Here is a 57,671-nt window from a genome sequence, read left to right on the forward strand (position 1 = left end):
TCAGTCGCTCGATGGACTGGTTCGACCTCGGAGAGTCCTGCCACGGCACCTGCGAGCAGGGCCTGTCCAGGTTGCGCGTGAACCGCGCGCTCGCCATCGGCGTGCACACCGACATCCTGTTCCCGATCCAGCAGCAGCAGGAAATCGCCGACGGTCTGCTCGCCGGCGGGGTCGACGCCCGTTGCCTGGCGCTGCCATCGCCGCAGGGCCACGACGCCTTTCTCGTCGATATCGCCCGCTTCGGACCTGCCGTCCGCGAATTCCTCGATTCCCTGTAAGCCCGGCTTCTGCAGGCGCAGCTCTTGCAGGAACCGCTCTTGTAGGAGCGGCTTCAGCCGCGAAGCCCACAACACGCCAGCGCTACCGCCGAGCGCAATCCGGGGACACCCCTGGATTGCGTTCAACGTCATGCCCGAAACGTCGCTGGCTTCGCGGCTGAAGCCGCTCCTACGAATGCGGCGCCCGCCGGCCCATGACCCGCCGACGCTGCTAGAATCCGACTCATAACCCGGCAGAATGCCTTTATAGGATTTCGTCATGACGATGCTCGATTTCCCCGGCCGCGCCCATCTGATCGAATCCATCGACGCCGCCGTCGCCCTTGGCGACCATGCCGCCGTGGCCCAGGCCCTGCGCGGTTCGCTGTGCCGGATGATGCGCGAGAACACCGTCGCACTACCCGCCTGCGTGCTGGACCCGGTCGAAGGCCATTACGCCCGCCGCGAACTCTACGTCAGCCCGAAGCACGGCTACGTCGTCATCGCCATGACCTGGGGGCCCGGACAGGGCACGCCGATCCACGACCATTCCGGACTGTGGTGCGTCGAAGGCGTCTGGCACGGCCAGCTCGAAATCACCCAGTACGACCTCAGCGAACAACGCGGCGACCGCTATCGGTTCACCGACGTCGGCAGCCTGATCGCCGGCACCGGCTCCGCCGGCAGCCTGATCCCGCCGCACGAGTACCACACCATCCGCAACGCCAGCGACACCGATACCGCCGTCTCGCTGCACATCTACCAGCGCACGATGACCTGCTGCGGCATCTTCGACGCCGCCGGCGACGGCTGGCATGTCTATGCCAGCAAACAGTTGCAACTGGACCACGCTGCCTGAGCCGCCGACCCGTCGCGGCCCACGGCGACCTCGGCTATACTGCCGCCCCGCGCCGAAGTGGCGGAATCGGTAGACGCAGCGGACTCAAAATCCGCCGCCCTTAAAAGCGTGAGGGTTCGAGTCCCTCCTTCGGCACCAGGCCAGAGACGCGATCTGGCAGCGACGGCTTCCAACGAGCCATCGCGAGGGGAAACCTTCGATAGAAAGTAAAAAGGCCACGCTCTCGCGTGGCCTTTTGCGTCATTGGCATCTCGATCGTGGCCCGATCATTTTTTCGGCTTTGGCTTCTTGAAAAAATAATACAAGCCGAGAACGAGCAACACGGCACCGAAGACCAACGCACCCGTCTGGCCGTTCTTGTAGGCTGCCGAATCCGCTTCCGATGCCGAGGACAGGAATCCATTGATCAAGATCAATGCCCCCCAAATCACGCCAATCGCACCGAATATTCTATTTCTCACAGGCTGCACTCCTCGATCCACACGAAAGCACTCTTTATATCGCAACACGTGCTGCATTGGGGTCGGCATCGCTGATCCGGCACCTCTCCCCGCACGACAGAAACCGAGGTCGCCTTCAGACAGACCATCGGAAAAATACTCAAGCGACAGCATGGCTTTGACAGCTCACCCCTGCTCCCGCACCACCTCCAACACCTCCGCGCCGTAACGCTCCAGCTTGGCGCCGCCGATGCCGCCGACCTGCGCGAGTTCGCCCATCGAATCGGGGCGACGTTCGGCGATATTGCGTAGCGTGCTGTCGTGGAAGATCACGTAGGCGGGGACGTTCTGTTCCTTCGCGAGTCGCGCACGCAGATCGCGCAGCGCCTGGAAGAGATGCAGATCCTGCGCTTGTACAGGCAGGCCGGTGCGCGGGCCGCTGTCGCGGTCCCGCGATTTCTTGCTGGGCAACTCCTTGCGCAGCACCACCGTCTGCCCGCCGGTCAGCACCACGCGGCTGGCGTCGGTCAGACGCAGGCCGCCGAAACCTTCGGCATCGACTTCCAGCAATCCCGCAGCGACCAGCTGACGGAACACGCCGCGCCACGTTTTGGCGTCGAGGTCGGCGCCGATACCGTAGGTGCTGAGCTTGTCGTGTCCGAACTGGCGGATGCGTTCGCCCTCGCCGCCGCGCAGCACGTCGATCAAATGCACCGCGCCGAAACGCTGGCCGGTGCGGTAAACGCAGCTCAGCGCCTTGCGCGCGGCCTGGGTCGCGTCCCAACTGTTGGCCGGCTGCAGGCAGTTGTCGCAGTAACCGCAAGGTTGCGGGTAGGTTTCGCCGAAGCCCGCCAGCAGCACCTGGCGCCGGCACTGCATCGATTCGCAGTAGCCGAGCAGTTGATCGAGCTTGCGGCGCTCCAACTGCTTGCGCTCCTCGCCGGCTTCGGACTGCTCGATCATCTGCTTGAGCAGCACCATGTCGCCAAGGCCGTAGCAGAGCCAGGCTTCGGCGGGCTCGCCGTCGCGACCGGCGCGGCCGGTTTCCTGGTAATAGCCTTCGAGCGATTTCGGCAGATCGACATGCGCGACGAAACGCACATCGGGCTTGTCGATGCCCATGCCGAACGCGATGGTCGCGACCATCACCACGCCGTCCTCGCGCAGGAATCGGCGCTGGTTCGCGGCGCGCACTTCGGCATCGAGTCCGGCGTGATACGGCAGCGCCTTGAACCCGAGGCCCGCAAGCGTTTCGGCGGTCTGATCGACCTTGCGCCGCGACAGGCAGTAGACGATGCCTGCCTCGTCGCGATGTTCGCGCAGGAAATCGAGCAGTTGGCGCTTGCCGTTCTCCTTCTGCACCACCGTGTAGCGGATGTTGGGGCGGTCGAAGGAACTGACGAACCACTGCGCGTCTTCCAACTGCAGGCGTTCGGCGATCTCGCGCTGGGTCGGCGGGTCGGCGGTCGCGGTCAACGCGATCCGCGGCACGTCGGGCCAACGCTCGTGCAGCACCGTGAGTTCGCGGTATTCGCGGCGGAAATCGTGGCCCCACTGCGACACGCAGTGCGCCTCGTCGATCGCGAACAGCGCCACTTTTGCGCGGTCCAGCAGCGACAGGAAACGTGAAGTCAGCAGCCGCTCGGGCGCGACGTACAGCAGATCGAGTTCGCCGGCCAGCATCGCGCGTTCGATCCGCGACGCCGATTCGGCGTCCAGCGTGGAGTTGAGGAACTCGGCGCGCACGCCGACCTGGCGCAGGGCTTCGACCTGATCCTGCATCAATGCGATCAGCGGCGACACCACCACGCCGACGCCGTCGCGCAGCAGCGCGGGCACCTGATAGCACAGCGACTTGCCGCCGCCGGTGGGCATGAGCACCAGCGCGTCGCCGCCGGCCGCGATGTGTTCGATGATCGCCTGCTGCGGGCCGCGGAAATCGGCATGGCCGAAGATGCGGCGCAGCAGGCTCTGGGGAGATTCCTGCATGACCGCTAGGTTATCAGGTGCCGCAAATCCGCCGCTGTCGGGAAATCCCGTATCGCGCATCGGACAAACACTCGCGCTAGTCTCCGGCTCCGCCCCTCGACGGAGACCGCCTTGTCGCGCAACCGGACCCTGCTGTTCGCCCTGAGCGGTGCGCTGGTCCTGCTGGCGTGTCTGGATTCGCCGGTATTGCTGCCCTACCCGTTGCTGGTGCTGGCGGTGCTGCGCGGCTGGCGTCTGCCGCGCATCGGCGGCGCCGGAACATCGCTGATGCTGTCGATGCTGCTCGCGAGCCTTGTGTTGGAAACCGGCGCCTGGGCACACAACTACCTGCGCGACGCTCCGGAACCCGCGCTGTTCCATCCGCAGCTCATCCCGGATCTGGTCATCGCGATCGGTGTCTACGCATCGTGGTGGCTGACGTGGTGGTGGATGCTGCGCAGGTCCGGGTTCACGACGCTGCAGGTCTTCCTCACCTCCGGTTTGTACGGGGTCCTGATCGAGCAACAGGGCAGGATCTTCATCGCCGGCCTGTCGACGATGCCGATGGGGCTGCTGTTATGGGCCTTCGTCGCACTGGCCTATGGCGCGACGATGGCGCTGGCGACCTTTCTCGTCCGCGAGCGCTTCGACGCCCAGCGCGAGATGCGGTGGAAGCTGCCGCTGACCTGGCTGCTCCTGTTCGCGATGACCTTCGCCACCAGTTTCGTCTGGGGGCTCGTGCTGCAGGCCACCGATGCGATCCCACCGAAGAAGCTGCCGATGCGCGAGCATCCGTTCTGGTGATCGACGGACGCGACTGCGACGGACTGCGATCAGCCCGCTACACTGCCCGGGTATCCAGATTCCCGGGAAGCGGGCATGAAAAGCGCAGGCATCACCGTTGTCGTCGTCGCCAGTCTCGTAGGCGGCATCCTGCTTTACGAAGCGCTGAAGCCGGAACGGATGAACGAGCCCACCGCCGCCGAGATCAAGACGCAGATGGACAAGCTGCGCACCGAAGCCGCGCAGAAGAATCCAAACCTGCCGCAGAGCGACGCGATCAAGGAAGAGGCCACCAGGCAGGCCAGCGCGATGCTGAAAGACAGCGACGGCGAAACCCGCGCGCGCACCGCCGCCGGGCTGTTCTTCGGCTCGTATTTCATGAACACCCGCGCCCGGCCCGCGTACTGCCGCCAACGCGGCGTCGATCTGACCCCGTTCGTGACCGCCTTCGACCAGACCCACCGCGCCGAGCTGACCCGCGCCCGCGAGATCCTGGCCCGCGCCGGCATCGACCCGGAATCGATGGCGCCGAAACTGCAGGCGGAATTCGTCTCGCTGGTGGAGCAGGACATGAAGGACTTCGCCACCGGCGCGCAGGTCCAGCCGGAAAGCGCCTGCGAGTTGTTCAATCAGAACTCGAAGATCATCGCCGAAGCCATCGTGCTGCCGGCCGATGTGAAGCAGGCACTGATGGCGACGTACTGACCGCATCGCGCCCGTTCGCCCGATGCTGGCAGCGCAGGGACAGCGGTGGCATCGCCCGCATTACCTGCGTCCGGCGCTTTGCTGCGATCATGGTCGGGCTTTCCTCTCCGATCATCGCCCATGACTTCCCTGCGTTGCCTGCTGCTCGCCTTCGCCCTGACCCTGATCGCCGGCTGCGGCGGTCAGGCCACGAAACCCACGCAGCCCGCCCCCGTCGTGAAACCTGCACAGCCCGCACCGCCGGTGAAGATCCGCATCGGCATCGCCCTCGGCGGCGGCGCCGCGAAAGGTTTCGCGCATATCGGCGTGATCAAGATGCTCGAAGCCAACGGCTTCAAGCCCGAAGTGGTGTCCGGCACCAGCGCCGGCAGCGTGGTCGGCGCGCTCTACGCCAGCGGCATGGATGCATTCCAGATGCAGGAGCACGCGGTCGCGCTGGACGAAGCGCGGATCCGCGACGTGACCCTGTTCAATGGCGGACTGGTCCGCGGCCAGAAGCTGCAGGATTACGTCAACGAGATGGTCGGCAACCGCGCGTTCGACAGGATGAAGAAACCGTTCGCGGTGGTCTCGACCCAGCTCGAAACCGGCGCACGCACGGTGTTCGTGCGCGGCAATGTCGGCCAGGCCGTACGCGCGTCCTGCAGCATTCCGGGCGTGTTCGAACCGGTGAAAATCGACACGTTCCATTACGTCGACGGCGGCGTGGTCAGTCCGGTGCCGGTGGACGCCGCCCGCCAACTGGGCGCCGACTTCGTGATCGCCGTGGACATTTCCACCCGCATCACCGGCAAGACCCCGGAGAACCTGCTGGGCGTGGTGAATCAATCGATCACGATCATGGGCCAGAAACTCGGCGAGCAGGAACTCTCCCGCGCCGATGTCATCATCCGGCCCAGGGTCAACGACATCGGTCCCGCCGATTTCGAACAGCGCGCCCGTGCGATCCTCGAAGGCGAGAAAGCGGCGCTGGCGGCATTGCCGCAGATCCGGCTCAAACTCGAACAGATGCGCCAGGCGCGCGCGGCGGCGCAGGCGGCGAAGCGCAATCCCGCGCCGGCGCTGCCGGAAAAATGCGAAGAGCCCGGCTTCATCGGCGGATTGCTCGGCAAGGATGCGGAGTGCGGACCGAAGGGCAAGCGCTGAAACATCGGGACATGTTCAGCACCGGAATGAAGAAGGGCCGGCAATGCCGGCCCTTCGTTTTCAAAACCGACAATCTGATTCAGTGCGCATTGTTCAACCTGCGGAACATGGCTTCCTGCAGAAGAGCGCTTGCGCTGCAGCTGTGGTTCGACATGGCTGCCAGATCGCTCTGGCGACGCAATACGTCACCGAAACTGCGTGTCGTATATGACGGTGCCGGCATGGTCGGGTCCCCCTTCGGGAAGGTCGAAGGCGCGACCAGGGTCCCAACACCGGTCAGGAACTTCGACAAATGACTCTGGACATTGATATTGCGGGGAGTGATATGCACGAAATTGGTTTCCGGCGTCGAACCTGACGGGAACGATACCGCAGGCTTGCCGTTGTAGCGGGTTTCGCCAGCATGGCATGAGTCGCACGTATTCAACGAAAACTTGTGCCTGGCTTGGGGGCTGACAACGCCAGGCGCTTTCCAGACCGCACTGTCGACGACGGCCATATTGAGCGTCGAACCGGTCAGGAATGGCTGACTTGCCCATGAATTCGGCACGATGTGCGTCCCGCTCAATATCGCCGACAAATTCGAATTGATGTAGCTGGCCAGCAAGGCCGTGTTGTTGCGCGTGTGGTGCGGCGTGTTTTTTGTAGAGACGACATGCAGCATGTTGTCGCCCTGCAAATGAAACTCCCTCAGCTCCCACGGATCTCCGCTCGGGATCGGAGCCCGACCCGACAGCGCAGAAGCACTACCGATGGGTCCGCCATATCCATTGCCCAATGCGATTTCGTTCGTGCGGATCTGTTTGATCGCACTGCCATTGGGCTTCGTGCCGCCAGCGCCCGCCAGAGTGAACTGGTCAGTGATCGCTTGCAACGCGGGATTGAACGCAGCACTTCCGAGCGTGATGTTGCCCAAGGCAAGCCACTCTTGCGCATAGCTACGGATCGCCGTGCATTGATTGATCGGAATTTCGTATTCCAGGATGATCGTAAAGTCCATCTTCGAGCATCCGCCATTATTGTTGCGGTTCACGACACCGAACACGAAACGACCCTCGCCAGCATTGACCGGGATGCCGCCAGAACCGCCGTAACTCGAAGATCCGGTCGAAGAACTGCGCAGGTCCAGGCGGTTGACGATCGCAAGCAGGCGCATCGGCGACTGGTCGAGATCAAGCCTGCCGTTGGCGTCACGCGGCCATGGGTTGAGCACCAGGTTGTTCATTTTGGTGCGCGCGGGAATCGGGAACGGCGTGCCCGTATGCGTCGTATTCCAGGTCTGCAGCCAAGCCTCGACGAAATCGGCCGGGTGCACACTGGTCGAACTTTGATTCGCCATTTCCTTCATCAACGTCTTGAAAGTCCATGCGCCATCCGGGTCGCCCACATTGCCGCAGATGTCGAATGTGCGGGTCGGATCCTGGACCACCGAAAGATCGGTGATCATCAGCGTCTTCGCAGGATTCTGCTGAAACGAAATCGGGAGCGAAATCATGCTCTGGCGGATCGCTATCGGCAGCGAGCGGTCGCGCGCCGTCCTCAAGAACTCCGGATCGATGAATTCGAATTCGCTTTCCGCCACCAGTTCGCGTCCTTCGAACACCGGGAATTTCGTGGCCTTTGCCTCCACGATTTCCTGTTTGCGATTTTCCTGCTCCACCGCGAACAGATCGAAATCGAAATCGATCAATGCGGCGAATCGTTTCGAGTCCCGTGGATCGCGCTTCAGATGGTATACGCGCTTGTCGATGACGAACTTGACCTCTTCACCGAGCATTTCCGCATTTTCGTAACGGACGGCAAGCTCGGCGTTGCCTTCGGGGTTACCCTCTTTCTCTCGCGGCGTGAGTTCGACTTCCGATGCGAGCGGCGGATTTTCGTCGACTTCAGGCGGTGCCTGCTCTTTCCCGGACGCGCTGGCGGGCGCCGCAGACTGCACGAAAGCACGTGTCGAAGCCGATGGCGAAACATCCGCTTCGGCAGAAACGGGAGACGCATCGGCCTTATGGGCAAGCTCCGCCGTCGAAGGCGGGTCGCAAGCGGACAGACCGCACGAGAGGACCAGGACGCAAAAAGCGTTCAGAGCGCTTCTTGGGCCGGCGCAGGGAAGATGATCATGGGACATGTTGATTCACTCCTTGTGAATGCGATGGTTGACGCTGGGATCCTTCCACGAAACGTTCCAGCAGCATGTCGGCATGTGTGCTTCCACACGTCCGTTGTGTGCCGAAATCCCGCAGACCCCCGGTATGGGCGCATGTCGAGCGCAACAGGCAGCATGCGCACCATGCCTACTCGCGGCACAGGCATGATTCCGGACATTGACCCTGCAAATGAAAAAGGCCGGCGATGCCGGCCTTTTTCTTGTCAATCGATCACCTCGATTCGATTGATCGAAACAATCAAGCCCGCGAATCGCGCCTCGCAGCACCGGGCTTCGCCGCTCCGCCACGATGCGGTTTCTGGCCTGCGTGCGCGTGCGCGCTGCGGTCGGCCGGTTTGCCGTGCGGGCGATGGCTCGGCTTGCGCGGCGCGCTGTTGCCGCCCGGACGCTGGTGGCCGCCCCGATTGATCGGCGGCATCGGACCATCCATGCGAAGCGGGTTCTTCGGCGAAAAGCCTTCGACCACGTCCATCACCACATCGGTCTTGAGCAGGCGCTGGATCTGACGCAGCAGACCGGCTTCTTCCGACGACACCAGCGACAGCGCTTCGCCCTGCATGCCGTTGCGGCCGGTGCGGCCGATGCGATGGATATAGTCTTCGGCGACCATCGGCAGGTCGTGGTTGATCACCAGCGGCAGATTCGGGATGTCCAGACCGCGAGCGGCGACGTCGGTGGCGACCAGAATCCGCGCCTTGCCGGATTTGAACTGGTTCAGCGCCTTCTGACGCTGCGCCTGGCTCTTGTTGCCATGGATCGCGACCGCGGGCAGACCGGCGGTTTCGAGCTGTTCGGCCAGACGGTTGCAGCCGTGCTTGGTCTTGCCGAAGATCAGGACCTGGTCGCCGTGACGCTTGGTGAGGATGTCGATCAGCAGATCGCGCTTGCGCGAACCGTCGACCGGATGCACGCGGTGGGTGATGGTCGAGGCGATCGCATTCTGCGTCGACACCTGCACCTGCTGCGGGTTGCGCATGAATTCCATGGCCAACTGCTTGATCTGCGACTCGAACGTGGCCGAGAACAGCATCGTCTGCCGCTGCGCGGGCACACGGCCGAGGATGCGCTTCATCGCCGGCAGGAAGCCCATGTCGAGCATGCGGTCGGCTTCGTCCAGGATCAGGATCTCGACCGCATCGAGCTTGGCCGAACCGCGCTCCATGTGATCGATGAGGCGGCCGGGGGTCGCGACCAGGATATCGACGCCGCGACGCAGGTTGTCGACCTGCGGGCCCATGCCGGCGCCACCGAAGATCGTGGTGACATTGAGGCGCATGTGCTTGCCGTAGCTGCGAACGCTGTCGGCGACCTGCACCGCAAGCTCACGGGTCGGCACCAGGATCAGTGCGCGCGGCTTGCGCGGGCCGGTGGCGGGTTTGTTGCCCTCGACCAGACGCTGCAGCAGCGGCAACGCGAACGCGGCGGTCTTGCCGGTTCCGGTCTGGGCGCCGCCCAGAAGATCGTGGCCGGCCAATGCCAGCGGGATCGCCTGGACCTGGATCGGCGTCGGTGTGGTGTAGTTGTTTTCCGCGAGTGCGCGCAGAAGCGCAGGCGCAAGCCCGAGCGATTCGAATGTCATGTTTGTAGCTCCAGAAGCAGATGCCGCACCGCAAACGAATGCGGAGCGTTACTCGGAGCTTTCCAAAACCGCGCTGCGAGCAAAATGAAACGACGCGCCACATGGCGGGTCGTGTTCGGCGCGACGAAAGACGTGCGGGAGAGTGCTGCGGAACCGGTCGCTGCGATCAGCGGGGTTGCAGCGGGCTGCCATAGGAAAACGGGCCAGCCGTGCGCGAAACGAGTGGAACTGTACGCGAAAAGTATTTGATAAGCCAGCAAAAATCGCCTGCACCACCCATTGCGTCATTCAGTTTGAACGCCTCAGAGTTCGATTTCCAGTCCGGGCCGCGCCAAAGTCGCGGTGATCCCGTACGCCTCGCCCAACTCACCGGCCAGCGCCTCGCGCGCCTTGTCCTCGCCGTGGACAAGCGCCAGCGGTGGTCGTCCGGCGAACTGGCCGTACCAGTCCATGAGGCCGCGCTGATCGGTATGCGCCGACAGCCCACCGACCGTGTGCCGCTGCGCGTTCACGCGCACATCGTGCCCGTGGATACGCACCCACTTGGCGCCGTCGACGATCCGTCGCCCGGTCGTGCCCTCGGCCTGATAGCCGACGAACACGACATGCGTCTGGCGACGATGCAGCCGGTGCTTGAAGTGATGCAGGATGCGCCCGGCGTTGGCCATGCCCGAGCCCGCAATCACGATCGCGCCGCGTTCGATGCGGTTGATCGCCATCGACTCGTCCACGGTCTCGGTGATGTGCAGGTTCGGCAACTTGAACGGATTCGGGCGGGCGCGCCAGACCTGTTTGGCCTCGTCGTCGAACAGTTCCTGATGCCGACCGTACACATCGACCACCTTCGAGGCCATCGGGCTGTCGAGGAAGATCTGCCAGCGCGACATCTTCCAGTCGTCCCAGTGCTTGGCGAACCAGTACAGCAGCTCCTGCGTGCGACCGACCGCGAACGCCGGAATCAGCACGCAGCCGCCGGATCGCCAGGCGTCGTCGAGGATCTCTTCGAGCTCGTGGATGGTTTCGGCGCGCTCGCGATGCAGACGGTCGCCGTAGGTCGATTCCATCAGTACGAGGTCCGCTTCAGTGATGACCGCGGGGTCGCGCAGGATCGGCGTGCCTTTCGGGCCGAGGTCGCCGGAGAATACGAGCTTCTTGCCATCGCCCCACAGCTCGACGCTGCACGATCCGAGGATGTGGCCGGCGTCGCGGAAGCACATTTCCACGCCCGGAAAGAGTTCGGTGCGGGTGTCGTAGGGGATCGCTTCGACCTGCTGCATCGCCACGCGCACATCGTCCTTGGTATACAGCGGCACGGCTTCGGGCTGGCCGCGACGACGATCGCGATTGGCGCGCATCGCCTCGCCTTCGGCGATGCCGGCGGCGTCCATCAGCATCACCGGCATCAGGTCTGCGGTCGCGGTCTGGGCGTAGATCGGGCCACGGAACCCGCGTTGCACCAGCAACGGCACCCGGCCGATATGGTCGATGTGGGCGTGGCTGAGGATCAGCGCATCGATCCGCGACGGCTCGAACGGAAATGCCTCCGCATTCCGCGCCTCGGCCTCGGGGCTGCCCTGGATCATGCCGCAGTCGATCAGCAGTTGCTTGCCGCCGGTTTCGATCTCGTGCAGGGAACCGGTGACTTCACCGGCGGCGCCGTGGAAGAGTACGCGCATTGTCTTTTCGCCTGTTCCGGTCACATCCGCCGCAACTTACCACGGGCCGCTGCTGGTCCGGGAAGACCGCAACGAACACGGCTGCAACATGACCTTCGACACCCGAACCCGACTCCGCGACGAGTTAAAGTCGGGGGTCGCCCAACAAGGCGCGCCCGCCAATCCATGCAAAGCCCTCCGGGCCGGAGATTCCGTGAACGCTCAAGCCTCCTCGATCCTCAAACCACGCGTGCTGATGCTGTCCCTCGCCATCGCCGCTTCCTTGACCGCGTGCAAAAAGGACGATGCCGCCCCTGCCACTGCGGAGCCCGCCGCGCAGGCTGCAGCCGCACTGACCCTCGACGAAAGCAAACTGCCGCCGTTCAACCAGTTCAAGCCGTCCGACCTCGACAGCGCCAAGAATGCCTGTACCGACTTTGGCGGTTACATCAACGGCAAGTGGCTGGCCGCCAATGCGATCCCGGGCGACCGCACTTCGTGGGGCGCGTTCGAAATGTTGGGCGAGCGCTCGCTCGCGGTGCAGCACCAACTGGTCGAACAGGCCGCCGCGATGAAGGACGCCAAGGGCGTCGACAAGATCGTCGGCGACTTCTGGGCGACCGGCATGGACGAGGCCAAGATCAACGCACAGGGCATCGCCCCGCTCAAGAGCCGTCTCGATGCCATCGACGCCCTGGCGGATGGCCCTGCAGTGGCCGAGTATCTGCGGCAGTCGTTCGCGAAGGGCGAAGGCAGCCTGTTCGGCTTCGGCCCGAACGCCGACTTCAACGATTCGTCGATGAACATCGCCTATGTCGCGCAGGGCGGCCTCGGCCTGCCCGACCCGGCGTACTACTTCGACAAGGACAAGCAGGACAAGCTGGCTGCGTATGAACAGCACGTCGCCAAAGTCCTGGAACTGTCCGGGACCGCCGCCGCCGACGCGGCCAAACAGGCGAAGGATGTGATCGCGTTCGAAACCCGTCTGGCCAAAGTGTCGAAGTCCAGCGAAGAGCTGTCGCGCGATGTGCAGTTGTATTACAACCCGGTCGATCTGGCCAAGGCCGACCAGCTCACCCCGAATTTCTCGTGGACGAAATTCTTCGAATCGCAGGGCGTCGCCGCACCGAAGATGTTCTCGCTGGCGATGCCGGAATTCCACGCGGAAGTCTCGAAGATGCTGGCCGATACGCCGGTCGCTGCCTGGAAGAGCTACCTGCGCTTCCAGACCGTCGACGGCGCTTCGCCGTTCCTGAGCGAAGCCTTCGTGCAGGAGAACTTCAACTTCTATCGCAAGGCATTGCGTGGACAGAAGGAGATGAAACCGCGCTGGAAGCGCGTGCTCGATACGATCGAAGGCCAGGCCGGCGAAGCGCTGGGCCAGATGTACGTGAAGGTGGCGTTCCCGGCCGAATCGAAGGCGCGGATGGATGAGCTGGTCAAGAATCTCAGCGCGTCGCTCAAGGGCAGGATCGAGGGTCTGGCGTGGATGAGCCCGGAGACCAAGAAGAAAGCGCTGGAAAAATGGTCCAGCTTCACGCCGAAGATCGGTTACCCCGACAAATGGCGCGAATGGACGGGTCTGGAAACCACGCGCAACAGCTACATCGAAAACGTGCTGGCCGCCAATGCGTTCAATTACCAGTGGAACCTGTCGAAGATCGGCAAGCCGGTGGACAAGACCGAATGGGGCATGAGCCCGCAGACGGTCAATGCCTACTACAACCCGCAGCAGAACGAGATCGTGTTCCCGGCGGCGATCCTGCAGCCGCCGTTCTTCGATGCCAAGGCCGACGACGCGCTGAACTACGGCGGCATCGGTGCGGTGATCGGCCATGAAATGATCCACGGTTACGACGATCAGGGCAGCCGTTTCGGCCCGACCGGCAACTTCGAGAACTGGTGGACGCCGGCCGACGCCACCGGCTTCTCGGCCCTGACCAAGAAGCTCGTGAGCCAATTCGACGGTTATGAAGCCGTCCCGGGCATGAAGGTCAACGGCAACCTGACCCTGGGCGAGAACATCGCGGACCTCGGCGGTCTGGCGGTGGCTTACGACGCCTTCAAGACGGCGACCGATGGCAAGCCCGACGCGAACATCGATGGCATCAACCGCGAGCAGCGGTTCTTCCTGAACTGGGGCACGGTGTGGCGCCGCAACTTCACTCCGGACGAGCTGAAAGTGCGCCTGACCACCGACCCGCACGCCCCGGCGAACTTCCGCGCCATCGGTTCGCCGTCGAACCATCCCGCGTTCGCCGCAGCGTTCTCGTGCAAGGCCGGCGATGCGATGGTCCGCGACGGTGACAAGCGGATCGTGATCTGGTGAGTCCGGGCGACGCGGCCGGGCCGTGTCGTCACAACACCGAAGGCCCGGGGAAACCCGGGCCTTCTTCGTTTTCGGCGAAGTGCTGCATCCGGCGCGCGCAACAGGCCGTATCCACTGGCATGCACATATCGCCGCCATGTTTCACCGCACAGCGCGCCCACATCGGCGGCAAGCATGGCGATCGCGCATCCATCATGCGCAAATGCACGATGGAAAACCCGCACTTGCTGTCCGCTACGTTGTCCGCGAATATCACCCGCTGTCTCTCTCCCGATGGTGCAGGATCCCGGATGCCCGATTTGCGCACCGACAACACCACCCAGGACCCGCCCGCGCTCGACGCACTGCTGATCGAAGTCGCTGGCGGAAGTCGGAATGCCTTCGAATCGCTGTATCGCGCCACTTCGTCGAAGCTGCTCGGCATCTGTGTCCGGGTGTTGTCGGATCGCACCGAGGCTGAGGATGTGTTGCAGGACGTGTTCACCACGATCTGGCACAAGGCGCACCAATTCGATGCGACGCGCGCCAGCCCGATCGCATGGTTGGCGATGATCGCCCGCAACAAAGCCATCGATCGCCTCCGCGCCCAGCCTGCGCGTGGCGTGCTTGCCCCGATCGAATTCGCGGACGATATCGCCGACAGCGGCGCCACACCGCTGCAGACCGCCGTATCCGCCGACGAGCGCGACCGCCTCGAAGCCTGCATGCGCCAGCTCGATGCGCGCCGGCAGTCGCTGATACGGGCGGCTTTTTTCGATGGCTCGACCTATGAGGAGCTGGCCCAGCGCATCGCATCGCCGCTGGGATCGGTCAAAAGCTGGATCCGCCGTGGCCTGCTGCAACTGCGCGGGTGTCTGGAGTCGTGAACGTCCGCGACTTCCACGATCAGGATTTCGACGGCCCGGAACCGCCTTCGGCCGATCTGCTGGCCGGCGAATACGTGCTGGGTGTCCTCGACGCCGAAACCCGCCGGGAAGTACACGGCCGGATCGCGCGCGACCCGGGCTTCGCGCGTCTCGTCGTCGATTGGGAACACCGGTTGGCATCGCTGATCGACAGCGGCGGCCTCGCCGATGTGCCGCCGCATCTGTGGCCACGCATCCGCAGCCGTCTTGGCTGGCCGGCAGTGGATTCGTCGAGCGCGCCGGCGCGCACGCGACTCTGGCAGAGCACCGCATTCTGGCGTGCCGCAACCGGTCTGGCGGCTGCGGCAGCGCTGGCCGCCATCGTCATCGGCCCACTGGGACTGTTCCGGGACGATGCCCTGCCGGGCCCGGGGCCCGGCCCGATCGCAATCGAACCGACACCGCCGACGCCTGCGATCGAAGATCCGTCCGCACCGAAGCCGGTCACCACCCTCGCCCACGACGACGGCAGCCCCGGTTGGCTGGCATCGGTCGACCCGGGCAAGGGCACGGTCCTGATGGTGCCAGTGCCCGCGCCTGCCGATGCCGAAGGCCGCGTGCCCGAGCTGTGGCTGATTCCGCCCGGCGGCACCGCGAAATCGCTCGGCATCGTCTCGATCGACCGTTCGCATACGGTCAAGGTGCCCGAGACGTTGCGCGATGCGCTGGCGAAGGGCGCGGTGCTCGCGATCACGCTCGAGCCGATCGGCGGCGCACCACAGGGTGTGGCGACCGGTCCGATCATCGCGAAGGGCGCGATCGTGACCTTGTAGCCATCGCGAATCATTCGCGGGGCGGCTGCATCCGCAGCAGCCGTTCTCGCGTGGAGGTGCCGACAGCGCGGGAATTGCGCATGCCGGTGCCCACGCACACTGTTTCGAATGCACCAACGGCCGCACCCTGCATATCCAGCGAATCCGACGGCATCGCACGGATCGGAATTGCAGCGGATACCGCAGCGCGGCCTGCGGAACGTGACGCAGGCGGGTTCGGGGCCCCGCGCGCCCTTGCTACACTGCGGCGCCCCCCGAAAAGGACCGCCGCCACGATGTCGACCCTGCCCGTCCTGCGCCCCGCCGCGCTTGCCCTCTGTCTCGTGATGGCGATCGCCGCGCCGAATGCGGATGCTGCCAAGAAACGCAAGCCTGCGACGCCCGCGCCGAAAGCCGCGCCGGCGGTCACCGGCTGCACCGATCTCTACACGTTCGCCAATGCGGACTGGCTTAAATCGCATCCGGTTCCGTCCGAAGGCAGCGTCAGCGCGCTCGGCGAACTTGCGGCGCGTGCGCAGCAGCAACAGCGCGATCTGCTCGAAGCCGCAGCCAAATCGCCGCAGACTCCGGTGCAGAGGCTGCTCGGCGATTTCTGGGCCAGCGGTCTGGACGAAGCCGCCGTCGATCGCGATGGCGCCGCGCCGATCGCACCGCTGCTGGCGCGGATCGGCGCGATCAAGAAGCCGCAGGACGTGGCACCGGCCATCGCGGCACTGCATCAGGTCGGGATCCCGGTGGCGTTCAACTTCACCTCGGACATCGACCTCAAGAATCTCGACACCTACTTCGGCTACTTCTCCCAGGGCGGCCTCGGCCTGCCCGACCCCACTTTCTACACCCGCACCGACGCCGATGCCCGGGCCCTGCTCGGCCGCTACAACGGCCATGTGCAGAAGATCCTCGTGCTCTCGGGCACGCCGCAATCGAAGGTCGCTGGCGAAGCGCAGCTCGTCATCGACCTCGAAACCCGGATCGCGCGTCTGTCGAAGACGCAGGCCCAGTTGCAGGGCCTGAGAGTCAACTACAATCCCGTGCCGACCAAGGACTTCGCGAAGAAGTACCGCAACCTGCAGTTGGCTGCCTTCCTCAAAGCGCAGAACGTGACTGCGGAACAGGTGTCGATGGCCGACACCGCCCTGTTCGCCCAGATCGACAAGCTCGCCGGCAGCCTCAAGCCTGCGCAGTGGCAGGCCTATCTGCGCTTCCAGGTCGGCAACACGATGGCACCGTACCTGAGCAAGCAGTGGCGCGATGCCGACCACGAATTCCGCGGCCGTCTTCTGCGCGGTGAAGACGAACCCGCGCCGCGCTGGCGCCAGGTCCTGGACGCGATCAACGCATCGGCAGGCGCGATGGTGGCGCAGGAATACGTCGCGCGCCATCTGCCCGACGCCACCCGCGAGCGCGCGGACGCGATCTCGCGCGGCGCCAGGGAATCGTTGGGCAACGCGATCGAACGCAATACCTGGATGGACGCGCAGGCCAAGATCGAAGCGCGCTCGAAGCTCGATCGCTTGAAGATCGAAATCGGCAAACCGCGCACCGATCTGGATTTCACGGTCCAACCGATGGGTCGCGGCAGTTTCGGCGGCAACATCCTGATCGCGTCGACCTGGCACCACCGCGAAGAAATGAAACGCATCGGCCGCGCCAGCGCCGATCGTCGCTGGGACGTGCTGCCGCAGTATCCCGCGCTGGGCTACGACCTCGCGCACAACCGGATCTTCATCACTGCGGCGGTGCTGCAAGCGCCGGTGCTCGACATGGGCCAGCCGCTCCCCGCGCAGTACGGCAGTTTCGGTGCGATGGTCGGCCACGAACTGAGTCGCGCGGTCGATGCCAAGGGCCGCCGGATCGATGCTGCGGAAACCCTGCGCGACTGGTGGTCGCCGGCCACCGCAGCCGCGTGGGACGCGCGGATCGCGCCGCTCGCGGGCGTCTATGGCCGCTTCGCCTATCCGGGCAACGCCGCGCTGAAAATCGACGGCGCACGCATGCGCGACGAGAGCGCGATCGATCTTTCGGGCCTTGAACTGGCCTGGGCCGCCTACGAGAAAGCCGAGCCGCAGGCCACGGCCGCGAATCAACAGCAGTTCTTCCGCGGTTGGGCGCGACTGTGGGCGCAGCAACTGTCGCAGCAGACCGCGAGCACGCACGCTGCCTTCTCGGCCTATCCGCCCGGACAATGGCGCGCGAACGTACCCGCGATGCAACTGCCGGCACTGGGCAAAGCCTTCGCCTGCAAGGCAGGCAATGCGATGCTGGTCGCAGACACCGAGCAGCTGTCGATCTGGCGCTGAGCCCCGATCCGGCACTGAACCCATCGAAACGACGGCCACCTCATGTCCAGCAATACCCTGAACGCGCTGCTCGCAGCGCTGCGCGCCACGCCCGACAACGCGCCGCTGCGCGGGCTCGTGCTCGATGCCTGCCTGGAGCAGCGGGACGCGGACGCCCTGATCGTCGCGCTCGATCTTTGTGGCGACGATCTGCTTGCCGAACAGGGCCTGCGCGAGCGCGCACTGCGTCTGCTCGCCGATGCCGGCGAACACGACCGGCTGCTGGGCCTGGCAGCGCCGGATTCCGCCGATGCCTTGATGGCGAAAGCGCGACTGTCGTTCGATGCAGGCCGGCGCAACGAAGCCCAGGAGGCCTATCTGGCCGCAATCGCGCTCAATCCGGCGATCGAGGATGCGGCGTTCGCGTCGCAGCTCAGCGGCAAGGTGGTTTCGCTGACGGAAGCGCGGCTGCGCGCGGTACCCAGCATCGCCAACGACGACACCTCCGCTTTCGATGCGGTGCGTTATCAGGAACCCGCGACGACCCGGATCCGTTTCGACGATGTCGGCGGGCTGGAAGAGGTCAAGCGCGAAATCCGGCGCCGCATCATCACCCCGTTCCTGAAGCCCTCGCTGTTCCAGCGCTTCAAGCGCCAATCCGGCGGCGGCATCCTGCTGTACGGCCCGCCGGGCTGCGGCAAGACCCTGCTCGCGCGCGCCACCGCCGGCGAATGCGGCGCGAAGTTCTACAACATCTCGATCACCGATGTGCTGGACATGTATATCGGCGAATCCGAGCGCAAGCTGCACGAAATCTTCGAGCAGGCGCGACGCACCGCGCCGTCGGTGATCTTCTTCGACGAAATCGAAGCCATCGGCGGCAAGCGCCAGCACGCGCGCGAGGCGACCTCGGCGAAAGTCGTCAGCCAGTTCCTCACCGAACTCGACGGCTTCTCGCAGAACAACCACCACGTGCTGGTGCTCGGCGCGACCAATGTGCCCTGGGCGGTGGACCCGGCGTTCCGAAGGCCCGGGCGTTTCGACCGCGTGCTGTTCGTGCCGCCGCCGGATGCCGAAGCGCGCAAGACCATCCTCGAACTGCTGCTCGCCGGCCGGCCGGTCGCGGGCAACCTCGATCTGCGCGACATCGTGCGCCGCACCTCCGGGCATTCCGGCGCTGACCTGCGCAACCTCGTCGACACTGCCGCCGATGAAGCCATCGAGGAATCGATCGCCTCCGGCAAGGAAAGCGAGATCGGCATGACCCATCTGCGTGAAGCGATGGAACAGATCCGACCGACCACGCTCGAATGGCTGACCAGCGCGCGCAACCACGCGCGCTATGCCAATCAGGGCGGGCAGTACGACGACGTACTGAAATTCCTCGAAAAGCAGGGCTGATTCTTGGCATTCGCGCGCTACCGCATCCCCGACGAACCGCGCCCGACCGGGCTGATCCGCTATGCGGTCGATCCGCTGTGGCCATTGATGGCGCTGATGTTGTCGGGCAACGGCATCGGCCTGCTCTGGTTCGCATTCAATGCCCGTGCGCTCGGCAGCCCGGCCGTGCTGCGCGAAGCGGGATACATCGTCGCGAGTCTGCTTGGCTGCGTGGTGGCCGCCCTGGCCATCGGCTGGGCCGCCGAGCATGGATACCTGCAGGGGTCGGCGGTGAAGTACGCGGCGCTGGCATTTCCCGCAGTGAAACTGTCGCTCGGCTACGCGTTGTATCTCTCGCAATCGCGCAGCGCCGAGATCGTGACCCATTACGGCGGCGTATTGCGCAACGGCGCCGTCGGCTTGCTGGTGTGCTTCCTGATCGGCCGCACGCTGTTCGCCGAAGTCGAACTGCCCGGCCTGCTGGCGATCGCATTGCGATGAACGACAGCCTCCGCATCGCCCGTCTCCTCGAACATGCCCTGCGCCTGATGCGCGGCGGACACATCGACCAGTCGATAGACGTCCTGACCCGCTTACTCGGCGAAGATCCGGACCACGGCGACGCGCACGCGATCCTCACGTTCTGCCTGGTCGCGCGCAAGCGTCTGCACGCCGCGAATCTCGAAGCTTCGCAGGCGCTCGGGCTGGACCCCGATTCCCACCTCGCGCATCTCGCGATGGCGTCGGTGCGGATCGCGCGGCGCGCATTCAAGCAGGCCGAAGCGCATATCGACGCCGCACGGGCACTGGCGCCGGAACACGCGGAAAACTACCGGCTTGCCGCAAGCCTGTACCAGGTATGGGGGCAACCCGAACGCGCCCTGGCGGAAATCGTCCGCGCCAGCGAATACGCGCCCGACGATGCCAGTGTCTGGGCCCAGTACGGCGGGATCGAATATGCCGGCGGCAGGCGCGAAGCGGCACGTACGCATGCGGAGCGCGCGCTGGAAATCGATCCCGAACACGTCGATGCGCTCACCCTGCTCGGTCATTGCGATCTGGCTGCCGGGCGCACCGAGCAGGCGCGCGAACATGCGGTATGGGCGCTGCAGAACGACCCCAGCGACGCAGGTGCGCTGACCCTGCTCGCTGCGGTCAAGGCGAGGCAAAGCTGGCTGCTCGGCGTGTGGTGGCGTTTCCAGAGCTATATTTCGGCCGGCTCGAACCAGCGCGCGATCGCGCTGCTGGTCGGCATGTATCTGGTCTACCGCGCCATCGGAATCGCATTGGTCGATCACGACCTCGACGCATGGTCGCCTGCGCTGTCGTTCGCATGGCTGGGTTTCTGCGTCTACACATGGTTCGCACCCGGCATCTTCATGCGCAGCGTGAAACGCGAACTGTCGACGGTGAAGCTGCGGCCGGACTACTGAGCCCTGATTACCGGGTACGCGTATCGCCGATGCGCACGATGGCGGCTTTGGAGTTCACTTTGAGCCACGGCCACCAGCCGCGACCGGTCAATGCATATCGGTCGGCTGCGCGCTCGAAGCAGTTGCGCACGCTGACACCGCCGAACAGCAGATACAGCGGCAGGAACAACGGCCCCAGCGCCATGTATTGCAGCACGTGCGCGCGTTCGTGGTCGCCGATGCGCGTCTTCGGCTGCACGCACCAACCCGCGCGATGCGCGTAGGTCGTGCACAGCGTCTCGAGATCCGTGTGCGTACTGAGCATCACATTGCCCAGCGTCATCGCGCCGCCCGGCCCCAACGGAAATCCGTGGAAGACCAGGGCGAGATCGCCTTTGTGGAACTTCGGGCGTGCGCCGAACGGCATCGCGACCACACCGGCGATCGCGCCGATCAGGCTGTTGGGCAAGGTCCACACCACGCCGAACGCGAGCAGCCACCAGCGCTGCCAAGGGCTCAAGCGCTGCCCTCTTCCGGCATCAACATCCACAGGATCAGATACACCAGTATTCCGGGAAATGCCGCAGAGAGCGCCGACACCAGAACATAGGTCACCCGCAGCAGGGTCGGGCTCCAGCCGAAGCGCGCGGCGATACCACCGACGACACCGACCAGCACGCGGTCGGTGCGACTCCGGGCAAGGGTTCGGGTTCCGGTCATGGTCGTCTCGACGTTGAAGTGTGCGGCGATTGTCTAGTGCGTCGGCGCGGCGCGCAACGTCTGCAGCCGCTGCCTGAACCAGCGTTCGGAGGGCTCGGCCGCTTTGCCCCGGCAGCGCACGCGATAGGCTTTCCCGCTCATGCTGCTCTTGCTGGCCGCACGTTCGATGAACAACTCGGCGGTGTCGGCCATGTCGCGCTTGCGCAGATAGTCGTATTTCTTCTGCAGATGCGCGCGTGCAGCCTTGGCATCGTGCCAACTGCCGTTGCGCTCGAATTCGCAGCCGGAACTCCCGAGCCCTGCGATCAGCGCGTCGATCTCATGCTGCGCCTTGGCCGTTGGCGCCGCCGAAACAGCGGCGGCGGCCAACGACAGCGCGAAAACGGCGAAAACGGCAAGAAAACGCGGGCAACGATTCATTTCGCGCGCTTCGCGAGCCAGTCGTGGATCGCCGATGGCACTTCCTTCTGCGCACGCCCGGACACATAGATGCCGATGTGGCCGCCGCGGAACGACACTTCCGAATAATCGGTGCTTCCGACCAGACCTTTCATCGGTTTCGAGGCCGACGGCGGTACCAGGTGATCCTGCTCGGCGTAGATGTTCAGCACCGGCATGTCGACGAAACCCAGATCCACTTCGCGCCCGCCGATGTCGATACCCCCGTTCACGAAACCATTGGCCTGGTAGTACTGCTTGATGAACTGGCGGAAGGCTTCGCCGGCCTGGTCGGGCGAATCGAAGATCCACTTCTCCATGCGCAGGAAATCCTCCATCGCCTTCCTGTCGTCGAGGATGTCGACCATGCCGACGTACTTCTGCACGAACAGCCGGTAAGGCTTGAGCGTGAGGTAGCACAGATTCATCAGATCGGCCGGCACATTGCCCAGCGTGTCGACGAACAGATCGATATCGAGCCCGCGGGTCCAGTGCGACAGCATGTTGTCGTCGGTATGGAAATCCACCGGCGTGACCATGGTGATGAGGTTCTTGACCCGGTCGGGATGCAACGCGCTGTAGGTCAGCGAGAAAGCGCCGCCCTGGCAGATGCCGAGCAGATTGATCGCATCGAGTCCGTGCGAGCGGCGCAGATGATCAACAGCGCCGCCGAGGAAGCGCTCGATGTAATCCTCCAGCGTGAGGAAACGGTCGGAGCGGTCGGTGTAGCCCCAATCGATGAGGTATACGTCCTCGCCGAGCGCCAGCAGATTCTTCACCAGCGAGCGGTCGTCCTGCAGGTCGACCATGTACGGTCGATTGACCAGCGCGTAGCAGATCAGCAGCGGGATTTTCGCGGTGGGCGCGTTCGCGCCCTTGAAGCGGTACAGCACGACCTTGCCGTCGCGCCAGACTTCTTCTTTCGCGGTAACGCCGTAATGCACATCGTCCATTCCGCGCAGGGTCGCGAGGCCGGCGCCGAGCTTCTGCTGCACGGTGGCCGCTTCGGCGGCCAGTTTCTCGGGGCTGACATCGAAAGGTGTGTACATGTCAGCGCTTCCTCTTCGCGTTCTTGGCGACGGGCATCGGTTTCAGCGGCTCGGGCATGGCGATCGTAGCGATCGCCTGACGCGGCGCGCGCTTGACTGTGGGCTTCGCGGTCGCGCGCGAGGGTTTGGGTTTCGGCGCGACGGTTTTCCTGGCGGTGGCCTTTTTCGCGGCCGGCTTTGCTTTCGCGGCCGGCTTCGGGGTCGGCCCGGTTTTCCCGGGCGCTACGGCCTTCTCGGCATCCTCGGGCGCAGGTCGTTTCGGCGCCGGCTTCGTTTGCACGGGCTGTACGGGCACTGCATCGCGCAGACGCCGCAGCTGGCGTTCGAGTTCGGCGATCTTGCGGTGCGCGCCATCGACTTCGGTGCGGCCGGGCATCCCGAACAGACCACCGAAGAGTTCCACTTCGCGCTGGACACCGGCGCGCACGCGCATCTGCGCATTGACGAGCTCGCCGTACACTTTCCGGAAGCCACTCGACAACGCGATCTCGGCGTACGCTTCCTCGGCAGCGTCGATCCACAGGTCGAACAGCGCGCGCGCCGATTGCAATTGACGTCCGGGCTCGCTGCGCTCGGCAAGCTTGCGCTCGAAGCGCTCGAAGGCATCGCGGCCGGCTTCCAGCATCAGCGCGTTGTAGGCCTCGTTCTTCCGCTGCAACTCGAACTGGGCTTCCGCCAGCGCCTGCCACCGCTCCTGGTGTTCGCGATGCAGGCCGAATGCGGGCATCCGCATCGACTGCATGCTGTCATTGAGCATGCCGTCGTTGAACATGCTGCCCGGGCGCATGCCGGCGAACATGTTGTTGGCGAACACGTTGCCGTCGAACATGCCGCCGCCGAACATGCCTTTGAACATCGGCGCAACCTGCTGGTACCACTGGTCGAAACCCGACTGGCCGCGACCGGTCATCTCGGTGAATAGACTCGCGAACGGATTGCCGCCACCGCCCATCGCCTGCTTCCAGGCACCAGCGATATCTTGAGCACTCGCAGAGCGACCGGCGAATTGCCCGGCGACCTGCTGCATCATCCCGAACCACTGCCGGGCCTGCGCGGAGAAGCGTTCGATCATGTCGCTGGCATCGTTGCGCCGGGCCCCGCCCGCCAGCTGCGACCAACTGTCCATGGCAACCTGCCAAGGGTCCTGCGGACGGGCGCCGCTGCCGGCCGACCGCATCGCTTCGCTCAGCGCCTTCCAGTATTGCTGGGTCAGCGCCCCGACATCACCCGGCATACCGAAACCCGGCCCACCCGCCGAACCACCCGCACCGCCTGCAGTCCACATCGCATCGCTCCCGGTCAGAGGACCTCATGATAACAACGGCGGCGCCGGGTATCCGGGTGAGCGCGATCACCACTTCGGGATACGGATGGTCTTGCTGACCATCAGCGAGCCGGACAGCGCATACACGAACACCAGCGGATGCAGGATCCACGGCCCCACCTGATAGGCACCGAACCAGAAATCGTCGCCGATGCGCCCTGCGTCGGCCGCGATCACCAGCATCACCACCAGTACGAGACTGGTCGGGATCGGCGTGCCTTCGAAATATTTGACCTTGTCGGCGCCATCGGCCAACTGCTCGGCGGTGATGTTGTAGCGCGCGAGCCGGCTGACGCCGCAGCAGACGAAGTAACCCAGTACGATCCAATCCCAGAACCCCTGCAACCCGGCGGCAAAGCCCAGCGCAGCCGGCGCAACCCCGAACGAGATGACGTCGGCGAGGGAATCCAGCTCACGGCCCAGCGTCGACGAGGATTGCCGCCAACGCGCGACGCGGCCATCGAGCGCGTCGAAGACGAACGCCAGCGGCACCAGGCTGATGCCCCAGACCAGATCGTGCTTCTCGCCCGATTGCATGTATCGCATCGCGAAAAACACGGCGCATACCCCGCAGAACGCATTCGCGAGCGTGAGCCAGTCGGCGAGGTGGAAATCCCGGAACATCGAGAAATGACGCTGACCCGTATGACGCGACTTCATGCCTGCCCCTCGCGACTTGCCGGCTCCCAGCGTGCCAAACGCTCCTGCCGGGAGCAAGCCCCGCGACTGGTCAATGCTTCGGAATCGCCAGATGCTCGACGGTCAGTGGTTTGCCGGCGCGCGGTACGGTCTCGATGATCGCGTCGGCGGGCAATTGTCCATTGCCTTCGAGCGCCGCGAGCGTACGATCCAGCGCAGCGTAGACGTAAGGCAACATCGGCAGATAGCGCGCACCGTAATCGGGCAGCCCGAGGAACGCGTCGAAGTGCTGGGCGTTGCGCACCTGCCAGAAGCGCACATCGCGCCCCGCCGCACGCGCATGGGCAACATAGGGTGCGCTGGTGAATGCCATCGGAATCAGGCCGTCATCGACACCGTGGATCACCGTCACGGGCAAGCCGGCGCGCGGTAGCCCGGCACGGGTTTCGGCGATGCCTTTGCGTACGCGGTCCGCGTCGGCGGAGGCGCCGCCCCACAGATCGCGCAGGCAGCGCAGGCGCGTGGCACTGGGATCCACCTTCGCGACTTCATCGATGATGCCCACGCCCGCACCGGGTGGAATACCGCTGGCATCGCTCCACCAGGACGCGCGCTCCTGCGGGGTCGCGCTGCGTGCGGTCGTGTCGGCATTCTGCATGGCATAGGAAAAGCCGCAGGGATGCTCGCCCGCGGCATAACGGCCGTAGGCCGAGGCGTAGGTGATAGCAACCGCGCGCCACAGGTCGAAGCCGACGCTCAGCGCGCCTGCACGCAGCGCTTCCTCGGTCCATCCTTGCGCACGCAGTCGCGAGTGAGCGTCGCGTGCCTGCGCATCCGTGTCATCGCCCTCGATCATGCCGGTCGCTTTCAGCGCGGCACAGCGCTGCGCCCAGACCCCTCGCGCCTGTGCCTGCAACGGAGGCTGCGGCAGATTGTCCATCGCCAACAGGGCACAGGGCATCAACAGCGCCGCTTCGGTGGTGTAGTCGTACAACGCACGACTGTCTGCGGCTCCGACGAACACGCTCGGCTCGCCCGCGACCACGGCATCCAACCAGCGTTCGCCTGGAGCGCCGCTCTCCATTTCCGCAGCGCGCAGTACCGCGCCGCCGCCGTTGGAAATACCGACCGCGATCATCCGGGTGTTGGCGAACGTGAACGGCGCATCTTCGGGAAATGCTTGATTCAGCGATTGCAGCGCGAATTCCGCCGCCTGGCGCACATGACGGCCCCAATCGGCTTCAGGATTGTCCTGCGAATGCGCATGTTTGAACGCGACGCCCGAAATCCCGGTCGACGCCTCGGGCGCAAAAGCCAGATCGGCACCCTGCCCGGCCGTGATCGGAACACCATCGGCGCCCGCGCCGCTACGGGTATCGAGATCGAAATAATCCGTACCCGTACCCTTGTCCGTGTAGGCCACGGCACAACCTTTCGGCAGCCCCCAGGCGCCGGCGACAGCGATCGCACCGTAGACACCGCGCGAACCCGAAGACGGGGCAACCAATACGCAGCGGCGCTTGCGGTCGAAGCCATCGGGCACCTGCACCAGCACCCGATGCGGGTGGCGCGCACCGGGTACGGTGGCAAACGCCGAAAACTCGCGGCCCGGCACAGTCGCGGTACTACCGTAGACATCCCCGTAACCACCGCCCGGGGCAAGGTCCGCGATCCCGCGCCAGTTGCTCCAGATCGCCCGCCGTCGCAGCTCCGCTGCAGTCGGCGCGGCATTATCCGCAAAAGGCGGCGGCGCCAATCCACGCAGCCCGGCGATGCCAAGCCCTGCCGTCAGCAGGTCATCGCCATCGCGATGCGTGGTCGTGCGCTCGGCACTGAACATGGTCGACTCCAGATCATTCGCTCGCACCGGAGTACGCGGACCACTGGCGCAAGCGGCCAAACCCAATGCCAAGGCGAGCACGATGGGGAGACGGAACGCGACCATATGAGAGGCGAGACGTTTCATGACCGTGCACAGTATCAAGAGAGCGCAATCGCAGCATCGTACTTTGGTACCAAACGAGCAACGGTCTGCCGCTGCCGCGCCCTGTTAGGCTTGCGTTCTTGAATCTCCCCACGGCCGCAACACCATGCCGCAACTGTTGATCGCCGACGACCATCCGCTGTTCCGCGCCGCGCTGCGCGGCGCGGCTGCCGAAGCTGCGGACGACGTCAGCACTTGCGAGGCCGCGTCGTTGGACGAAGTGCTGAAGATCCTCGATGCCCGGCCGGATATCGATCTGGTCCTGCTCGACCTGCACATGCCCGGCAACCACGGACTGGCCGGGCTTGCCGCCATCCGCGCGCAATATCCCGCCGTGGCGGTCGCCCTGGTCTCGGCGAATGAGGACCCGCAGATCATCCGTCGCGCCCTGGACCACGGCGCCGCAGGCTATATTCCGAAAAGCGCCGGCCTCGAAGAGCTCCGCGATGCGATCCGCACCGTCCTCGGCTGCGAGGAATGGCTGCCGCCCGCGTTGCGCCCGGCTGTCGCGCGCGCACGTTCCGCGCCTGGCGACGCCGATCTCGCCGCCCGCCTCGCCAGCCTCACCCCGCAGCAGTTCCGGGTCCTCGCGCTGGTCGCCGAAGGCCTGCTCAACAAACAGATCGCCGACCGTCTCGACGTACAGGAGCGGACGGTCAAAGCCCACCTCAGTGCGATCTTCGAGAAACTCGGTGCACGCAACCGAACGCAGGCCAGCGTGATTCTGCGCGAATTGGAGATCAGCGATCCGGCGAGGCGGATGGAGCCATAAGTAGGTGCAGTCGATTCAGTTCAATTGCTTCGGATAACTGCAATTGCTGTATAGGATTTCGCAGTCGCTCGAAGTCTTGCCGCAAAGCGCGAGCGCTTGCTGGCTGGCAGTCGTGATGTCGACAGCCGAGGACGATACGCCGCCACTCGATCCCCATACGTACACCGCACACTGGTTGTAGTAGGTGATGGACACTTTGCAGGCAGCACGTCTGCTGCTGGCAGTGGTTTCGCATTGCTTCAGCGCGGCCTGCTTGGCACTTCTTTCGCTGAGCATGTCGCTGACCGCACCCCAGCCGCCTGCCTTCCCTCTGGCGATGGCGCCCCAGCGCGTCTCCCAGACCGGACCATCGGAAGGCGAGTCCGCATCCTCGGAGGAATCTTCACTGCCGTCGGATGCGCAGATCGGAATGACGGCAATACCACCGGACCCGCCTGTGGTACCGACCTGTATCTCGCCCGGACCAGGGCCATTCGGACAAACGAAGGTCTGAGCGGCAGCAGTGACCGGCCACAACACCGAGGCTGTCAAAAGAGCGAGAAACGAACAGCGCAGACCCACCATGCCAAATCTCCTTAACCTAATGCCATCGGCAACATGGGTCATCTTTTAGCCGGGAATCCCTGAATTTGCGATGTACCACAGCCGAAACCCATACAAGCGATGTCGGCACATGCGCTGTTGCGTCGATGTCGACTCGTCGAGCGGCGCTTCATATGGGAAGCGGAAACATGACCCGCATGAAAAACGGGCGTGCTCGAGATCGAACCATTGCTCTCAAGACGCTGCTCCAAAGCCATCATGGGCAGCAAGTTGACGGAACCCGGTGCAACGCCACCCAGCCGTCGGAATGTCACCGACGACTGGGCAGTTACGCAAGAAGACCGATAGCAAAGGCTTCTTGCAATGGCATATCGACAATGAAACAGTTCAGCCTGCTCAGGCAGTGGTCCTGTCTGGCGGTGAACTCTTGATCCTATCCGGATTCGGAGTTTCGGTACCGTATCCACCCGTCGAGGCGCGGCCACTGATGTTGGGCCTTGATGTTTCGACAGCAGAATCCTGGCTGACCTGGGAGCCGGTATTACGCCCGCCACCGCCACCACCACCGCCACCGCCACCACCGCCACTACCCATGTAGTAACTGCCGTGATCACTGCCGCGACCTCGACCGCCACCGGTTTGGGCCGCGCCATGGCTGCCACTGATCTGCGCGTACGGATGGAAGCTGCCGAGCGTGCCTTGGAAGAAGCTGGCGACCATCGGTGGCGTGCTGATCAACAACACGGTCAGAAGCAGACCGACGCCACCTTGTTGCAGGGCCATGCTGCTGAAGCCGGAGTTGAAATTCGTACCCAACAGGCTTCCTATCAACGCAGTGGCCCAGAACGCCTCCGCAACGGCCAGCACTGTTTTCGTCGCGATCGCGACCATCGCCGCCAGAACAGCCAACGAGAACATGGTTCCGATCCCGTACAAGAGCCATCGCTGGAACAACGATTTGGTCGCGTCGAACAACAGGCAAAGGATGAAGATGGGCCCAAGACCAACGAACAATGCCAGCGCGACCTCGTACATCAGCAACATCGCGCCGCCGACCATCGCGGGCCCTGCGGTACCGACGCCGACCATCCACATCGCCCGCGATTTTTCTGCATACAGAGTAGGGTCACTCACGATCTGCAAGGCATCGATACTCGACAGACCCAACTGCATCCACGCCAGATTGTCATCGATCAGATCTTCGGCCGTGGTACCGGAATCGCCCGTCACGACGGCGGTAATGGCGCCTTTCAAATCAACGGTCAGGAAATCATGGACGTCGGGACCCGCAAGTCCAAAGGTTGTGGCGGCGGAAACGATCAGCCCGGCTTTCAGCGCGTTCATGACCAAAGCCATCAAGGAGTCCCGGCTTTGCCCGGTCAGGATACGAAAGCCCTGGATCATGATCCAAAGCGTCAATATCGCCAGTGCGGCACCTCCGACAACCCCGGATGCGTACTGCATCATGTTGAGCCCGAAGTCCTGAATCTCATTCCGGACAAAGTCGTAGATCAGCTTGAAATACAGAAGGTCGCCGATCGATTGCGCCACCGGACGCAACAACGCATCGAGCATTTGTCCACCCGCATTTACCAGCCAGTTCGCCATGGGGTTACCCATAAATTTCCGCCTTTGTCCCGATATGTTGACCGTGGCCCCGGATTGAGGCCAACGGCACCGCTCCCACGTTCGGGCAGGCGAAGCCTGCCCGATGTTCCACTAAGCTTTTGCGATCGACCTATGCGCGAATGTCAGTTGATTTCCAACGCGCCTGCCAAAGCGGCAGTGGATACGATCGTACCGATGACACTGTTTTCGCCCTTCATGCCGCGCTTCGCAAGCTGACGCTGGTCTTCCTCGACCATCTTGATCATGCCTTCGTATGTCTTGATGACCGTCTCGGTGTATTGCGCATCGGCCAGCACCTGCGCCGTCAGTTTCGCGGTCTGGGCGACGTTGGTGTCCATCTGGCCATTGCCGCTGGAACCGGCCATCTGTCCCTGGATCCTCTCGATCTGAGACTGCGTCTGTCTCAGCTTGTTCAGCATCCTGACCTGCTCATTGAACTGCATGAATTGCAGATTCACGATCTGCTTACATTTGGTCTTTTGCTGGCCAATGATATCGCCGTTCATATCCAAGCCGATCGTCGAGAAAATATCCGAGATCATCGAACTGCTGCCGCCGCTGCATCGCTGGGCGATGGCGTCGCTCAGATCCTGAGAGGTTTTTTCGGTGATCGGTGTCATCGAGAGGGCGAGCGTATTGAACAACTGATCGAGTTGCGTGAGCTGCTGGGTCATGTGCTGGATTTCACGTGCGTACTGCGTGTAATCCTGGAATTTCTGCGTATAGGTGTTGATCTGATTCAGAAGCGAGTTGATCTGGGTGATGATGTGATTGGGCATGTTGCCCAGATCGGTCACTGGAATGCCCGCCCCTGCGTTGCCGGCCGCAAAAGCACAGGCAAGCGCCAAGCTGGTGATGAGCGGGGCCTTACGGTTACTGCGGGACTTGCGGTCGGTCTTCATGGGACACCTCCGGTGTGGTTTCAGGCGTAGAACTGGCGGATTTAACAATTGGCTATCAAGCACCTAATATAACGTCTTAAAACGCGATTTCGGTCACAAAATCAGGCTCCGGCCGCCAAGCGGCCACTTCCAGTCGGCTGAGCGGGGCGTTTGCCCGACCCTTTCCGATTGGTATAGAAGTCGTCGAGCCAGTCGTCCGGAAGCAGAGCGTCCTCGTGGACCCCCTTCTCCTGGGACTTGCTGGCAAGTACCTGCCGCAGAATCTCGATGTTGTCGGTCGAGGCGGAGATGACCGCCAACGCGTCGTCCATGCCACGGAGATTCAGCTGGCAAACACTCGATGCATGCCCCTGTTTGACCAGGAAGCAACGGGAACGCTCATCCAGGCTTTTGATGACCTGATATTCGGCGTCGGTCAGTTTGAGACCATCGATGTAGTCCTCGCGGCTGGCGTTCGGATTCGGCAGGAGAATCATCGTCGCGGTCTGTTCGATCAGCGCGGCTGCGATGGAGCTCTTCAGTGCGTCTTCAGGGCTCTGGGTCGCGAAAATACCGAGACCGTTCTGCTTACGAATGGTCTTTTGCTTGTTCTTTGCGAATTCCTTGAGTCCACCCTCGCCGTCGAGAATTTTCCAGAATTCGTCCATCACGTAGATGAGTGGACGCCCATCGATCAATTCTTCGAGGCGGTGGAGCAGATAATTGATGATCGGCACCCGCACTTCCGGGTTGTCGATGATGTCGGTGTAATCGAAACCGATGATATTGGCTTTCTGGAGGTCGATGGTGTCGACGGGATTGTCGAAAACCCAACCGAGCGACCCCGAATTGGTCCATTTGCGCATACGCGCGAACAGCCCATCGTCGCCCATGTTCGGCAAGCTCTTCTGGAAGTTGGTCATGCTGCGCAGGTGCATCGGGGTATCGAGCATGTTTTCCACCGCACGGGAGATGTCTTCCTCGTCGCGGGAGGTGTAATCCTTCTTGCCGATCAGCACTTTGATGAGGCCGGCCAGGAATTGCACGTTGCTTTCGTTGCGCTGGCACTGGAACGGATTGAATCCGGTCGGCTCGCCGTTCTCGAGCGCGAGATAGTTGCCGCCGCAGGCGCGCACGAAGATCTCGGCACCGCGGTCCTTGTCGAAGAAGAAAATGGTGGGCGACGGGTTGTACTTCTGCACCTGGCTGAGCAGGAAGTTGATCAGCGCGGTCTTGCCTGTACCGGACTTGCCGATCACCATCGTATTGGCGATCGCCTTCTCGCCCAGCGAGTTTTCGGCCGGATGCGTCGCGTGGAAATTGAAGTAATAAGGCTGGCCGTTCGTGGTCTGCAGCGTGGTGACGCACTGGCCCCACGGATTGTTGTCGCGCTTGCCCGACGCGAAGTTGTGCAGCGGCGACAGGCCGAGAAAATTCAGCGAACTGACATTCGCGATGCGCGTACGGTATTTCCAGTTCGCCGGAAGCTGCGAATAGAAGGACGACGCGACTGCGAGATCCTCCTTTGCGGACACGAAACCGGCGTTGGACAGCTCGGCGCGCGTGGACGCGACGCGCTGCCCGAGGGTTTCCTGGCTTTCGGCGTAGATCGTCATCGTGAAGTGGTACTCGCCCAGCACGAAGTTGCCGGATGAGACCTGGTCCATCGCATAGTCCAACTCGACGATCTGACTCAGCGCCTTGTCGCCGGAGGAGATCATCATGCCCTTGGTGCGGTCGAGTACTTTCAACGCATCCTGGCGGCCCATCGGGCTGAAGGAGTGGGTCACGACGTATTCGTAGTCGAGGTACTTCAGGCCGTTGAGGATGCCCGGGAAAGTCGCGTCGGCATACTCCTTGACGTTGAGGATCGCGCCGTAATGGTTGACGCCATTCGGGGAATTGATGACGAAGTCGCCGCTCTTCGAGGAGAACATGTGACGGCTGACGGGCAGGTAGTTGTAGATCGGAGAGTGCAGGACGGGAACCGGCTCTTCGATCCGATTGACGATATAACCGAGGAATTCAAGGGTTTCGGAGAACACCACCCCATTCGCGCCCTCGTACATGCCCAGGCGATAGGGGGAATAATCCTTGATCACCGCTTCGACGTTGCCGGCGAGCTCCTGCAGCTTGGTGATCGACTGCTCTTCCTCGGCCTTGATCTTGGCGTGATCGCCCGACTTCTCCATGAAACGCTTTCCGCCGACCACCGGACGATAAATCATCGTCATGTAGAGATCGTTCTGCATCATCTTCTGGGATGAGAGCGCGGAGTAGTAGGCATCCGACATCTCCTGATTGAAACGATGGCGGAAATTGCTCTTGACGTTCACGCGCCGACGGCGCCGGATATCGTGGATCCAGAATGCGACATTCACGAAGTCGGGCGCGCGCAAGGTCTGCAGCAACCGGTTGAAGGTGTTGTGCCGATGCTCGAGTTCCCATTCTTCCCGACCGACGAAGGGCAAGCCCTCGAGGTGCCAGGAAACCAGATAGTCGCCATCGCGCGTCTTGACCACCGAGGGGGAGACATGCGAGGAGAACGGTATGAAATCGCTGATGGAAGTGTCGGGTGTGAACATGCGCCTTCAGGGGTAGAGACTGACTATGAAACAGTTGGAAGAAGCGCTTCTCGGAACGGGACAGGACGAACCGCCTGCTCATTGACGTGAAACGGATGAAATCCCGGGCGGTTTCGGCCCGGCGCGTACGTTGACGGCGATCGGGTCCGCTACCGCTGGTATCAAGCATGACGCTGGGTTTTCGGTGCAGAAAACTTGTCTGGCGGTGTAACGACGACCCTCCCGGTGTCCTGCCTTGCGGAAGAACACCGGGAGGAGCCGTTTCAAGCCGTTGTCGTGTTCCGACGGCCCGCAGGTTTCACCACGGGGCCGCTCAACCTTCCGCTGATGATATGCGGACCGGAAAACGACCGCTTGGCACCAGGCTGACTCTTGCGATATGCATTCGGCGAAAAAACCCATACGCCACCATGCAACTTCCGGTTGCGCGCGCGCAGCCGGAACTGCAAATTCAGACCGAGCAGACGAAAGATCATTTCGTCCCTCTTTGCCATCATTCGCATGATGTAGATGACGACGGGCTCCAGCAGAAGCAGGAAGATGTGAAAGTATATCGCGAGCAGGAACACCCCCCCGGCCCCGACGAAAAACGGGATATAGGGCACCCCCAGGAACATCGGGGGACGGGTGCAGCCACGGAACACGGCATTTCTGTTCACGCCGGTATCAGCAGCTGGCGGAAGCGTTGGTGTCGGACGACATCAGCATGGTGGCGATCGTGGTGGCACCACCGATCAACACCGCGCCGAGGAAGATCGGAGCCACGTCGGACAGGCGCTTGTGGGCGAACGCGATCTGGTAGCCGCAGAAAATGATGGCGACGGTGATCACGAGGACCGAGATGAACTTCAGCATGCCTTCGATACCTTCGAAGAAGCTGTTGACGGTCGTGCAGGTATCACCGAAATCGATGGCCTGGGCGAAGAGCAAATGGGGCATCGAGACCAGCGCGACGAACAGCATCGCTTTGAACATGCTCATCATACTGTTGACTGCAGTGCCCTTGGACACCGACTTCGAAAACTTCTTCATGACTACTCTCCTTTGGTTGGTGGGGTGAAACACTTGCGACGATTGCGTACTTGCGACAACTGCGTGCCCGGCCGGCATCGGCCCGGGGCACGGGGGTTAGAACACGAAAGCCTCATCTTGATCGGGGGCGCTGACGACGAACGCCTTGTCCCCGGCGGAGCCGCGTCGTTTGGCCGTGGCCGGTTCGTCGGCGGAAGCCGCCTGCGAAGCGACAACCTTGGCGACACCCGCGACACCTGCGGTCGGAACCGCGCGTCCGACCGCCTGGACAGGCTGGGGAGCGGGTGCGGGCACGGCGGTTTCGGCGACGGTGGCCTGGGGCATCGGGCCCGCCGCAAGGAATGAGGCGACCGGATCAACGAATTCGGTCCTGGACGGCACCCGCTGCGTCCGGGACGGAGCGGCGGCGGCAGAAGGCGCAGCGGGGCTGGGCACCGACGGCACGGCCTGGGACTCGATGCTGGCCTGCTCCGCCGAAGACGTGGGGTTGTAGAGCGGATGCCGGGCGACAGGTACCGTACGCCGGGCCGCGCGACCGACGACTTCGATCGCCGGCGAACTCGGCGACGTGTCGCCGCCTGCGCGCTCTTGGCGAACGGAAGCGTATATTTTCTGGACATATCCCTGACGGAAGCCCGTCGAGAAGTTGCCCGAATAGTAGCAACTGAATGACTTTCCCCAGTCGCCGTCCGCGCGCTTGTAGCACTCGGCCAGGATCCTGGAACCGGCCTTGAGATTGGCACAGGGTTCAAAGGCCTTCTCGTACGAGTCGAGGCCGTACTTGTCCAGGTTGTAACGGTTCACCTGGGCCAGACCTATGGAGAAATTGAAGCCGCGGCCTTCAAGCATGCGGACGGTCGCGAGCGCTTCGGGAAGATTCTTGGGCTGACGGACCAAGCGACCGCCGACCACGCCGATGGCATAGGGGTTGTAGGAGGACTCGACACGCACGACGTGGTGCATGACCTCGGAAGGCACGGCCAGTCCCTGGCATCCCATGAGTTCAATTCCGGGCAACAAGACGGAATCCTCCTGTCCGAGGCTGCGGTTCTGGTGCTGCAGTGGTGATCAAAATTCGGGGCATCCCCTGTCCTCCATTTGCCCGAACCAATGGTGTCCAGCCCTACTTCGACTGTCAACGAAATGCGTACCTGAAGATTACCTGAAAACACGAACCCCGTCTCAAATCAGGCCAGCGACCCCTTACTTCCAGCCTATTCCCGCCCATCAAGCCAAGCGGCACCCCCGCTTGCCGACCCCGCAGGTGAATGCCGTAAGATCACGAACTGTCGGATCAAGGGGGAAGTGCATGCGGGAATGGCTCAGGAAGGTTGCAATTGAAACCAATCCGATGCGCATCCCGATCAATGCGATTCGTCCGCTGATACGGCCCACGAGGTCATGTCCCGAACGTACACCCATCGACTCCCCCACCGCTACCGCAGTGTGGGATTTGCGTACAGATATCTCCGACCTTCCTCTCCTCTCCGGGCCCAAGCCTCCCGGAGCTACTGAATATCCGCAGGACGCCGCCTCGTGAGCACGCAGAAATCCAATACCATCGGCAAACTCTTTTTCCTTTTGGCGCTGTTGCTGCTTGTCGTGGCCGGGGGGCTGTATCTCTCCGGCTATATCGTGCTGATGCAATTCAAGCTCTCCCATGTCCCGCTGTCCTGGGACACATGGCTCCACTACTACAAAGCCATCGACCAGCCGCAGGTCCGGCCGTTCGTGAAGAAGATCGAGCTCAGCGGCATGATCGGCTTCGGCACGCCGTTCGTGCTCTGGATGGGCCTCGTCTTCCTGGTGCTGAAACCCAGGGGGCAGGCGCTTCACGGCGACGCCCGTTTCGCGACCGGGGGCGATCTGGCAGGCAAAGGCATGTTCAAGCCGGAGCAGAACGGCATCGTGGTCGGCAAGTTCGGTGGCAAGTTGCTGAGACTGAGCGGCCAGCAATTCGTGATCCTGGCGGCGCCGACACGCTCCGGCAAGGGCGTGGGCATCGTCATCCCGAACCTCCTCGACTACCAGGAATCGCTGGTGGTGCTGGACATCAAACAGGAAAACTTCGACCTGACCAGCGGCTGGCGTGCGAGCGTCGGCCACGAGATCTATCTGTTCAATCCGTTCGCGGAAGACCGCCGCAGCCATCGCTGGAACCCGCTGACCTACGTCTCCAGCGATCCCGCGTTCCGCGTGTCCGACCTGATGAGCATCGCGGCGATGCTGTATCCGGACGGCGCCGAGGACCAGAAATTCTGGGTCAGCCAGGCGCGCAACGCGTTCATGGCGTTCACCCTGTACCTGTTCGAGAAATACGACGATGACCAGAAGATCGGTTTCCCGTTCTCGAAGCCGCCTTCGCTCGGTGCGATCTACCGGCTGTCCTCGGGCGACGGGCAGAGCGAGCTCAAGCCGTTCCTGAAGGACCTGGCGCAGCGTCCGTTCCTCAGCAGCCATGCCAAGACCGCGTTCTCCGGCATGCTGTCGCAGGCGGACGAGACCTTCGCATCGATCCTCGGTACCTTCAAGGAACCGCTGAACGCGTTCATCAACCCGATCCTCGACGCGGTGACCAGCGCCGACGATTTCCTGCTGACCGACGTGCGCAAGAAGAAGATGACGATCTACATCGGCATCCAGCCCAACAAGCTGGCCGAGAGCCGACTGATCATCAACCTGTTCTTCAGCCAGCTGATCAACCTCAACACCAAGGAACTGCCGCAGAACAACAAGGAGCTGAAGCACCAGTGCCTGTTGCTGATGGACGAATTCACCTCGATCGGCAAGGTCGACATCATCTCCACCGCCGTGTCGTACATGGCCGGCTACAACATCCGCCTGCTGCCGATCATCCAGAGCATGTCGCAGCTCGATGCCACGTACGGCAAGGACCTGTCGCGCACGATGATCACCAACCATGCGCTGCAGATCGTCTACGCCCCGCGCGAACAGCAGGACGCCAACGACTATTCCGAGATGCTCGGCTACACCACCGTCAAGAAGGACAGCTTCACCCGCGGACGCGAATTCTCGCGCAGCGAATCCGAGGAACGGCGTGCGCTGATGCTGCCCCAGGAATTGAAGGCGATCGGTTTCGACAAGGAGATCTTCTTCTACGAAGGCATTCCCCACCCGGTGCTGTGCGACAAGATCAAATACTTCCAGGACCGTTACTTCACCGCGCGGCTCTTGCCTGCGGTCAAGATCGAGCCGATGGTGATCAAGCTCTGAGGCGACTGCGGCGCCCGGCCACCCGTGCGCCGCTAACCGTTATGATCGGCGGGAAGCCATCGAGGATCCCGCCATGCATCGTTCCGTACCCGCCGCCGCTGTCGCGGTTCTCTGCCTCGCACCGCTGCACGCCACTGCCGCGGAGATCGCGCTCCAGTGCGAGCATCTTTTCGACAGCCGCAAGGCGCAGATGCTGGGCGCGCATACGGTGATCGTGCGCGACGGCAGGATCGCCGAAGTCCGCACCGGGCGCGTCGAGATCGCCGGTGCGAACACCATCGACCTCGCCGGGCATACCTGCACACCCGGCTGGACCGACCTGCACGTGCATCTCGGCGAAGAGTCGAGCCCGCGCGCCTATGAGGAAGAGTTCCGGCTCGACCAGATCGATTTCGCATTCCGCTCGGTCGGCTATGCGCGCAAGACGCTGATGGCCGGTTTCACCAGCGTGCGCGATCTCGGTGGCGAAGTCGCCCCGCATCTGCGCGATGCGATCAATCAGGGCCTGATCGAAGGCCCGCGCATCTGGGCCGCCGGCAAGGCCATCGGTACCACCGGTGGTCACGCCGACCCCACCAACGGTTACAACTCGACCCTCGCCCACATGATCGGTCCGCCCGGCCCAATCGAGGGCATCGTCAATTCGGTCGACGATGCGCGCCAAGCGGTACGCCAGCGCTACAAGGAAGGCAGCGACGTCATCAAGATCACCGCCACCGGCGGCGTGCTGAGCTATGCGAAATCGGGGGATGCGCCGCAGTTCACGGTGGACGAAATCCGCGCGGTGGTCGATACCGCACGCGATTACGGCTACCGGGTCGCCGCGCATTCGCACGGTGCCGAAGGCATGAAACGCGCGGTGCTCGGCGGCGTGACCAGCATCGAGCACGGCACCTACATGAACGACGAGATCATGGCGCTGATGAAGCAGAAAGGCACCTGGTATGTGCCGACGATCACCGCCGGCCGCTTCGTCGCCGACAAAGCGAAGATCGACGGTTATTTTCCCGATGTCATCCGGCCGAAGGCCGCGCGCATCGGCGCGCTGATCCAGGACACCGCCACCCGGGCCTACAAGTCCGGCGTGAAGATCGCCTTCGGCACCGATTCTGGGGTCAGCCCGCACGGCGACAATGCGCATGAATTCGTGTTGATGGTCGAGGCCGGCATACCAGCGACGTACGCGCTGCAATCGGCAACCCTGCTCGCCGCCGAAGTGCTGGGCGTCGACGATCAGGGGACGATCGAATCAGGCAAGCGCGCCGATATCGTGGCGATGCCCGGCGATCCGCTGAAGGACATCGGTGTGGTGATGAACGTCGACTTCGTGATGAAGGACGGTGTGATCTACAGGCACACCGCGACCGAACGCGCGGGAGCCCGATGATGGCGAACATGGAATGGGCCGGCTATCTGGCCGCCGTGATGACCACCCTCGCCTTCGTGCCGCAAGCGATCAAGACCATCCGCACGAAGGACACGCGAGGCATCTCGTTGGGAATGTACGTGGTCTTCACCGCCGGCATCGCGATGTGGCTGGTCTACGGCATCGCGTTGGATTCGATACCGATGATCCTCGCGAACGTCGTGACCTTCCTGCTGTCGGCGACGATCCTGGGGCTGAAGCTCAAGCACGGCTGAGCGGCGCTTCCCGGCCGACCCGCATCCCCCAGACGAACCAGGCCACGAACGCCAACCGTGGCGCGAACGCCGCCATCGCCCCCGGCCACGGCAGCAATGCCAGCGCCAGCGTTGCGACCGCCAACACCGCCGTCGCCCGCCTGAACCCACGCGAAGGCCCACCGGTCGCGAGCAGTCCGCCCGCAGCCGCGAAAGCGATCCACCACACGGTCCACGCCAGCGCATGCAGCGCGTTGGCCTGAGCGCCGAGGTCGTCCGGATCGAGCGGGAACAGGCCCTGCGCGGCGAACGCCAGCGCCGACAGCACACCGAGTTGCGTACCGATCCGCGCGCGCCAGCCTGTCGTTGCCGGCAACGACGAACGCATCGTCCAGCACACGACCGCCACCGACAATCCCGGCAGTACGAAGGCGAAAATATTGAACGCCAGCGCCCGCGGAATGCCGACGGCGCCGAGCAGCGCCAAGGGCTGTTCGCGATGCGAATAGCCGCCGAGCATCGCGCCGAAAAGCGTCGCAGCGCTGACGAACATGGCGAGTGCAGCCAGGCCGCAGAATCGCGAGGCGCGGTTCATGGCCGCTGTCTTCACTGGATTTCCTTCCACTGGAACACGTCCTCGACGCTTACGCCGAATGTCCGCGCGATCCGGAACGCCAATTCCAACGATGGCGCGTAGCGCCCGGCCTCCAGTGCGATGATCGTCTGCCGGGTCACGCCACAGGCTTGAGCGAGCGCTTCCTGGGTCATCTCACCGCGCTCGAACCGGAAGCGGCGGATGTGGTTGGCGATCGGCGTCGCAGTCATCGGCGGTCTCGCCAATGGTGGAACACGCAGACCGAGGACTCGACCCACCACGCGAGCGCCAGGCACGCCAGCAGGTAGTGCTCGAACCATGCGGTCGAACGCATGGCCAACAGATCGGCATATGGGTCCATACCGACGATCGTCGCCGAAACGGTGACGATCAACGTCAAGGCGACCAGTGCTGTCCTGGCGGCGGACGCGGAGATCGCCCTGTCGTGCTCGTCCGCGACCACGCCTTTTCGGGGCGAGGTCAACACGGCGCCCGCGAAGATCAGGACGTAAAACAGATTCACCACGTTGTTCTTGATCGCTTCCCAGCCATCGGCTCCGACGGGCGCATCGGCGAAGAACAGTTTCCAGCACAGGAATGCGAACACCAACGCGGTGCCCCCGAAACGGATCCAGGCGAATTTCTCCTGCTTGTTCATCGCGCTTCACCCCTGCGATCATTCCAGTAATACGCCAGGATCGCCACGTACTCGCACAACCAGCCCCACATCAGTGCGAAGACCAGCAGGTTACCGATCATGCGCGGTGTCGCCCATTCGAGCCTGCCCGCTGGAGTGAAGGCCAGCATCGCAATGCCGATGATGCAAAAGATCAGCGCGCTGTGGCCCCATCTGGCAGCCAGGACCGCGATCTCGCGATCGCGTTCGTCCTCTTCCACTGCGCCTTTCCAGCGCGAAGCCAGTACCTCCGACAGAATGAGCCACGCGATCAGTAACATCACGAGATTGCGGCCGACCGCATTCACGTGCGGGTCGTGCGGCAGCACCGCATCATTGAACACATGCATCTTCGCGAAAAAATAGACCATGGCGACCGCAGTGAAGCCGATACCGATCCGTGCTTTCCATTCCGCCGGCGACGCCGAGTGCTGCAAGGCTTCTCCCGACATCCGGGAGACGACATAGAGCAAACCCGAGGCGCTGGCGATCAGCAGCATCATGCCGAGGTGCCCCACATCCCACCCAAGGACGTGTGTCGGGCCGGCAAGCAGCATCCACAGCGCGCAGCCCGCCACCATGATCAAAGCACCACGTGTCCAAGCAGGTATCGTCATTGAAGTCACCTCAGGGATACTAAATGTAAAGTGAAGTATACATTTTGATATTTTTTGATGTCAAGTCTTTTTTACATCGACCGGCAATTCCTCCCGGCTGGCACAATCTCCAATCGAATTTCCAAGGAACACGCATGTCCGCCAGCCAATCCGGAATCGCGGCGCCGCCATCACGCCCGCTCGACACGGTGCAATCGCCGCGCTGGCGCTGGCGCAATGCCGCGCTGTACAGCACCGCCGCGTGGAGCGGGTTCTTCGTGATGGGTGTGGAGCTGCTCGGTGGACGGCTGCTGGCGCCCTACTTCGGCAGCTCGATCTTCGTCTGGGGCGCACTGATCGCCGTGTTCATGACCGCGCTGGCGGTCGGCTACCTCATCGGCGGCCAGCTTTCGCTGCGTTCGCCATCGCTGCGGGGACTGGGGCTGCTGCTGATCGCGGAGGCATTGCTCGCGCTGCCGGTCATCCTGTTCGGCGACGCCGTCTTCGATGCGCTGTCGTTCTCGATCGAGGACCCTCGCTACGGCTCGCTGCTGGCCGCGTTCCTGATGTTCAGCGCGCCGACCGTGTTCTCGGGCATGGTGTCGCCGTACGCGGTGCGGCTGTTGATCGACAACGTCGAGCGCTCGGGGCAATCGGCCGGCCGGCTGTACTTCGCGTCCACGCTCGGTTCCGCCGGCGGCACGATCCTGACGACGTTCTATCTGGTGCTGCTGTTCGAGATCAACACGATCATCGTCGGCCTGATCGCGATCTCGTTCGCGATCGGCGCCTGGCTCTACACGACGGGATACCGCCCGCATGCGCCTTGAACTGTTGGCGGTCCTGCTGCTGGCGCTGGCGGGCTGCGCGCGCCCGCCGGATCCCGCCGACGGCAGGATCGTCCATCGCGAGAAATCGATGTACCGCGACCTCATGGTGGTGGAGCTCAACGGCTACCGCTGCATGACGTTCGGCAGGCACCGCACGATGCAGAGCTGCATCCTGCTGTCCGACCCGGACATGCTCGCGCTGCCATATTCGCGCGGCGTGTTCGCCGGCCTGGTGGCCAATCCGGGCGCGAAGCGCGCGCTGGTGATCGGCTTGGGCGGCGGCGTGATCCCGCGCGCGCTGCGGCGCATCGACCCGTCGATGCGCATCGATGTGATCGAACTCGATCCGGCGGTCGTCGATGTCGCGAAGCAGTATTTCGGTTATCGCGAAGACCCCGCGCTCAGGACCTTCACCGGCGACGGCCGGGTTTTCGTCCGCCGGCGGCTGCGCGCCGGGGTCCGCTACGACCTGATCGTCATCGACGCGTTCGAGCGGGTCTACGTGCCGGAGCACATGCTCACGCGGGAATTCATCGGCGAGGTGAAATCGCTGCTTTCGCCTCATGGCGTGATCGCCTCGAACACGTTCGCAAGCGGGCCGCTGGCGCCCTACGAAGCAGCGACGTACCAGTCGGTCTTCGGACAGATCCGTGTCATCGACGTCGCGATGGGAAGCCGGATCATCCTGGCCGGCCGCGACGGCCTGCCGGCCGATGCGACGACCCGGGACAATGCCGCCGCATTGGAAGGCCGGTTCCACACCATCGGCATCCTCAAGCGCGAGCTGCAGTCGCATCCGCAGCCCGAAATCGAGGGATATCGTCCGCTGACGGACCAGTACGCGCCGGCCAATCTGCTGTTCAAGCAGTGAGCCGCAAGCGATGAATTGCACGGATCGAAGTCCAGGCCGGACGGCGCCACCTTGGAATCGTCGGCGGCTGGCACCATAGTCGACATTCACGCCCACGGAACCACCGCATGTCTTCTTCTCCCCACGTCTTCGACGCCACTGCGCCAAGCTTCGAGCAAGACGTCCTGCAGCGCTCCATGCAGACGCCTGTGCTGCTCGATTTCTGGGCCGAATGGTGCGGCCCGTGCAAAACCCTCGGGCCGATGCTGGAGGCGTTGGCGGCCGAGTTCGGTGGCGCGTTCCTGCTGGCCAAAGTCGATGTCGAAGCCGAGCAGGAGCTGGGCGCCGCCTTCCAGATCCGTTCGATCCCGACCGTGGTGCTGGTCAAGAACGGCCAGCTGGTCGATGGCTTCCAGGGCGCACTGCCCGATGGCCAACTGCGCGAGTTCCTGAAACATCACGGCATCGAACCCATCGAGGTTGAAGCCGTCATCGCCGAAGAGGCGGCGGCGCCGGTTGTCGATCCGCTCACGGAGGTCGCGCGTCTGCGTGAGGAGATCGAAGCTGCGCCGGAGAGCGATGCCTTGAAACTCGACCTGGCCATCGCCCTGCTGCAGACCGGCGACGCCGGGGAAGCCGAACGGTTGCTCGACGCCCTGCCCGCCAATCTTTCGACCGACGATCGTGCCGTGCGCGCACGCGCGCGCCTCGGTTTCGCGGCGCTGCTGAAGGACGCTCCGCCCGTCGAGACCCTGCTGGCGACGCTCGCCGCCAACGACGGCGATCTGCGCGCGCGCCACCTGCTCGGCGTGCACGACATCGTTGCCGGCCGTTCGCAGGAAGGCCTCGAACACTTCCTGGAGATGCTGCGCCGCGATCGCACGTTCGACGAGGGCCTGCCGCGCAAGGCGCTGATCGATGCCTTCCGGATCATCGAGGACGAGGATCTGGTCGGCCAGTACCGTCGCAAGATGTCGTCGCTGCTGCTGGTCTGATCGATCCATGGCACGTGCGATCACGGCGCGCCGTCTGCGCCACGTTCTGAATCTGTGGCCGCCATTCCTGTTCGCGGGCGTGCGTGTCCGCGCGATCGCCGAAGACTGGCGCCACGCTGAAGTCGAGCTGCGCGCGCACTGGTGGAACCGCAACTACGTGGGCGTGCACTTCGGCGGCAGCCTGTTCGCGATGACCGATCCGTTCTGGATGCTGCTCGCGTTCCACGCGCTGGGTCGCGACTACATCGTCTGGGACAAGGCCGGCGAGATCACATTCCTCAAGCCCGGCCGCGGCACCGTGCGCGCGCAGTTCCGGCTCGACGACGCGACGCTCAACGACATCCGTGCGGCGACCGCCGGCGGCGAGAAGCACCTGCACTGGTTCGAGACCGGGATCGTCGACGCTGAGGGCGAAGTCGTCGCCCTTGCGCGCAAGCTGCTGTACGTCCGCCGGAAACGCGATACGTCCTCAGCGTGAAGCTGCCGCGGGCGTGTGGAAATACGCAGGCAGGGGAATGTCCCAATGCGCTTGGCCGCTGCGGTGATTCTGCAACTGCAGGCTGCGCCCATCCGGACCGATGTCGACGCGCCGGTTGCCCAGGCCGGTATCGCCGGCGGCAGCTTTCAACCGCTCGGGGAACGGACGCGTATCGGCAGTATCGGCCCGCATGCGCAGCAATGCAGCGATCAAGCGCAGGCGGGCGTTGGCATCCATCGCCTGCGCGGCGTAGTCGTCGAAGTCCGGCGATGCGATCCCACCCAGCACACAACCGTACATGTTGCTCAGACACTCCAACCGGGCGTAGCCCTGCGGCGCCTCCGGACTGGTGATCGGCACATCGTCGGCCATCGCGCGAAGGGTGTCGGCGCGGCAGTAGAACGCGAGGGGTTCCGCAAGACTGGCGGCGGTCATTTCTTCGCTGAAGAGCAATGGCGACAGCAGCTTCGACATCCGCGACGAGAACAGCGTCCGATCCTCGCGGGCAATCGCTATCGATGAATACATGAAGGTGAACTCTCCGCGCATCGCACGGCAGATGGACGTTTCTTGCCCGGCAGGCAGTGCGAAGGCTTGCGCACAGGACGCGGGCAGTGCGGCATCCCGGGGCATGTCCACCAGCATCTGCGCAAACTGGCGCGCATAGGCATCGCCCGCATAGGACACGCCGATGAGTCTGGAAACGAGCGTGTCGCTGTTGGCGGCAAGACGGCGCCAGGTGGTGATCGCCCGGCAGGTACGATCGAGTGCATCCATCGTCCGCCCCTGCCGATACCAGACGGCATGGCGGGTGCGAACGAGCGTGCCGTATTGATAGGCCGGCATCGGCGAATCGAAGCGCAGGCCGAACGCCTGGTGCAGACCGTCGTATTCCTCCAGTGCCTCGACCCGATCCAGCAGCGCCGCGTTGCGCTCGATCAGCGCGGCGTAGCCATCGAGGTCCGCGTCCACCCGCTTCAGGCAGTCCTCGCTGGATTTGCAGAAGCGCTCGAATTCTTCCTCGGCGATCGCTGCGGGATAGCGCCCGGCAGCAAGACCGGCCGCATCGTTGGCATCGGCAGATCGGTTCGGATGCACCTCCGGCCCGGGCTGCATCGGCTCGCGCTGCATCGCCTCGATCCTCCGACGATCATCCGCGAATGCCGCTTCGCGCTCCGATGCAGGCACGTCATAGGGCATCAGCCAAAGTGCGGCGAAAGCATTGCGCTCCAGTGCGGGCAGCGGCTCGCGCATCGTTTCCAGCGCCGTTTCCTGCGCATCCGTCGGCCCCAGCAGCCGGGACGTCGCCCATGCCGCCGCCACCAGAAACACGACCCCCAGCAGGCCCAGAACCACCCGTTTCGACCACGTTCTCAACGACATGCGGAATATTTCGCCGGCTTTTACGTTAACGATGAGGATACCGTCATACAAATCCGGCCTGTTGCGGATTCACTCCGTCCCCCGCCTTGGGTATGCTCGACGGGCAACAGGGGGAGTCACACATGAGTTCTACGCAGACGGATCAGCAGGAAGGGTGGCCGGAGATCGCCGGTTACCGCCTGCTCCGCATTCTTGGGCATGGCGGCATGTCCACGGTCTATCTCGGCCAGCAGTTGTCGCTGGGACGCGAGGTGGCGATCAAACTCATGCGCCAGGAGGCACTGGCCGACGAGATCGGCCGTCGGCGGTTCGAGAACGAGGCCCGCACCATCGCCCGCCTCGACCACCCGCATATCGTCCATATCCACGAGGTCGGGCGCACCAAAGAGGGCCAGCCCTATCACGTCATGCCGGTGCTGCCGCGCGGACATCTGGGCAAGCGCAACCTCACCAGCGACGAATCGCGGGTCCGCGAAATCCTCGAAGCCCTGCTGAGCGCCCTCGCCTTCGCCCACAGTCGCGGTGTGATCCATCGCGATGTGAAGGCCGAGAACGTGCTGTTCGACGAGGCCGAGCGGCCGATGCTCACCGATTTCGGCATCGCCCTGCGCCGTGGCTACGGCTCGCGCGTCACCACTGCCGGCGTGGCCGTGGGCAGCACCGCTTATATGGCGCCGGAACAGGCGCGGGGCACCGAGGTCGATCTGCGCGCCGACCTGTACAGCCTCGGCGTGCTGGCCTGGGAAATGCTGGTCGGCAAGTTGCCCTATCTGGCCGAAGACGGGCTGTCGATGGCGCTCAAGCACGTCCAGGATCCCATCCCGAGGTTGCCGCCGCACCTCGGTCAATGGCAGCGCTTCTTCGACCGCGCGCTGGCCAAGTCGCCGATCGAACGCTTCACCGACGCACAGGACATGCTCGAGGCGATGCGCCGGGTGCCGCACGCGCAGCGACAGCCGTTGCGCGCCGCCTATGCCCGGTTGCGCGGGCGGGTCGGCGCGAAACAGCTGATCGCAGCCGCCGTGATCGCCGCGATCGGCGTGGGCGCCATCGCCCTGCTGTGGCGGCTGGATCAGCACAGCACCGAACGCCGGCTCGCCAGCGCCGCCTCGACGTCCGCAGACCATCCCGCGCATCAACCCGCCACGCGTGGATTCGATCCCACCCTTGGCGCACCGGAACCCGATCCCAGCGACTCGATGCTGCGCGCCGCGCCTGAATCGGCCGCACAACCGTTCGTGGCCGCCGCCGCGCAGCAGCTGCAACAGGGTCGGCTGGTCTCGCCCGCAGGCGAGAACGCCTACGACAGCGTGATGACCGCCTGGCGCACGGACCCGAGCCATACCGGGCTGTCCGCGATCAGCGGGCGCCTGCTCACCGCGCTCGGCGACGAGAGCGAGCAGCGGCTGCTCAAGGGAGAGGATGCTCCGGTACGCGACCTCGTCAGCCGCATGCAGAGACTGGCCGAACTGGATCGCGTGCGTGGACAGGCCGCGATGACCCAGGTGCGCAAGCGCTTGAACACCACGTTGTCGACCCGGATGGACAAGGCCCAGGCCAAAGCCGATCGCACTGCCGCGCAGCGGGTGGTGGCCTCCGCGAAAACGCTGGGACTGGACGGCGCACAGATCGCCGCACTGCAGGCGCGCGCGACCAGAATCGCGCAACCCGGCGATCGCGTCGCCGACAACATCGGCGACATGACCCTGGTCGAAGCCGGCGGCAAAGTGGTCGCGGTCTCCCGCGCCGCCGTCAGCCGCGACGCGTATTCCGAATTCGCCAAAGCCACCCAACGCCAGCCTGCCCTGTGCCGCGAACGCGCCTCGCTGCTGCGGGTGCTCGCGCCGCGCACCTGGGAAGCGCCCGGCTTCACGCAGCCCAACAATGCGTCGGTGGTCTGCGTCTCGTGGCAGGACGCGGAGGCCTACGCCCGTTGGCACAGCCAGCGCGGCAAACACCGGTATCGGTTGCCGACCGCCGCGGAGGCCCAGGCGGCGTCCCGCAACGACAGCGGCAAAGCCGTTGCCGAATGGCTCAACGATTGCGCCGGCGGCAGCTGCGCGCGGCGCATGACCGCAGGCCGCAGCTGGCGAGGCGCCGGTGGTGGCCGGCCACTGGAAGCCGCTCGCGGCTACGACGACGTCGGATTCAGGCTGGTGCGCGAGCTGTAGGTCGGGCGCAAGCCCGACATCGCCTCCGTTCCTCCCGATCGCGCCGAACACCGGGCAAAGTCGAAACCGGCATCCACAGTCGCGATCGATCACGATCACGATGCAGGGGCTGCACGCGAGCCCTTACAATCGCAGCATGTCCAAACCCCACTCGCTCGGCCGCCGCCTGCAAGGCCTGTTCATCGCAGGCCTGCTCACGCTCCTGCCGATCTGGCTCACTTGGGTCGTCGTGAAATTCGTGTTCGTGATGCTGTCGGACCTGAGCCGGCCGCTGATCGATCCGATTCTGCAGACCCTCGCGGTGACCACGCCCGATGCCCTGAGCTGGCTGGCGCAGGGCTGGGTGAAAACCGCCATCGGCCTCGTCGCCACGCTCGGCGTGATCCTGTTCGCCGGTTGGCTGACCCGACGCATGCTCGGTCAACGCCTGCTCGGCTGGTTCGAGACACTGATCAAGCGCATTCCGCTGGCGAACACCATCTACGGCAGCTCGCGCAAACTGTTGGACATCCTGCAGACCAAACCCGATGGCACCCAGCGCGTGGTCCTGATCGATTTCCCGCACACCGAAATGAAGACCCTCGGTTTCGTCACCCGGGTCATGCGCGAACAGGGCACCGGACGCGAACTCGCCGCGGTCTACGTGCCGACCACGCCGAACCCGACCTCGGGCTATCTCGAAATCGTACCGGTGGAAAAAATGACCCCGACCGACTGGACCGTGGATCAGGCGATGAGCTTCATCATCAGCGGTGGCGCGGTAGCGCCGGATACGATCCCGTTCACGGCCCCCGGCTCCATCGCGAATCCGCGCGCGCAGGCGGAAGGCGCGGCGTCATGAGCGTGCATCTGCTCGAAGACCGCGCGACGCGGCTTTTCATCGGCCTCTCGGCGTTCTTCTGTGTCACCGCATTGCTGGGCGAATTCATCGGCGTGAAGATCTTCGCGCTCGAGGACACATTGGGCATTGCGCCGCTGGCGTGGAACCTGTTCGGACAGACCGGTTCGCTGAGCTTCACCGCAGGCACCCTGCTGTGGCCGATCATCTTCGTGTTCACCGATGTGATCAACGAGTTCTACGGCAGTCGCGGTGTGCGGATGATTTCGTGGATCGCGGTGGCGCTGATCCTGTACGGCTTCATCTTCGCTTTCGCCGCGATTCATCTCTCGCCCGCCCCCTGGTGGGTCGATGCCGCCAAGGACCAGGGCGTGCCGGATTACCAGTCCGCGTACGCTGCCGTATTCGGCCAGGGTTTGTGGACGATCGCCGGTTCGGTGATCGCGTTCCTGCTCGGCCAGTTGATCGATGTCTCGGTGTTCCACCGCATCCGGCGCATGACCGGCGAAAAATACGTCTGGCTGCGCGCCACCGGATCCACGGCGGTCTCGCAACTGGTCGACAGTTTCGTCGTGCTCTACATCGCTTTCGTGCTCGGCCCGCAGCACTGGCCGACCTCGCTGTTCATGGCGGTCAGTACCGTCAACTACGCCTACAAGATGCTCGCCGCGATCGCGCTGATCCCGCTGCTTTACCTGATGCGACGCGCGATCATCGGCTATCTCGGCGCCGAGCGCGCAGCGCAATTGCGGAACCAAGCGGCAGCCGACTGACCGCAGCCGACCGATCCACCGTCCCTGCGGCCAGCCGGTCCGCGCAATGACCTTTGGCCGATGCCTTCGCCGGCCGTTCGAGCGACGCTTGCGCTGCAATCGCAGCGCATCGTCGCTGCCCCACTCAATCGCCGCCCGTCGCCGGCGACCCCGCTGGAGTTCCCCCATGACCGCCACAACCCTCTCCCGCCCGTCCGCATTCCTCGTGTGCGCCATCGCAACCGCCCTGCTCGGCGGTGTCGTCATCGCTCCGCAAGCCCATGCCGCCGAACGGACAGCAGCGGCGACTTCCGAATCCAAGGCGACGCAACTGGACCGTCTGTACGCCGAATTCTGGGAAGCATCGCTGAAGCTCAATCCGTTGCAGGCGACGTTCCAGGGCGACAACCGCTACAACGACCAGTTGCCGAACTTCCTGACCGAGGCTTCGCGCAAGGAAGCGCATGCGTTCACCGTGCGCTGGCTCGAACGGGCGGAAGCCATCGGCCCGGACGGGCTGAGCGGGCAAGACCGGTTGAGCTACGACATCTTCGTCAAGAACGCGAAGGACACGCTCGAAAGCGAGGCATTCCCGACCTATCTGATGCCGGTCGACCAGTTCAACAATATCGCTGCGTTCGCCGCGCAGCTCGGCTCGGGCAGCAATGCGCAGCCGTTCAAGACCGTGAAGGACTATGACGATTGGCGCGCGCGCGGCGGAAAACTGGCGCCGATCTTCGATCAGGCCATCGTCAACATGCGCGAAGGCATGCGCCAGGGCGTCGTCCAGCCCAAGGCGCTGATGCAGAAAGTGCTGCCGCAGTTCGATGCGCTGATCGCGGACCAGGCCGACAAGACCCTGTTCTGGGGGCCGGTCAAGAACATGCCCGCCACGTTCTCCGACGCCGACAAAGCGCGGATCACCGCCGAATACAAGGCGATGATCGAACAGGAGATCATGCCGGCGTATCGGCGCGTCCGCGAGTTCATCGCAAAGGAATATCTCCCCGCCTGCCGCGATACCGCCGGCATGGGCGGCCTGCCGAACGGGCAGGCGTGGTACGCGTTCAATGCGTATCTCAATACCACGACGCGTCGGACCCCCGCGCAGATCCACCAGACCGGGCTCGACGAGGTCGCGCGCATCCACGGCGAAATGCGCGCGGTCATGCAGCAGGTCGGCTTCAAGGGTTCGCTGCAGGAATTCTTCAAACACGTCAACACCGACAAGCGGTTCGAGTTCGCATCGGAAGAAGCGCTGCTGGCGCATTACCGCGGCATCGAAGCGACGCTGGAACCGGGCTTGAACCGCATGTTCAATCTCAAACCGAAAGCGGGCTTCGAAATTCGTCCGGTGGAAGCCTTCCGCGCCCAATCGGCCGCCGGCGGCCAGTACCAGTCGCCCAGCGAGGACGGCTCGCGCCCGGGTGTTTTCTACGTGAACACCTACGACCTGCCCAGCCGCAAGACCTGGGACAGCGAGGATCTGTTCCTGCACGAAGCCAAGCCCGGCCATCACTTCCAGCTCGCGATCCAGCAGGAACTGAAAGGACTGCCCAATTTCCGTCGTTTCGGCGGCGAGACCGCCTACATCGAAGGCTGGGGGCTGTATTCGGAAACCATCGGCAAGGAGCTGGGCATCCTCAAAGACCCGTACATGTACTTCGGCATGCTGCAGAACGAGCTGTGGCGCTCGATCCGCCTCGTCGTCGACACCGGTTTCCACAGCAAGGGCTGGACGCGCGAGCAGGTGATCCAATACATGCTCGAAAACTCGGCGACCAGCGAGACCGACGCGGTCGCCGAAGCCGAACGCTACATGGCGATTCCCGGCCAGGCACTGGCCTACAAGACCGGCCAGCTCAAGATCACCGAACTGCGCGCCCGCGCCGAGAAAGCGCTGGGCAGCCGTTTCGACGTGAAAGCCTTCCACGACGAAGTGCTGAAGGACGGCTCGGTGCCGCTGGATGTGCTGGAAGCGAAGATCGACCGCTGGATCGCCGCGCAACAGAAACCATAGGCTCCCGCCATCGTGTCGACGACAGAACGCCCGCATCTGCGGGCGTTCTGCGTTGCGGCTCAATACGACTTGCTGATCCGCATCGCCCGCACGCGATCCGGCGGCCCGAAAGCATCGCTGCGCGCCTCCTGCCAGTAATCGCGGAAGACCGAATGATCCGCGGTGCCGTCGAGCAGCGCGCCGGGCTGCAGAAAACGATACAGCGCACCGAGCGAGCGCACTTCGGTCGGCGACACCCGGCGCAGCACGTGTTCCGGGCCGAGTTCCGAAGGATGTTCCAGCCCCGCCGCGCACAGCAGTTCGCGCAGCGCCTTCAGGGTGTTGTCATGGAAGCGATGCACGCGGGTCGCCTTGTCCGGCACATCGAGTTTCTGCCAGCGCGACGGGTCCTGCGTCGCGATGCCGGTCGGACAGCGGCCGGTATGGCAGCTCTGCGCCTGGATGCAGCCCAGCGCGAACATGAAACCGCGCGCGGCATTGCACCAGTCCGCGCCCATCGACAGGGTGCGCGCGATGTCGAATGCACTGGCGATGCGCCCTGCGGCGCCGATCCTGATGTGATCGCGCAGATTCAATCCGACCAGGGTGTTGTGCACCAGCATCAAGCCTTCGTGCATCGGCACGCCGACGTGATCGATGAATTCCGCAGGCGCCGCACCGGTACCGCCTTCGCCGCCGTCGACGACGATGAAATCCGGCAGCAGCCCCGTCTCGAGCATCGCCTTGGCGATCGCGAACCACTCCCACGGATGGCCGATCGCGAGCTTGAACCCGGTCGGTTTTCCGCCGGAGAGCGCGCGCATCCTCGCGATGCATTCGAGCAGTTCGACCGGCGTGGAAAACGCCGAGTGTCGCGCCGGGGACACGCAATCCACACCTTGCTTCACGCCACGGGTCGCGGCGATTTCGGCACTGACCTTCGCCGCCGGCAATACCCCGCCGTGGCCGGGCTTCGCGCCCTGCGAGAGCTTCAGCTCGATCATCTTCACCTGGGGATCGCGCGCGTTCTGCGCGAAACGGTCGGCGTTGAAACTGCCGTCGTCGTTGCGGCAACCGAAATAGCCGCTGCCGATCTCCCAGACCAGATCGCCGCCATGCTCGCGGTGATACGACGAGATCGAACCTTCGCCGGTGTCGTGATAGAAGCCGCCGCGCTTCGCGCCGTCGTTGAGCGCGCGGATCGCGTTCGCGGAAAGCGCGCCGAAACTCATCGCCGAGATGTTGAACACGCTGGCGTCGTAAGGCTGCGCGCACTGCGCGCCGATACGGATGCGGAAATCCGGCGATGCGATCTCCGTGGGCATGATCGAATGATTGATCCATTCGTATTCGTCGCCGTAGACATCCTGCTGCGTGCCGAACGGCCGGGTATCGTTCTCGGACTTCGCGCGCTGGTAGACCAACGCGCGCTGCTGCCGCGAGTACGGCACCTCGGCGGTATCGGATTCGATGAAGTATTGCCGCATCTCCGGGCCGATCGATTCCAGTCCATAGCGGAAATGCGCGAGGATCGGATAGTTGCGGCGCAGAGTGCTGCGGGTCTGCAGCAGATCCCAGGTGCCCAGCGCCGCGAACGCGCCGAAGACGACGACAGCCCCGAGCCATCCGGTGCCGGAAGATGCCGCGAGAATCGCCGATGCAGCGGTCAGGGCCAGACAGAGATGGAAAACGGAGTAGCGCGACATGGAACCCCCGGCAGGATGCGCGCGGTTCGCGCAAGTCGATGCGCGCAACTGCACACCGATGGTGCCCGGGGCGGGACTCGAACCCGCACGACCTGCGTCGGGGGATTTTAAGTCCCCTGCGTCTACCATTTCGCCACCCGGGCGCGCGCATAGGGTGCCTGAGCGGAAGCGCATTGGAAACCACGCCCGCGAAAGCACGCCTGGGAAAGCGCGCGGCGCGGGCAACAAAAAACCCGCCGAAGCGGGTTCTTTGGAAATATGGAGGCCTGGGTCGGAATCGAACCGGCGTACGCGGCTTTGCAGGCCGCTGCATGACCACTCTGCCACCAGGCCAGTGACTTCCTTGCTTAAAAACAAACCCCGGCGAACCGGGGTCTACTTGAATCTGGAGCGGGAAACGAGACTCGAACTCGCGACCCCGACCTTGGCAAGGTCGTGCTCTACCAACTGAGCTATTCCCGCGGTGGAATCGGAATTTTAGCGTCTGCGGCGGAACTGTCAACACTCTTTCCTTCATCGGCCATCAAAGCGGGCCATGCAGCGATCAGGTACTGGGCGCCCGACCACAGTGTCAACAGCGCAGCGGCGGCCAGCATCCAGTCGCCGGTATGGAAGATCACATCGCCCGGCCACGGCGCGGGTTTGACGCCCGGAACCACCGAATACAGCAGGCACAGCAGCGCGAACATCTGCGCCATGGTCTTGATCTTGCCGATCACGGCGACCTTCACGGTCGCGCGCTGACCGATCTCCGCCATCCATTCGCGCAGGGCCGACACCGCGATCTCGCGCCCCACGATCACCGCCGCCCAGAACGCCATCCACGGCGTCGGATGGCCCTGGACGATCAGGAACAGCGCCACCGCCACCATCAATTTGTCGGCGACCGGATCGAGAAATGCGCCGAAGGCCGAATGCAGGTCGTAACGACGCGCGATCCAGCCATCGAGCCAATCGGTCACCGCTGCCAGCGCGAAGACTGCGGCGGAGGCGAAATTGCTCCACTTGTAGGGTAGATAGAAGACCAGCACCAGCACCGGGATCATTACGATCCGCGCGAGCGTCAGCATGGTCGGTACCGTCAACTTCATGAAGATCCTTGTGGTTCGATGCCGTGGAGCGTCGCGTAGATGCGCTCGGCCAGCGCGGCGTTGATGCCTTCGACGCGCGCGATCTCTTCGATCCCCGCCGCCTTCAGACCGCCCAACCCTCCGAAATGCCGCAACAGATTAGCGCGTCGGCGCGGCCCGATGCCCGGAATATCTTCCAGGCGGCTCACGTTCCTGGCTTTCTGCCGCCTGCCTCGATGGCCGGTGATGGCAAACCTGTGCGCTTCGTCGCGGACCTGCTGGATCAACTGCAGCCCCAACGAACCCGCACCCGGGTGCAGTTCGCGCCCGTCGGGCAACAACAGGGTCTCGTCGCCGGGGCGGCGGGCCTCGCCCTTGGAAACGCCGACGACATGGACATCGACGACCCCGAAATCGGCCAGCACCGCATGGGCCTGGGCCACCTGCCCGGCGCCACCGTCGATCAACAGCAGATCCGGCAGCACCGCACGGGTCGGACTCGCGTCATTGCCGGGCGGCCGGGTTTCGGGCCCAACAGGCGCCTCGACGGCTTCGGCCGCCTTCCGGAACCGGCGTTCCAACGCCTGGCGCATCGCGGCGTAGTCGTCGCCCGGCTCGATTCCATCGATGTTGTAGCGGCGGTACTGGCCGCGTACCGGACCGTCGGCATCGAACACCACGCAAGACGCCACCGTGGCCTCGCCCATGGTGTGGCTGATGTCGAAACATTCGATCCGCTGCGGCACCTCGTCCAGACCCAGCAGATCGCGCAGTGCATCGGCGCGCGCACGCTGCGCGGCGTTGCTGCCGATCTCGGCGGCGAGGGTTTGCTCGGCATTGCGGCGCACCAGGTCGAGGTATCCAGCGCGCTCGCCGCGCACGCTCGTCTTGATCAGGACCTTGCGGCCCGCGGTCGCACCCAATGCCTCTTCGATCAACTCGCGCTCGGGAATCTCGCGATCCAATACGATCTCGCGCGGCGGCGCCTGTTCGGCGTAGTACTGCGAGACGAACGCGCCGAGCACTTCCTCGGCGCTGTCTTCGCCGTTGGTCTTCGGAAAGAAACTGCGGGTGCCCAGGTTGCGGCCGTCGCGGAACATCAGCAGCAGCACGCAGGCCTGCGCGCCGCGCATGGCGCAGGCGAGCACATCGAGATCGGCAGCGTTGCCATCGACGTATTGCCGCGACTGCAGCTTGCGGATCGATGCGACCAGATCGCGCAGCCGCGCCGCTTCCTCGAAATCGAGCCGCTCGCTGGCCGATTCCATCGCGGTGGTCAGTTCGGTGGTCAGGTCGTCGCTGCGGCCGTCGAGCAGCATCGTCGCCTGGCGCACCGCATCGGCGTAGTCGCGCGCCTGCACCAGGCCCACGCAGGGCGCGCTGCAGCGACCGATCTGGTATTGCAGGCACGGCCGCGAGCGGTTGCGGAACACGCTGTCCTCGCAGCTGCGCAGGCGGAAGATCTTCTGCATCAGGTTCAACGTGTCGCGCACCGCCAGCACGCTGGGATACGGCCCGAAGTAGCGGCCGGGCAGCGATCGCGCGCCGCGGTGGAATGCGATCCGCGGCCAGGACTCCCGGGTCAGCACCACGAAGGGATAGCTCTTGTCGTCGCGCAGCAGCACGTTGTAGCGCGGGTGCAGCGACTTGATCAGCTGGTTTTCCAGCAGCAGCGCTTCGGTCGCGGTGCGGGTGACGGTCACGTCCATGCGCGCGATCTGCGCGACCATCGACGCGGTGCGGGTCGGCAACGCCTTGGTGAAATAACTGGCGACGCGCTTCTTCAGCGCCGCGGCCTTGCCGACGTACAGCAGGCTGCCGTCGGCGGCGTACATCCGGTAAACGCCGGGTGCGGTGGTCAGATCACGGGCGTAGGCGCGGCCGTCGAATGCATCGTCGGCCGCCGGGTCGTGACCGGCGGTCATTCGCCGATGGGGATCTGACGGAGACTGCCATCGGCGGAATCGAAGCGCAGCACCGCGTGCGCGTCGGTGTCGGCGATCCAGATGATGCCGTTGGCCACGGCCAGACCCGAGGGCGCATGCAGCCGTTGCGGCAGGTTGACCGTGCTCAGCTCGCCGCCACCCAGGCGCAGGGTGCGCAACTGGTCGTTGCCGCTGTCGGCGATCCACAGCACCGGCGAGGAGCCATCGAGTGCGACCGCCTGCGGCTGCTGCAGCAGCGCATCGCTGCGCGAGCCGCCGATATTGCCGAACCGCCATGCGCCCTGTCCGACCAGCGTCGTCACCTGGCGCGTGCGCAGATGCACGCTGCGGATCGCGGAACCGGCTTCATCGCAGACATAGAGGATCTGCTGGACGATGGTCAGCGCACTGGGACCGGCGAACGCAGCGGCGGGGCCGACACCATCGATCAGGTCCATCGCGCCGGAACCCGCCAACAGCGTCAACGAGCGCTCGCCCAGATCGTAAGCCCAGAGCTTGTTGTCGCCGGCGGTGGCGATGCAGATCATGTTGGACGGCGAAATCGCGACACCGCGCGGCTGGTCCAGCGCCACCGAGCGCGGATCGTGGATCACGCCTTCGTTCGGCTGGCCCGGGCGGCCTGCACCGCAGAGCGTGTCGACATCGCCGGTGCTGAGCTTGATCCGCCGTACCGCGTGATTGCCGGTGTCGGCGATATACAGCGCATCGCGCTGCAGGCACAGGCCCTGCGGATTCTGGAACGCGGCCAATTCCATCGGGCCATCGATGAAACCGGGGCCGCCGCTGCCGAATTGGCGGTGGATCCGGCCGGCGGGCGTGCATTCGAGCACCCGATGATGGCCGGAATCGACCACGTACAGATACTGCTGGTTGGCGGCGATCCCCATCGGGAAGCGCAGCGGCAGGTCGGGTTCGCGATTGCGGCGCAGTTCGATCGGTTCGAGGTTGAGCGACTGCGGGACCTCTTCGGCGCGGAGCTTGGCGATCTGCGCATCCAGCTCACGCACCGGCGTATCGCCGACGATGCGGTCGCGCACGCGGCCCTCGCCATCGATCAGCACCACCGTCGGCCATGCATCGATGCTGTAGTGCTGCCACAGCACCCAATCGGCGTCGTGGGCGATCGGAAAATCGAGCGGCACCCGATGCAGGCGCTTCAGCACCCGTTTCGGATCGCGCTCATGATCGAAACGCGGCACGTGGATCGCAACCACGTGCAGATGCTCGCCATAGCGTTTGCGCAGGGTCGCGAGATCGGTCAACCGCTGCTGGCACCAGGCGGAGCCCGCATTGACGAACGCGAGCGCAGTGACCCGCCCGCGCAGTTGTCCCATGCGCAAAGGCTTGGCCAGATTCAGCCATTCGAGACTGGCCGGAAATTCGGGGGCGGGCGACTTGTCCATCATCCGACCAGCATCCCTAGTCTGTGCACGAGCGTCAACCTGCCATCATCCATAGGTTCGTCCGGAGTGGGGTCGTCCGGGGGCGAGTCTTTCGACGATCCCGGCCGCCGCCGCATCGACCATCGCCCACACCCGGCGGAAATCCTCGCCACCCCCGGTGTACGGGTCGGGAATCTCGGCACCAGCGCCCATCCCCGCCCATTCCAGCAGCAGCGCGGCCTGCGCGGAGGCGCCGCGCGGCGCCATGGCACGCACATCGCGCAGCACGCTGTGGTCGGCGCAGAGCAGCCAGTCGAAGT

General features: G+C 64.1%; 53 protein-coding genes and 4 tRNA genes (2 of these 57 running past the window's edge). 25 read left to right on the forward strand and 32 right to left on the reverse strand.

Annotated features, from left to right (window positions below; genetic code table 11):
• From HOP03_17700 to HOP03_17710, 3 genes are all read left to right on the forward strand, one after another.
• Positions 1-278 carry the 3' portion of a homoserine O-acetyltransferase gene (locus HOP03_17700; protein NOT89992.1) on the forward strand. 838 nt of this gene lie to the left of the window's left edge, so only the last 278 of its 1,116 coding nucleotides appear in the window; the start codon falls outside the window, past its left edge; its stop codon occupies positions 276-278.
• A gap of 259 nt (positions 279-537) precedes the next feature.
• Positions 538-1,116, forward strand: coding sequence for a cysteine dioxygenase family protein (locus tag HOP03_17705; protein ID NOT89993.1), 579 nt, complete (start codon positions 538-540; stop codon positions 1,114-1,116).
• Positions 1,117-1,167: 51 nt separating this feature from the next.
• Positions 1,168-1,254: transfer RNA gene (locus HOP03_17710), tRNA-Leu, on the forward strand.
• Positions 1,255-1,382: 128 nt separating this feature from the next.
• On the opposite strand, the gene HOP03_17715 is transcribed toward HOP03_17710, so the two are convergent.
• Both HOP03_17715 and recQ read right to left on the reverse strand, forming a co-directional pair.
• On the reverse strand, positions 1,383-1,730 hold the full coding sequence (locus HOP03_17715; GenBank protein NOT89994.1) for a hypothetical protein: 348 nt from the start codon (positions 1,728-1,730) through the stop codon (positions 1,383-1,385).
• A 12-nt stretch (positions 1,731-1,742) separates the two neighbouring features.
• Positions 1,743-3,545, reverse strand: a complete 1,803-nt coding sequence (gene recQ / locus HOP03_17720) for a DNA helicase RecQ (GenBank protein NOT89995.1) — start codon at positions 3,543-3,545, stop codon at positions 1,743-1,745.
• A 111-nt stretch (positions 3,546-3,656) separates the two neighbouring features.
• On the opposite strand from recQ, the gene HOP03_17725 reads away from it, so the two are divergent.
• From HOP03_17725 to HOP03_17735, 3 genes are all read left to right on the forward strand, one after another.
• The gene (locus tag HOP03_17725) at positions 3,657-4,328 is read left to right on the forward strand and encodes a hypothetical protein (protein ID NOT89996.1); all 672 of its coding nucleotides are present in this window, start codon (positions 3,657-3,659) and stop codon (positions 4,326-4,328) included.
• A gap of 75 nt (positions 4,329-4,403) precedes the next feature.
• The gene (locus HOP03_17730) at positions 4,404-5,012 is read left to right on the forward strand and encodes a hypothetical protein (protein ID NOT89997.1); all 609 of its coding nucleotides are present in this window, start codon (positions 4,404-4,406) and stop codon (positions 5,010-5,012) included.
• 120 nt (positions 5,013-5,132) lie between these two features.
• Complete coding sequence (locus tag HOP03_17735; GenBank protein ID NOT89998.1) at positions 5,133-6,158, forward strand: patatin-like phospholipase family protein; 1,026 nt, start codon at positions 5,133-5,135, stop codon at positions 6,156-6,158.
• A gap of 79 nt (positions 6,159-6,237) precedes the next feature.
• Here HOP03_17735 and HOP03_17740 read toward each other — a convergent pair whose 3' ends face one another.
• The 3 genes from HOP03_17740 to HOP03_17750 all read right to left on the reverse strand — a co-directional run bounded on the left by HOP03_17740 (position 6,238) and on the right by HOP03_17750 (position 11,577).
• Entirely contained in the window at positions 6,238-8,283 is a 2,046-nt protein-coding gene (locus HOP03_17740) for a hypothetical protein (GenBank protein NOT89999.1), read from the reverse strand.
• Positions 8,284-8,560: 277 nt separating this feature from the next.
• Positions 8,561-9,901, reverse strand: a complete 1,341-nt coding sequence (locus HOP03_17745; GenBank protein NOT90000.1) for a DEAD/DEAH box helicase — start codon at positions 9,899-9,901, stop codon at positions 8,561-8,563.
• A 302-nt stretch (positions 9,902-10,203) separates the two neighbouring features.
• Positions 10,204-11,577, reverse strand: a complete 1,374-nt coding sequence (locus tag HOP03_17750) for an MBL fold metallo-hydrolase (GenBank protein ID NOT90001.1) — start codon at positions 11,575-11,577, stop codon at positions 10,204-10,206.
• Positions 11,578-11,665: 88 nt separating this feature from the next.
• Between HOP03_17750 and HOP03_17755 the strand changes: the two genes are divergently transcribed.
• The 7 genes from HOP03_17755 to HOP03_17785 all read left to right on the forward strand — a co-directional run bounded on the left by HOP03_17755 (position 11,666) and on the right by HOP03_17785 (position 20,655).
• Positions 11,666-13,885, forward strand: a complete 2,220-nt coding sequence (locus HOP03_17755; GenBank protein ID NOT90002.1) for a peptidase — start codon at positions 11,666-11,668, stop codon at positions 13,883-13,885.
• 290 nt (positions 13,886-14,175) lie between these two features.
• On the forward strand, positions 14,176-14,751 hold the full coding sequence (locus HOP03_17760; protein ID NOT90003.1) for a sigma-70 family RNA polymerase sigma factor: 576 nt from the start codon (positions 14,176-14,178) through the stop codon (positions 14,749-14,751).
• The gene (locus HOP03_17765) at positions 14,748-15,563 is read left to right on the forward strand and encodes a hypothetical protein (GenBank protein NOT90004.1); all 816 of its coding nucleotides are present in this window, start codon (positions 14,748-14,750) and stop codon (positions 15,561-15,563) included. Before HOP03_17760 ends, HOP03_17765 begins: the two co-directional genes overlap by 4 nt.
• A 284-nt stretch (positions 15,564-15,847) precedes the next feature.
• Positions 15,848-17,863, forward strand: coding sequence for a M13 family metallopeptidase (locus tag HOP03_17770; GenBank protein ID NOT90005.1), 2,016 nt, complete (start codon positions 15,848-15,850; stop codon positions 17,861-17,863).
• A gap of 42 nt (positions 17,864-17,905) precedes the next feature.
• Positions 17,906-19,243, forward strand: a complete 1,338-nt coding sequence (locus HOP03_17775) for an ATP-binding protein (GenBank protein ID NOT90006.1) — start codon at positions 17,906-17,908, stop codon at positions 19,241-19,243.
• 3 nt (positions 19,244-19,246) lie between these two features.
• A complete protein-coding gene (locus HOP03_17780) occupies positions 19,247-19,723 on the forward strand; it encodes a hypothetical protein (protein NOT90007.1) in 477 nt (158 codons plus the stop codon).
• Positions 19,720-20,655 (forward strand): tetratricopeptide repeat protein, encoded by a 936-nt coding sequence (locus tag HOP03_17785; GenBank protein ID NOT90008.1) that lies wholly within the window; start codon positions 19,720-19,722, stop codon positions 20,653-20,655. The genes HOP03_17780 and HOP03_17785 overlap by 4 nt, the downstream gene beginning before the upstream one ends.
• A 7-nt stretch (positions 20,656-20,662) precedes the next feature.
• On the opposite strand, the gene HOP03_17790 is transcribed toward HOP03_17785, so the two are convergent.
• From HOP03_17790 to HOP03_17820, 7 genes are all read right to left on the reverse strand, one after another.
• Positions 20,663-21,154: a hypothetical protein gene (locus tag HOP03_17790; protein ID NOT90009.1), complete on the reverse strand. Its 492-nt coding sequence runs from the start codon at positions 21,152-21,154 to the stop codon at positions 20,663-20,665.
• Positions 21,151-21,354 (reverse strand): PspC domain-containing protein, encoded by a 204-nt coding sequence (locus tag HOP03_17795; GenBank protein ID NOT90010.1) that lies wholly within the window; start codon positions 21,352-21,354, stop codon positions 21,151-21,153. Before HOP03_17795 ends, HOP03_17790 begins: the two co-directional genes overlap by 4 nt.
• Positions 21,355-21,387: 33 nt before the next feature.
• Positions 21,388-21,774 (reverse strand): DUF5329 domain-containing protein, encoded by a 387-nt coding sequence (locus HOP03_17800; protein ID NOT90011.1) that lies wholly within the window; start codon positions 21,772-21,774, stop codon positions 21,388-21,390.
• Positions 21,771-22,841, reverse strand: a complete 1,071-nt coding sequence (locus HOP03_17805) for a class III poly(R)-hydroxyalkanoic acid synthase subunit PhaC (GenBank protein NOT90012.1) — start codon at positions 22,839-22,841, stop codon at positions 21,771-21,773. The genes HOP03_17800 and HOP03_17805 overlap by 4 nt, the downstream gene beginning before the upstream one ends.
• 1 nt (position 22,842) lies before the next feature.
• A complete protein-coding gene (gene phaE, locus HOP03_17810) occupies positions 22,843-24,126 on the reverse strand; it encodes a class III poly(R)-hydroxyalkanoic acid synthase subunit PhaE (GenBank protein NOT90013.1) in 1,284 nt (427 codons plus the stop codon).
• Positions 24,127-24,192: 66 nt separating this feature from the next.
• Positions 24,193-24,789, reverse strand: a complete 597-nt coding sequence (locus HOP03_17815) for a CDP-diacylglycerol--serine O-phosphatidyltransferase (GenBank protein NOT90014.1) — start codon at positions 24,787-24,789, stop codon at positions 24,193-24,195.
• Between the two features lie 106 nt (positions 24,790-24,895).
• Positions 24,896-26,671, reverse strand: a complete 1,776-nt coding sequence (locus HOP03_17820; GenBank protein NOT90015.1) for a hydrogenase — start codon at positions 26,669-26,671, stop codon at positions 24,896-24,898.
• 223 nt (positions 26,672-26,894) lie between these two features.
• On the opposite strand from HOP03_17820, the gene HOP03_17825 reads away from it, so the two are divergent.
• The gene (locus tag HOP03_17825; protein ID NOT90016.1) at positions 26,895-27,560 is read left to right on the forward strand and encodes a response regulator transcription factor; all 666 of its coding nucleotides are present in this window, start codon (positions 26,895-26,897) and stop codon (positions 27,558-27,560) included.
• Positions 27,561-27,575: 15 nt separating this feature from the next.
• Here the strand turns inward: HOP03_17825 and HOP03_17830 are convergent, their stop codons facing one another.
• From HOP03_17830 to HOP03_17860, 7 genes are all read right to left on the reverse strand, one after another.
• Positions 27,576-28,124 carry a DUF4189 domain-containing protein gene (locus HOP03_17830; protein ID NOT90017.1) on the reverse strand — a complete coding sequence of 183 codons (549 nt, stop codon included), beginning with the start codon at positions 28,122-28,124 and terminating at the stop codon, positions 27,576-27,578.
• Between the two features lie 375 nt (positions 28,125-28,499).
• On the reverse strand, positions 28,500-29,678 hold the full coding sequence (locus HOP03_17835) for a type IV secretion system protein (protein ID NOT90018.1): 1,179 nt from the start codon (positions 29,676-29,678) through the stop codon (positions 28,500-28,502).
• Positions 29,679-29,854: 176 nt separating this feature from the next.
• On the reverse strand, positions 29,855-30,634 hold the full coding sequence (locus tag HOP03_17840; GenBank protein ID NOT90019.1) for a hypothetical protein: 780 nt from the start codon (positions 30,632-30,634) through the stop codon (positions 29,855-29,857).
• A gap of 101 nt (positions 30,635-30,735) precedes the next feature.
• Positions 30,736-33,198 carry a VirB4 family type IV secretion/conjugal transfer ATPase gene (locus HOP03_17845; GenBank protein NOT90020.1) on the reverse strand — a complete coding sequence of 821 codons (2,463 nt, stop codon included), beginning with the start codon at positions 33,196-33,198 and terminating at the stop codon, positions 30,736-30,738.
• 263 nt (positions 33,199-33,461) lie between these two features.
• On the reverse strand, positions 33,462-33,857 hold the full coding sequence (locus tag HOP03_17850) for a VirB3 family type IV secretion system protein (protein NOT90021.1): 396 nt from the start codon (positions 33,855-33,857) through the stop codon (positions 33,462-33,464).
• A gap of 7 nt (positions 33,858-33,864) precedes the next feature.
• Positions 33,865-34,182 (reverse strand): TrbC/VirB2 family protein, encoded by a 318-nt coding sequence (locus HOP03_17855; protein ID NOT90022.1) that lies wholly within the window; start codon positions 34,180-34,182, stop codon positions 33,865-33,867.
• A gap of 144 nt (positions 34,183-34,326) precedes the next feature.
• Positions 34,327-35,250 carry a transglycosylase SLT domain-containing protein gene (locus HOP03_17860; protein NOT90023.1) on the reverse strand — a complete coding sequence of 308 codons (924 nt, stop codon included), beginning with the start codon at positions 35,248-35,250 and terminating at the stop codon, positions 34,327-34,329.
• 621 nt (positions 35,251-35,871) lie between these two features.
• On the opposite strand from HOP03_17860, the gene HOP03_17865 reads away from it, so the two are divergent.
• The 3 genes from HOP03_17865 to HOP03_17875 all read left to right on the forward strand — a co-directional run bounded on the left by HOP03_17865 (position 35,872) and on the right by HOP03_17875 (position 39,105).
• A complete protein-coding gene (locus HOP03_17865) occupies positions 35,872-37,464 on the forward strand; it encodes a type IV secretory system conjugative DNA transfer family protein (GenBank protein ID NOT90024.1) in 1,593 nt (530 codons plus the stop codon).
• 73 nt (positions 37,465-37,537) lie between these two features.
• Positions 37,538-38,851 carry an amidohydrolase family protein gene (locus tag HOP03_17870; protein ID NOT90025.1) on the forward strand — a complete coding sequence of 438 codons (1,314 nt, stop codon included), beginning with the start codon at positions 37,538-37,540 and terminating at the stop codon, positions 38,849-38,851.
• The gene (locus tag HOP03_17875; protein ID NOT90026.1) at positions 38,851-39,105 is read left to right on the forward strand and encodes a SemiSWEET transporter; all 255 of its coding nucleotides are present in this window, start codon (positions 38,851-38,853) and stop codon (positions 39,103-39,105) included. The genes HOP03_17870 and HOP03_17875 overlap by 1 nt, the downstream gene beginning before the upstream one ends.
• On the opposite strand, the gene HOP03_17880 is transcribed toward HOP03_17875, so the two are convergent.
• Genes HOP03_17880 through HOP03_17895 form a run of 4 tightly spaced genes read right to left on the reverse strand, consistent with a single transcriptional unit; the run spans position 39,092 to position 40,981 of the window.
• Positions 39,092-39,694 carry a DUF998 domain-containing protein gene (locus HOP03_17880; GenBank protein ID NOT90027.1) on the reverse strand — a complete coding sequence of 201 codons (603 nt, stop codon included), beginning with the start codon at positions 39,692-39,694 and terminating at the stop codon, positions 39,092-39,094. The genes HOP03_17875 and HOP03_17880 overlap by 14 nt on opposite strands.
• Positions 39,691-39,909 carry a helix-turn-helix transcriptional regulator gene (locus HOP03_17885; GenBank protein ID NOT90028.1) on the reverse strand — a complete coding sequence of 73 codons (219 nt, stop codon included), beginning with the start codon at positions 39,907-39,909 and terminating at the stop codon, positions 39,691-39,693. The genes HOP03_17880 and HOP03_17885 overlap by 4 nt, the downstream gene beginning before the upstream one ends.
• Positions 39,906-40,337 carry a hypothetical protein gene (locus HOP03_17890; GenBank protein NOT90029.1) on the reverse strand — a complete coding sequence of 144 codons (432 nt, stop codon included), beginning with the start codon at positions 40,335-40,337 and terminating at the stop codon, positions 39,906-39,908. Before HOP03_17890 ends, HOP03_17885 begins: the two co-directional genes overlap by 4 nt.
• The gene (locus HOP03_17895; protein NOT90030.1) at positions 40,334-40,981 is read right to left on the reverse strand and encodes a hypothetical protein; all 648 of its coding nucleotides are present in this window, start codon (positions 40,979-40,981) and stop codon (positions 40,334-40,336) included. Before HOP03_17895 ends, HOP03_17890 begins: the two co-directional genes overlap by 4 nt.
• A gap of 125 nt (positions 40,982-41,106) precedes the next feature.
• On the opposite strand from HOP03_17895, the gene HOP03_17900 reads away from it, so the two are divergent.
• The 4 genes from HOP03_17900 to HOP03_17915 all read left to right on the forward strand — a co-directional run bounded on the left by HOP03_17900 (position 41,107) and on the right by HOP03_17915 (position 44,104).
• A complete protein-coding gene (locus tag HOP03_17900) occupies positions 41,107-41,781 on the forward strand; it encodes a fused MFS/spermidine synthase (protein ID NOT90031.1) in 675 nt (224 codons plus the stop codon).
• Positions 41,771-42,652 carry a fused MFS/spermidine synthase gene (locus HOP03_17905; GenBank protein NOT90032.1) on the forward strand — a complete coding sequence of 294 codons (882 nt, stop codon included), beginning with the start codon at positions 41,771-41,773 and terminating at the stop codon, positions 42,650-42,652. Before HOP03_17900 ends, HOP03_17905 begins: the two co-directional genes overlap by 11 nt.
• A 107-nt stretch (positions 42,653-42,759) precedes the next feature.
• Positions 42,760-43,626, forward strand: a complete 867-nt coding sequence (gene trxA, locus HOP03_17910; GenBank protein ID NOT90033.1) for a thioredoxin — start codon at positions 42,760-42,762, stop codon at positions 43,624-43,626.
• A 7-nt stretch (positions 43,627-43,633) separates the two neighbouring features.
• On the forward strand, positions 43,634-44,104 hold the full coding sequence (locus HOP03_17915; protein NOT90034.1) for a DUF4442 domain-containing protein: 471 nt from the start codon (positions 43,634-43,636) through the stop codon (positions 44,102-44,104).
• Here the strand turns inward: HOP03_17915 and HOP03_17920 are convergent.
• A complete protein-coding gene (locus HOP03_17920) occupies positions 44,096-45,487 on the reverse strand; it encodes a hypothetical protein (protein ID NOT90035.1) in 1,392 nt (463 codons plus the stop codon). The genes HOP03_17915 and HOP03_17920 overlap by 9 nt on opposite strands.
• A 122-nt stretch (positions 45,488-45,609) precedes the next feature.
• Here HOP03_17920 and HOP03_17925 point away from each other — a divergent pair, with 122 nt between their 5' ends.
• The 4 genes from HOP03_17925 to HOP03_17940 all read left to right on the forward strand — a co-directional run bounded on the left by HOP03_17925 (position 45,610) and on the right by HOP03_17940 (position 51,268).
• Positions 45,610-47,658 (forward strand): protein kinase, encoded by a 2,049-nt coding sequence (locus HOP03_17925; protein ID NOT90036.1) that lies wholly within the window; start codon positions 45,610-45,612, stop codon positions 47,656-47,658.
• A 136-nt stretch (positions 47,659-47,794) separates the two neighbouring features.
• A complete protein-coding gene (locus HOP03_17930) occupies positions 47,795-48,499 on the forward strand; it encodes a DUF502 domain-containing protein (protein ID NOT90037.1) in 705 nt (234 codons plus the stop codon).
• On the forward strand, positions 48,496-49,269 hold the full coding sequence (locus HOP03_17935) for a queuosine precursor transporter (protein NOT90038.1): 774 nt from the start codon (positions 48,496-48,498) through the stop codon (positions 49,267-49,269). Before HOP03_17930 ends, HOP03_17935 begins: the two co-directional genes overlap by 4 nt.
• 166 nt (positions 49,270-49,435) lie before the next feature.
• The gene (locus HOP03_17940) at positions 49,436-51,268 is read left to right on the forward strand and encodes a DUF885 family protein (protein NOT90039.1); all 1,833 of its coding nucleotides are present in this window, start codon (positions 49,436-49,438) and stop codon (positions 51,266-51,268) included.
• Between the two features lie 59 nt (positions 51,269-51,327).
• Here the strand turns inward: HOP03_17940 and HOP03_17945 are convergent, their stop codons facing one another.
• The 8 genes from HOP03_17945 to HOP03_17980 form a co-directional block, all read right to left on the reverse strand.
• Entirely contained in the window at positions 51,328-52,953 is a 1,626-nt protein-coding gene (locus HOP03_17945; GenBank protein ID NOT90040.1) for an FMN-binding glutamate synthase family protein, read from the reverse strand.
• Between the two features lie 59 nt (positions 52,954-53,012).
• Positions 53,013-53,096 (reverse strand) — tRNA-Leu (locus HOP03_17950).
• A gap of 116 nt (positions 53,097-53,212) precedes the next feature.
• A tRNA-Cys gene (locus tag HOP03_17955) sits at positions 53,213-53,286 on the reverse strand.
• 53 nt (positions 53,287-53,339) lie between these two features.
• Positions 53,340-53,415, reverse strand: a tRNA-Gly gene (locus tag HOP03_17960).
• Positions 53,406-54,044 (reverse strand): CDP-diacylglycerol--glycerol-3-phosphate 3-phosphatidyltransferase, encoded by a 639-nt coding sequence (pgsA, locus tag HOP03_17965; protein ID NOT90041.1) that lies wholly within the window; start codon positions 54,042-54,044, stop codon positions 53,406-53,408. The genes HOP03_17960 and pgsA overlap by 10 nt, the downstream gene beginning before the upstream one ends.
• On the reverse strand, positions 54,041-55,948 hold the full coding sequence (gene uvrC / locus HOP03_17970) for an excinuclease ABC subunit UvrC (GenBank protein ID NOT90042.1): 1,908 nt from the start codon (positions 55,946-55,948) through the stop codon (positions 54,041-54,043). Before uvrC ends, pgsA begins: the two co-directional genes overlap by 4 nt.
• Positions 55,945-57,372, reverse strand: coding sequence for a redoxin family protein (locus HOP03_17975; GenBank protein ID NOT90043.1), 1,428 nt, complete (start codon positions 57,370-57,372; stop codon positions 55,945-55,947). The genes uvrC and HOP03_17975 overlap by 4 nt, the downstream gene beginning before the upstream one ends.
• Before the next feature lie 45 nt (positions 57,373-57,417).
• On the reverse strand, positions 57,418-57,671 hold the 3' portion of the coding sequence (locus tag HOP03_17980) for a low molecular weight phosphotyrosine protein phosphatase (GenBank protein NOT90044.1). Its footprint extends 235 nt past the window's final position; 254 of the gene's 489 nt are visible here — the last part of the coding sequence; the start codon falls outside the window, past its right edge — the gene reads right to left on this strand; its stop codon occupies positions 57,418-57,420.

The sequence above is a fragment of the Lysobacter sp. genome (assembly GCA_013141175.1).
Lineage (GTDB): Bacteria > Pseudomonadota > Gammaproteobacteria > Xanthomonadales > Xanthomonadaceae > Lysobacter_I.

Coding starts and splice junctions, on each gene's coding strand:
- HOP03_17840 (NOT90019.1), bottom strand. CDS start 30,634: ATGAAGACCGACCGCAAGTCCCGCAGTAACCGTAAGGCCCCGCTCATC.
- HOP03_17935 (NOT90038.1), top strand. CDS start 48,496: ATGAGCGTGCATCTGCTCGAAGACCGCGCGACGCGGCTTTTCATCGGC.
- HOP03_17925 (NOT90036.1), top strand. CDS start 45,610: ATGAGTTCTACGCAGACGGATCAGCAGGAAGGGTGGCCGGAGATCGCC.
- HOP03_17730 (NOT89997.1), top strand. CDS start 4,404: ATGAAAAGCGCAGGCATCACCGTTGTCGTCGTCGCCAGTCTCGTAGGC.
- HOP03_17905 (NOT90032.1), top strand. CDS start 41,771: ATGCGCCTTGAACTGTTGGCGGTCCTGCTGCTGGCGCTGGCGGGCTGC.
- phaE (NOT90013.1), bottom strand. CDS start 24,126: ATGTGGACTGCAGGCGGTGCGGGTGGTTCGGCGGGTGGGCCGGGTTTC.
- HOP03_17940 (NOT90039.1), top strand. CDS start 49,436: ATGACCGCCACAACCCTCTCCCGCCCGTCCGCATTCCTCGTGTGCGCC.
- HOP03_17795 (NOT90010.1), bottom strand. CDS start 21,354: ATGACCGGAACCCGAACCCTTGCCCGGAGTCGCACCGACCGCGTGCTG.
- HOP03_17785 (NOT90008.1), top strand. CDS start 19,720: ATGAACGACAGCCTCCGCATCGCCCGTCTCCTCGAACATGCCCTGCGC.
- recQ (NOT89995.1), bottom strand. CDS start 3,545: ATGCAGGAATCTCCCCAGAGCCTGCTGCGCCGCATCTTCGGCCATGCC.
- HOP03_17805 (NOT90012.1), bottom strand. CDS start 22,841: ATGTACACACCTTTCGATGTCAGCCCCGAGAAACTGGCCGCCGAAGCG.
- uvrC (NOT90042.1), bottom strand. CDS start 55,948: ATGACCGCCGGTCACGACCCGGCGGCCGACGATGCATTCGACGGCCGC.
- HOP03_17975 (NOT90043.1), bottom strand. CDS start 57,372: ATGGACAAGTCGCCCGCCCCCGAATTTCCGGCCAGTCTCGAATGGCTG.
- HOP03_17920 (NOT90035.1), bottom strand. CDS start 45,487: ATGTCGTTGAGAACGTGGTCGAAACGGGTGGTTCTGGGCCTGCTGGGG.
- pgsA (NOT90041.1), bottom strand. CDS start 54,044: ATGAAGTTGACGGTACCGACCATGCTGACGCTCGCGCGGATCGTAATG.
- HOP03_17800 (NOT90011.1), bottom strand. CDS start 21,774: ATGAATCGTTGCCCGCGTTTTCTTGCCGTTTTCGCCGTTTTCGCGCTG.
- HOP03_17900 (NOT90031.1), top strand. CDS start 41,107: ATGTCCGCCAGCCAATCCGGAATCGCGGCGCCGCCATCACGCCCGCTC.
- HOP03_17835 (NOT90018.1), bottom strand. CDS start 29,678: ATGCTCGATGCGTTGTTGCGTCCGGTGGCGCAATCGATCGGCGACCTT.
- HOP03_17875 (NOT90026.1), top strand. CDS start 38,851: ATGGCGAACATGGAATGGGCCGGCTATCTGGCCGCCGTGATGACCACC.
- HOP03_17915 (NOT90034.1), top strand. CDS start 43,634: ATGGCACGTGCGATCACGGCGCGCCGTCTGCGCCACGTTCTGAATCTG.
- HOP03_17745 (NOT90000.1), bottom strand. CDS start 9,901: ATGACATTCGAATCGCTCGGGCTTGCGCCTGCGCTTCTGCGCGCACTC.
- HOP03_17755 (NOT90002.1), top strand. CDS start 11,666: ATGACCTTCGACACCCGAACCCGACTCCGCGACGAGTTAAAGTCGGGG.
- HOP03_17930 (NOT90037.1), top strand. CDS start 47,795: ATGTCCAAACCCCACTCGCTCGGCCGCCGCCTGCAAGGCCTGTTCATC.
- HOP03_17735 (NOT89998.1), top strand. CDS start 5,133: ATGACTTCCCTGCGTTGCCTGCTGCTCGCCTTCGCCCTGACCCTGATC.
- HOP03_17740 (NOT89999.1), bottom strand. CDS start 8,283: ATGTCCCATGATCATCTTCCCTGCGCCGGCCCAAGAAGCGCTCTGAAC.
- HOP03_17750 (NOT90001.1), bottom strand. CDS start 11,577: ATGCGCGTACTCTTCCACGGCGCCGCCGGTGAAGTCACCGGTTCCCTG.
- HOP03_17715 (NOT89994.1), bottom strand. CDS start 1,730: ATGCTGTCGCTTGAGTATTTTTCCGATGGTCTGTCTGAAGGCGACCTC.
- HOP03_17845 (NOT90020.1), bottom strand. CDS start 33,198: ATGTTCACACCCGACACTTCCATCAGCGATTTCATACCGTTCTCCTCG.
- HOP03_17775 (NOT90006.1), top strand. CDS start 17,906: ATGTCCAGCAATACCCTGAACGCGCTGCTCGCAGCGCTGCGCGCCACG.
- HOP03_17855 (NOT90022.1), bottom strand. CDS start 34,182: ATGATGAGCATGTTCAAAGCGATGCTGTTCGTCGCGCTGGTCTCGATG.
- HOP03_17885 (NOT90028.1), bottom strand. CDS start 39,909: ATGACTGCGACGCCGATCGCCAACCACATCCGCCGCTTCCGGTTCGAG.
- HOP03_17815 (NOT90014.1), bottom strand. CDS start 24,789: ATGTTCCGGGATTTCCACCTCGCCGACTGGCTCACGCTCGCGAATGCG.
- trxA (NOT90033.1), top strand. CDS start 42,760: ATGTCTTCTTCTCCCCACGTCTTCGACGCCACTGCGCCAAGCTTCGAG.
- HOP03_17945 (NOT90040.1), bottom strand. CDS start 52,953: ATGTCGCGCTACTCCGTTTTCCATCTCTGTCTGGCCCTGACCGCTGCA.
- HOP03_17830 (NOT90017.1), bottom strand. CDS start 28,124: ATGGTGGGTCTGCGCTGTTCGTTTCTCGCTCTTTTGACAGCCTCGGTG.
- HOP03_17825 (NOT90016.1), top strand. CDS start 26,895: ATGCCGCAACTGTTGATCGCCGACGACCATCCGCTGTTCCGCGCCGCG.
- HOP03_17870 (NOT90025.1), top strand. CDS start 37,538: ATGCATCGTTCCGTACCCGCCGCCGCTGTCGCGGTTCTCTGCCTCGCA.
- HOP03_17865 (NOT90024.1), top strand. CDS start 35,872: ATGCAATTCAAGCTCTCCCATGTCCCGCTGTCCTGGGACACATGGCTC.
- HOP03_17890 (NOT90029.1), bottom strand. CDS start 40,337: ATGAACAAGCAGGAGAAATTCGCCTGGATCCGTTTCGGGGGCACCGCG.
- HOP03_17705 (NOT89993.1), top strand. CDS start 538: ATGACGATGCTCGATTTCCCCGGCCGCGCCCATCTGATCGAATCCATC.
- HOP03_17760 (NOT90003.1), top strand. CDS start 14,176: ATGCCCGATTTGCGCACCGACAACACCACCCAGGACCCGCCCGCGCTC.